Source organism: Salinibacillus aidingensis (assembly GCF_039522525.1).
GTDB lineage: Bacteria > Bacillota > Bacilli > Bacillales > Alkalibacillaceae > Salinibacillus > Salinibacillus aidingensis.
Genome location: NZ_BAAADO010000001.1, coordinates 173,015 through 230,685, shown reverse-complemented (window position 1 = coordinate 230,685; position 57,671 = coordinate 173,015). Strand labels below are relative to the sequence as shown.

At 39.7% G+C, this 57,671-nt stretch carries 65 protein-coding genes (2 of these 65 running past the window's edge); 63 read left to right on the top strand and 2 right to left on the bottom strand.

The genetic code is table 11. From position 1 onward, the window contains the following. From ABD006_RS01270 to ABD006_RS01260, 3 genes are all read left to right on the top strand, one after another. Positions 1 to 1,165: the 3' portion of an ATP-binding protein gene (locus ABD006_RS01270; RefSeq protein WP_343836666.1), read on the top strand. Its footprint begins 596 nt before the window's first position; 1,165 of the gene's 1,761 nt are visible here — the last part of the coding sequence; its start codon lies off the left edge, out of view; it ends in the stop codon at positions 1,163 to 1,165. Positions 1,166 to 1,408: 243 nt separating this feature from the next. Further along, complete coding sequence (sigX, locus tag ABD006_RS01265; protein ID WP_343836664.1) at positions 1,409 to 1,945, top strand: RNA polymerase sigma factor SigX; 537 nt, start codon at positions 1,409 to 1,411, stop codon at positions 1,943 to 1,945. Then, positions 1,935 to 2,753 carry a hypothetical protein gene (locus ABD006_RS01260; protein ID WP_343836661.1) on the top strand — a complete coding sequence of 273 codons (819 nt, stop codon included), beginning with the start codon at positions 1,935 to 1,937 and terminating at the stop codon, positions 2,751 to 2,753. Before sigX ends, ABD006_RS01260 begins: the two co-directional genes overlap by 11 nt. A 136-nt stretch (positions 2,754 to 2,889) precedes the next feature. Here the strand turns inward: ABD006_RS01260 and ABD006_RS01255 are convergent, their stop codons facing one another. Further along, positions 2,890 to 3,138: a ferredoxin gene (locus ABD006_RS01255; protein ID WP_044157866.1), complete on the bottom strand. Its 249-nt coding sequence runs from the start codon at positions 3,136 to 3,138 to the stop codon at positions 2,890 to 2,892. A 182-nt stretch (positions 3,139 to 3,320) separates the two neighbouring features. On the opposite strand from ABD006_RS01255, the gene ABD006_RS01250 reads away from it, so the two are divergent. From ABD006_RS01250 to ABD006_RS01010, 49 genes are all read left to right on the top strand, one after another. Beyond that, positions 3,321 to 4,385 (top strand): YpbB family protein, encoded by a 1,065-nt coding sequence (locus ABD006_RS01250; RefSeq protein ID WP_343836658.1) that lies wholly within the window; start codon positions 3,321 to 3,323, stop codon positions 4,383 to 4,385. Further along, positions 4,378 to 5,925 (top strand): RecQ family ATP-dependent DNA helicase, encoded by a 1,548-nt coding sequence (locus ABD006_RS01245; RefSeq protein WP_343836655.1) that lies wholly within the window; start codon positions 4,378 to 4,380, stop codon positions 5,923 to 5,925. Before ABD006_RS01250 ends, ABD006_RS01245 begins: the two co-directional genes overlap by 8 nt. A 2-nt stretch (positions 5,926 to 5,927) precedes the next feature. After that, positions 5,928 to 6,536 (top strand): CPBP family intramembrane glutamic endopeptidase, encoded by a 609-nt coding sequence (locus ABD006_RS01240; protein WP_343836653.1) that lies wholly within the window; start codon positions 5,928 to 5,930, stop codon positions 6,534 to 6,536. Beyond that, complete coding sequence (locus tag ABD006_RS01235) at positions 6,514 to 6,843, top strand: hypothetical protein (RefSeq protein WP_343836651.1); 330 nt, start codon at positions 6,514 to 6,516, stop codon at positions 6,841 to 6,843. The genes ABD006_RS01240 and ABD006_RS01235 overlap by 23 nt, the downstream gene beginning before the upstream one ends. Positions 6,844 to 7,074: 231 nt before the next feature. Beyond that, the gene (locus tag ABD006_RS01230) at positions 7,075 to 7,719 is read left to right on the top strand and encodes a CBS domain-containing protein (RefSeq protein WP_343836648.1); all 645 of its coding nucleotides are present in this window, start codon (positions 7,075 to 7,077) and stop codon (positions 7,717 to 7,719) included. 159 nt (positions 7,720 to 7,878) lie between these two features. After that, entirely contained in the window at positions 7,879 to 8,664 is a 786-nt protein-coding gene (locus ABD006_RS01225) for a metallophosphoesterase (RefSeq protein WP_343836646.1), read from the top strand. Between the two features lie 108 nt (positions 8,665 to 8,772). Beyond that, entirely contained in the window at positions 8,773 to 9,345 is a 573-nt protein-coding gene (locus ABD006_RS01220) for a genetic competence negative regulator (RefSeq protein ID WP_343836645.1), read from the top strand. A 263-nt stretch (positions 9,346 to 9,608) separates the two neighbouring features. After that, a complete protein-coding gene (locus ABD006_RS01215; protein WP_343836644.1) occupies positions 9,609 to 10,889 on the top strand; it encodes a Glu/Leu/Phe/Val family dehydrogenase in 1,281 nt (426 codons plus the stop codon). Between the two features lie 89 nt (positions 10,890 to 10,978). Further along, the gene (locus ABD006_RS01210; RefSeq protein ID WP_343836641.1) at positions 10,979 to 11,962 is read left to right on the top strand and encodes a YpdA family putative bacillithiol disulfide reductase; all 984 of its coding nucleotides are present in this window, start codon (positions 10,979 to 10,981) and stop codon (positions 11,960 to 11,962) included. A gap of 14 nt (positions 11,963 to 11,976) precedes the next feature. Then, positions 11,977 to 12,939 carry an asparaginase gene (locus ABD006_RS01205; RefSeq protein WP_343836639.1) on the top strand — a complete coding sequence of 321 codons (963 nt, stop codon included), beginning with the start codon at positions 11,977 to 11,979 and terminating at the stop codon, positions 12,937 to 12,939. A gap of 82 nt (positions 12,940 to 13,021) precedes the next feature. After that, positions 13,022 to 13,711, top strand: a complete 690-nt coding sequence (prsW, locus tag ABD006_RS01200) for a glutamic-type intramembrane protease PrsW (RefSeq protein ID WP_343836637.1) — start codon at positions 13,022 to 13,024, stop codon at positions 13,709 to 13,711. A 103-nt stretch (positions 13,712 to 13,814) separates the two neighbouring features. Then, positions 13,815 to 14,717 (top strand): spore cortex-lytic enzyme, encoded by a 903-nt coding sequence (sleB, locus tag ABD006_RS01195; RefSeq protein ID WP_425542166.1) that lies wholly within the window; start codon positions 13,815 to 13,817, stop codon positions 14,715 to 14,717. A 15-nt stretch (positions 14,718 to 14,732) separates the two neighbouring features. Further along, on the top strand, positions 14,733 to 16,073 hold the full coding sequence (gene ypeB, locus ABD006_RS01190; RefSeq protein ID WP_343836633.1) for a germination protein YpeB: 1,341 nt from the start codon (positions 14,733 to 14,735) through the stop codon (positions 16,071 to 16,073). 126 nt (positions 16,074 to 16,199) lie between these two features. Further along, the gene (locus tag ABD006_RS01185; protein WP_343836631.1) at positions 16,200 to 16,889 is read left to right on the top strand and encodes a flagellar brake protein; all 690 of its coding nucleotides are present in this window, start codon (positions 16,200 to 16,202) and stop codon (positions 16,887 to 16,889) included. A 22-nt stretch (positions 16,890 to 16,911) separates the two neighbouring features. Then, a complete protein-coding gene (locus ABD006_RS01180; protein WP_162038809.1) occupies positions 16,912 to 17,058 on the top strand; it encodes a DUF5359 family protein in 147 nt (48 codons plus the stop codon). 154 nt (positions 17,059 to 17,212) lie between these two features. Next, positions 17,213 to 17,884, top strand: a complete 672-nt coding sequence (cmk, locus tag ABD006_RS01175; protein WP_343836628.1) for a (d)CMP kinase — start codon at positions 17,213 to 17,215, stop codon at positions 17,882 to 17,884. A 19-nt stretch (positions 17,885 to 17,903) separates the two neighbouring features. Next, the gene (locus tag ABD006_RS01170) at positions 17,904 to 18,494 is read left to right on the top strand and encodes a lysophospholipid acyltransferase family protein (RefSeq protein ID WP_343836625.1); all 591 of its coding nucleotides are present in this window, start codon (positions 17,904 to 17,906) and stop codon (positions 18,492 to 18,494) included. A gap of 80 nt (positions 18,495 to 18,574) precedes the next feature. Beyond that, a complete protein-coding gene (rpsA, locus tag ABD006_RS01165) occupies positions 18,575 to 19,729 on the top strand; it encodes a 30S ribosomal protein S1 (RefSeq protein ID WP_343836622.1) in 1,155 nt (384 codons plus the stop codon). A 13-nt stretch (positions 19,730 to 19,742) separates the two neighbouring features. Beyond that, entirely contained in the window at positions 19,743 to 20,765 is a 1,023-nt protein-coding gene (gene fni, locus ABD006_RS01160; protein WP_343836619.1) for a type 2 isopentenyl-diphosphate Delta-isomerase, read from the top strand. 51 nt (positions 20,766 to 20,816) lie between these two features. Then, a complete protein-coding gene (locus tag ABD006_RS01155; protein WP_343836616.1) occupies positions 20,817 to 21,410 on the top strand; it encodes a YphA family membrane protein in 594 nt (197 codons plus the stop codon). Positions 21,411 to 21,578: 168 nt separating this feature from the next. Beyond that, on the top strand, positions 21,579 to 22,889 hold the full coding sequence (der, locus tag ABD006_RS01150; protein WP_343836613.1) for a ribosome biogenesis GTPase Der: 1,311 nt from the start codon (positions 21,579 to 21,581) through the stop codon (positions 22,887 to 22,889). Positions 22,890 to 22,904: 15 nt separating this feature from the next. Then, positions 22,905 to 23,942 (top strand): NAD(P)H-dependent glycerol-3-phosphate dehydrogenase, encoded by a 1,038-nt coding sequence (locus ABD006_RS01145; RefSeq protein WP_343836611.1) that lies wholly within the window; start codon positions 22,905 to 22,907, stop codon positions 23,940 to 23,942. 69 nt (positions 23,943 to 24,011) lie between these two features. Then, positions 24,012 to 24,275 (top strand): stage VI sporulation protein F, encoded by a 264-nt coding sequence (locus tag ABD006_RS01140; RefSeq protein ID WP_343836609.1) that lies wholly within the window; start codon positions 24,012 to 24,014, stop codon positions 24,273 to 24,275. 269 nt (positions 24,276 to 24,544) lie between these two features. Beyond that, positions 24,545 to 24,742, top strand: a complete 198-nt coding sequence (locus ABD006_RS01135) for a DUF2768 domain-containing protein (RefSeq protein ID WP_343836606.1) — start codon at positions 24,545 to 24,547, stop codon at positions 24,740 to 24,742. Between the two features lie 21 nt (positions 24,743 to 24,763). Continuing rightward, complete coding sequence (locus ABD006_RS01130; RefSeq protein ID WP_343836605.1) at positions 24,764 to 25,510, top strand: hypothetical protein; 747 nt, start codon at positions 24,764 to 24,766, stop codon at positions 25,508 to 25,510. A 282-nt stretch (positions 25,511 to 25,792) separates the two neighbouring features. Next, complete coding sequence (gene spoIVA / locus ABD006_RS01125) at positions 25,793 to 27,271, top strand: stage IV sporulation protein A (RefSeq protein WP_343836603.1); 1,479 nt, start codon at positions 25,793 to 25,795, stop codon at positions 27,269 to 27,271. A 383-nt stretch (positions 27,272 to 27,654) separates the two neighbouring features. Continuing rightward, positions 27,655 to 27,927: an HU family DNA-binding protein gene (locus ABD006_RS01120; RefSeq protein ID WP_177167322.1), complete on the top strand. Its 273-nt coding sequence runs from the start codon at positions 27,655 to 27,657 to the stop codon at positions 27,925 to 27,927. Positions 27,928 to 28,072: 145 nt separating this feature from the next. After that, positions 28,073 to 28,312, top strand: coding sequence for a trp RNA-binding attenuation protein MtrB (mtrB, locus tag ABD006_RS01115; protein WP_343836598.1), 240 nt, complete (start codon positions 28,073 to 28,075; stop codon positions 28,310 to 28,312). Between the two features lie 48 nt (positions 28,313 to 28,360). Next, positions 28,361 to 29,146, top strand: a complete 786-nt coding sequence (locus tag ABD006_RS01110; protein WP_343836594.1) for a heptaprenyl diphosphate synthase component 1 — start codon at positions 28,361 to 28,363, stop codon at positions 29,144 to 29,146. Positions 29,147 to 29,150: 4 nt separating this feature from the next. Next, the gene (locus ABD006_RS01105; protein ID WP_343836592.1) at positions 29,151 to 29,864 is read left to right on the top strand and encodes a demethylmenaquinone methyltransferase; all 714 of its coding nucleotides are present in this window, start codon (positions 29,151 to 29,153) and stop codon (positions 29,862 to 29,864) included. Positions 29,865 to 29,900: 36 nt separating this feature from the next. Then, on the top strand, positions 29,901 to 30,878 hold the full coding sequence (gene hepT, locus ABD006_RS01100) for a heptaprenyl diphosphate synthase component II (RefSeq protein WP_343836590.1): 978 nt from the start codon (positions 29,901 to 29,903) through the stop codon (positions 30,876 to 30,878). Between the two features lie 84 nt (positions 30,879 to 30,962). Then, positions 30,963 to 31,409 carry a nucleoside-diphosphate kinase gene (gene ndk, locus ABD006_RS01095; RefSeq protein ID WP_343836588.1) on the top strand — a complete coding sequence of 149 codons (447 nt, stop codon included), beginning with the start codon at positions 30,963 to 30,965 and terminating at the stop codon, positions 31,407 to 31,409. A 66-nt stretch (positions 31,410 to 31,475) separates the two neighbouring features. Beyond that, a complete protein-coding gene (locus tag ABD006_RS01090; protein WP_343836586.1) occupies positions 31,476 to 32,270 on the top strand; it encodes a CheR family methyltransferase in 795 nt (264 codons plus the stop codon). A gap of 132 nt (positions 32,271 to 32,402) precedes the next feature. After that, on the top strand, positions 32,403 to 33,566 hold the full coding sequence (gene aroC, locus ABD006_RS01085) for a chorismate synthase (RefSeq protein ID WP_343836584.1): 1,164 nt from the start codon (positions 32,403 to 32,405) through the stop codon (positions 33,564 to 33,566). Next, positions 33,567 to 34,655 carry a 3-dehydroquinate synthase gene (aroB, locus tag ABD006_RS01080; RefSeq protein ID WP_343836582.1) on the top strand — a complete coding sequence of 363 codons (1,089 nt, stop codon included), beginning with the start codon at positions 33,567 to 33,569 and terminating at the stop codon, positions 34,653 to 34,655. It begins immediately after the preceding gene. Beyond that, positions 34,652 to 35,014, top strand: coding sequence for a chorismate mutase (gene aroH / locus ABD006_RS01075; protein WP_343836580.1), 363 nt, complete (start codon positions 34,652 to 34,654; stop codon positions 35,012 to 35,014). Before aroB ends, aroH begins: the two co-directional genes overlap by 4 nt. Positions 35,015 to 35,029: 15 nt before the next feature. Then, positions 35,030 to 36,112 (top strand): histidinol-phosphate transaminase, encoded by a 1,083-nt coding sequence (hisC, locus tag ABD006_RS01070; protein ID WP_343836578.1) that lies wholly within the window; start codon positions 35,030 to 35,032, stop codon positions 36,110 to 36,112. A gap of 18 nt (positions 36,113 to 36,130) precedes the next feature. After that, entirely contained in the window at positions 36,131 to 37,231 is a 1,101-nt protein-coding gene (locus tag ABD006_RS01065) for a prephenate dehydrogenase (protein WP_343836575.1), read from the top strand. A 21-nt stretch (positions 37,232 to 37,252) separates the two neighbouring features. Beyond that, positions 37,253 to 38,545, top strand: coding sequence for a 3-phosphoshikimate 1-carboxyvinyltransferase (gene aroA / locus ABD006_RS01060; protein ID WP_343836573.1), 1,293 nt, complete (start codon positions 37,253 to 37,255; stop codon positions 38,543 to 38,545). A gap of 65 nt (positions 38,546 to 38,610) precedes the next feature. Beyond that, a complete protein-coding gene (locus ABD006_RS01055; protein WP_343836570.1) occupies positions 38,611 to 39,468 on the top strand; it encodes a hypothetical protein in 858 nt (285 codons plus the stop codon). A gap of 16 nt (positions 39,469 to 39,484) precedes the next feature. Continuing rightward, positions 39,485 to 40,738, top strand: a complete 1,254-nt coding sequence (locus ABD006_RS01050) for a tetratricopeptide repeat protein (RefSeq protein WP_343836567.1) — start codon at positions 39,485 to 39,487, stop codon at positions 40,736 to 40,738. 38 nt (positions 40,739 to 40,776) lie between these two features. Next, the gene (locus tag ABD006_RS01045; protein WP_343836565.1) at positions 40,777 to 41,328 is read left to right on the top strand and encodes a ReoY family proteolytic degradation factor; all 552 of its coding nucleotides are present in this window, start codon (positions 40,777 to 40,779) and stop codon (positions 41,326 to 41,328) included. A 143-nt stretch (positions 41,329 to 41,471) separates the two neighbouring features. Then, the gene (locus ABD006_RS01040) at positions 41,472 to 41,939 is read left to right on the top strand and encodes a DUF2487 family protein (RefSeq protein ID WP_343836563.1); all 468 of its coding nucleotides are present in this window, start codon (positions 41,472 to 41,474) and stop codon (positions 41,937 to 41,939) included. 174 nt (positions 41,940 to 42,113) lie between these two features. After that, on the top strand, positions 42,114 to 42,629 hold the full coding sequence (locus ABD006_RS01035; protein ID WP_343836561.1) for a ubiquinol-cytochrome c reductase iron-sulfur subunit: 516 nt from the start codon (positions 42,114 to 42,116) through the stop codon (positions 42,627 to 42,629). Between the two features lie 3 nt (positions 42,630 to 42,632). Next, positions 42,633 to 43,307: a menaquinol-cytochrome c reductase cytochrome b subunit gene (qcrB, locus tag ABD006_RS01030; protein ID WP_343836558.1), complete on the top strand. Its 675-nt coding sequence runs from the start codon at positions 42,633 to 42,635 to the stop codon at positions 43,305 to 43,307. Between the two features lie 32 nt (positions 43,308 to 43,339). Continuing rightward, complete coding sequence (locus ABD006_RS01025; protein ID WP_343836556.1) at positions 43,340 to 44,104, top strand: menaquinol-cytochrome c reductase cytochrome b/c subunit; 765 nt, start codon at positions 43,340 to 43,342, stop codon at positions 44,102 to 44,104. A gap of 103 nt (positions 44,105 to 44,207) precedes the next feature. Next, entirely contained in the window at positions 44,208 to 44,792 is a 585-nt protein-coding gene (lhaT, locus tag ABD006_RS01020; protein WP_343836554.1) for a lipoprotein heptaprenylglyceryl N-acetyltransferase LhaT, read from the top strand. Between the two features lie 67 nt (positions 44,793 to 44,859). Next, a complete protein-coding gene (locus ABD006_RS01015) occupies positions 44,860 to 45,645 on the top strand; it encodes a sporulation protein YpjB (protein WP_343836551.1) in 786 nt (261 codons plus the stop codon). Positions 45,646 to 45,714: 69 nt separating this feature from the next. Beyond that, a complete protein-coding gene (locus ABD006_RS01010; protein ID WP_343837728.1) occupies positions 45,715 to 46,392 on the top strand; it encodes a zinc metallopeptidase in 678 nt (225 codons plus the stop codon). Positions 46,393 to 46,455: 63 nt separating this feature from the next. On the opposite strand, the gene ABD006_RS01005 is transcribed toward ABD006_RS01010, so the two are convergent. After that, positions 46,456 to 47,325 carry a YitT family protein gene (locus ABD006_RS01005; RefSeq protein ID WP_343836549.1) on the bottom strand — a complete coding sequence of 290 codons (870 nt, stop codon included), beginning with the start codon at positions 47,323 to 47,325 and terminating at the stop codon, positions 46,456 to 46,458. A 207-nt stretch (positions 47,326 to 47,532) separates the two neighbouring features. Between ABD006_RS01005 and ABD006_RS01000 the strand changes: the two genes are divergently transcribed. The 11 genes from ABD006_RS01000 to ABD006_RS00950 all read left to right on the top strand — a co-directional run. After that, positions 47,533 to 47,886 (top strand): nucleotide pyrophosphohydrolase, encoded by a 354-nt coding sequence (locus ABD006_RS01000; RefSeq protein WP_343836547.1) that lies wholly within the window; start codon positions 47,533 to 47,535, stop codon positions 47,884 to 47,886. Next, a complete protein-coding gene (dapB, locus tag ABD006_RS00995) occupies positions 47,883 to 48,677 on the top strand; it encodes a 4-hydroxy-tetrahydrodipicolinate reductase (RefSeq protein WP_343836544.1) in 795 nt (264 codons plus the stop codon). Before ABD006_RS01000 ends, dapB begins: the two co-directional genes overlap by 4 nt. A 12-nt stretch (positions 48,678 to 48,689) precedes the next feature. After that, positions 48,690 to 49,085: a methylglyoxal synthase gene (mgsA, locus tag ABD006_RS00990; RefSeq protein WP_343836542.1), complete on the top strand. Its 396-nt coding sequence runs from the start codon at positions 48,690 to 48,692 to the stop codon at positions 49,083 to 49,085. Between the two features lie 25 nt (positions 49,086 to 49,110). Next, positions 49,111 to 50,250: an N-acetyl-alpha-D-glucosaminyl L-malate synthase BshA gene (gene bshA / locus ABD006_RS00985; protein WP_425542165.1), complete on the top strand. Its 1,140-nt coding sequence runs from the start codon at positions 49,111 to 49,113 to the stop codon at positions 50,248 to 50,250. A gap of 9 nt (positions 50,251 to 50,259) precedes the next feature. Further along, complete coding sequence (locus tag ABD006_RS00980; RefSeq protein ID WP_343836538.1) at positions 50,260 to 51,465, top strand: CCA tRNA nucleotidyltransferase; 1,206 nt, start codon at positions 50,260 to 50,262, stop codon at positions 51,463 to 51,465. Next, the gene (locus tag ABD006_RS00975; protein ID WP_343836536.1) at positions 51,441 to 52,430 is read left to right on the top strand and encodes a biotin--[acetyl-CoA-carboxylase] ligase; all 990 of its coding nucleotides are present in this window, start codon (positions 51,441 to 51,443) and stop codon (positions 52,428 to 52,430) included. The genes ABD006_RS00980 and ABD006_RS00975 overlap by 25 nt, the downstream gene beginning before the upstream one ends. Beyond that, on the top strand, positions 52,431 to 53,270 hold the full coding sequence (gene panB / locus ABD006_RS00970) for a 3-methyl-2-oxobutanoate hydroxymethyltransferase (protein ID WP_343836534.1): 840 nt from the start codon (positions 52,431 to 52,433) through the stop codon (positions 53,268 to 53,270). Continuing rightward, complete coding sequence (gene panC, locus ABD006_RS00965; protein WP_343836532.1) at positions 53,267 to 54,136, top strand: pantoate--beta-alanine ligase; 870 nt, start codon at positions 53,267 to 53,269, stop codon at positions 54,134 to 54,136. The genes panB and panC overlap by 4 nt, the downstream gene beginning before the upstream one ends. A 29-nt stretch (positions 54,137 to 54,165) precedes the next feature. Continuing rightward, a complete protein-coding gene (gene panD, locus ABD006_RS00960) occupies positions 54,166 to 54,552 on the top strand; it encodes an aspartate 1-decarboxylase (RefSeq protein WP_343836530.1) in 387 nt (128 codons plus the stop codon). Positions 54,553 to 54,652: 100 nt separating this feature from the next. Continuing rightward, positions 54,653 to 57,406, top strand: a complete 2,754-nt coding sequence (gene dinG / locus ABD006_RS00955) for an ATP-dependent DNA helicase DinG (protein ID WP_343836528.1) — start codon at positions 54,653 to 54,655, stop codon at positions 57,404 to 57,406. A 57-nt stretch (positions 57,407 to 57,463) separates the two neighbouring features. After that, positions 57,464 to 57,671, top strand: the start of a protein-coding gene (locus ABD006_RS00950; RefSeq protein WP_343836526.1) for a ComEC/Rec2 family competence protein. 590 nt of this gene lie beyond the right edge of the window; only the first 208 of its 798 coding nucleotides appear in the window; its start codon is at positions 57,464 to 57,466; its stop codon lies beyond the right edge, outside the window.

Sequence of the window (57,671 nt, the reverse complement as noted above, 5' to 3'; positions counted from 1 at the left end):
TAAGGCAGCTTTAGAATTGGCAAAAGGCGAATTTCATACAAAAGTACCGATTTTAACCAGAGATGAAATTGGAGAATTAGCCATTGCGTTTAATCGTATGGGCAGACAATTAAAATACCACATTCAGGCGTTAAATCAGGAAAAGGAACAGCTGTCCAGTATTCTCTCTTCCATGGCGGATGGTGTCATTACCTTTAATCGCAGTGGGGAAATGCTCGTTACGAATCCTCCAGCTGAGCGCTTTCTATCATTATTGACTTATGAAAATGGAAAGCAGGCTGGTGAAGAAGCAACACCCTTGGAGCTGCAATCAACGTTGGAACGGGTAATTGCATCTGAGCAGGAAGAAGTCACACAGGAATTTCACCTGCAGGGAAGATCATTCGTCGTAATCATGTCCCCTTTATACGATCAGCTTTATATTCGGGGAGCTGTTGCAGTTATAAGGGATATGACGGAAGAAAGACAGCTTGATAAACTAAGAAAAGACTTTATTGCAAATGTTTCCCATGAACTAAGAACACCGATTTCAATGCTGCAGGGATACAGTGAAGCCATTGTGGATGGAGTGGCTGACTCAAAAGAGGAGAAAAATGAGCTTGCTCAGATTATTCATGATGAATCCCTGCGTATGGGCAGACTCGTAAATGAGCTGCTGGATCTGGCAAGAATGGAAGCTGGACATATACAGCTTAATATACAGGAAATTGAACTGGAATCCTTTTTAAATAAAGTGGTTAATAAGTTTAAAGGAATGACTCAGGAGAAAGATATTAACTTGAAGCATGACTTTAACCTGGAAACAATGATCGTGCGTATCGATCCTGATCGTATGGAGCAAGTGCTGACGAACCTTATTGATAATGCTATTCGTCACAGCGACACGGGTGGAGAGGTTCAATTACACGTGCATGCAGTTGAAGATCAAATCGAGTTCAGTGTGGAGGATTCCGGAACTGGTATCCCGGAAGAAGACTTACCCTTTGTATTTGAACGCTTTTATAAAGGAGACAAATCGAGGGTGAAGAAGATGGGGAATACTGGAACTGGATTGGGGTTAGCGATTGCAAAAAATATCGTAGACGCTCATAATGGGTCAATTGACGTACACAGTAAACGCAATGAAGGAACAACCTTTATGTTTACGATTCCGGGAAACTTGTAAAAACAGTGGGAAAGATTGTTTGTTTTTGAGTGAAAAAATCAGATTGTTGAAGATTATGCTGAAAAATTTTGTTTCATATGAAAAAGAAAACCTTTGTCTGGTATAGACAAAGGTTTTCTTTTGGCTAATTTTAAGGATGTATTTTTCTTAATTATGTTAAAATATGGAGGAAGTTTTTAGATTCCGTACTGTAACTTTTTTTACGTTTATACGACTATATGGATAGAAGCGGGAGGCTTTAACATGAAAGAAGTCTTTCAGGATTTATATCATAAATATCATCAGGACGTGTTTCAATTTTTGTTTTATATGGTAAAAGACCGCAGTCTGGCTGAGGATCTCGTTCAGGAGGTATATGTAAAAGTATTAAAATCCTACCACAATTTTAAAGGGGAAAGCTCAGAAAAAACCTGGTTAATCTCAATTGCCAGACACATCGCCATCGACTATTTCAGAAAACAGAAACGGAAGCAAAAGCGAATAATTGGGTCTTTTACGGTTGATGAAAAAAGTGACTGGCTGGAGGATACAGGCAAAATCCCAGAAGAAATTGCCATGGAGAATGAGGATATTCGCCATATGTATCAATGTTTAAAAAGGTGTAACATCGATCAGCAGACGGTCATTATTTTAAGATATATTCAGGCTTTATCTATTAAGGAAACGGCTGAAGTCCTTAATTGGAGTGAAAGTAAGGTGAAAACCACCCAGCATAGAGCGATTAAGCGGTTAAGAATGCAGATGAGCAAAGAGGAGGAGGGCAAAAAGTATGAAGAATAATGAAAACAACCATGAGATCGAAAAAATGTTAAATCAAATGCCCAAAATCCAGGACCATCAGGACGAAGAGGAGTTATTTAAGAAAGTACAGCAGCAACTCCAACGTACGCAAAACAAGCAAAGAAACAGGAAAGTATGGACGATTCCGGCGATGACTACCGCTGCTGTGATGCTTATTGCTGTCATCCTGATTTCTGTAATCACGAACCAGAACCCGACTGCGGACATGGCACAGGATATGGAGAACAGCTCAGAGGAAAGCGCATCTTCAGAGGACACCGGCACTCCTTCCCATGAGTTAAAAATGATGAGCCCTGAGGAGAATGACGCAAGTAGAGATGCGGAATCCTCTCCTTTGCCGGAAATGGATAAATCGGCACCCCGCTCTATTTCAGGCTTGCAGATCGGGATGACCTATGATGAAGTTATTAAGGAAATTGGCTCCCCGCTGGAGTATGAGGATACTGAAAATCAACGAAGTCTAAAATACTCCACTGAAGGGTATGGAATTAAATTACAATTCAAAAAGAACAGTCAAACGGTAAACGAGTTTACATTTATCCCCCGGTATTTACAGGACACGCAACAAAAACTGACGATTCATCCATTGTTCTTAAGACAGAAAATAGAGGGAATAAGAACAATGTTAGGTGGGCCCATGAATGAAGAATCTGTATCCTGTTTTGAAAATACAACCTGTGAGGAGTATACGTATAAACTCAATTCCAAAGACAGAATTGTAGTGAGGACATCCTGGAACAAAGAGGATATTGAATTTATAAAATTATTAAGGCAGGAACATCAATAAGATTGCCGGGTTGCGTGGGATAAAATCATATGGCACATATACAATAAGTTATTAAAAACACCCCCCATGAGTGGTCACGTTTCATCCACGTAATGGGGGTGCTTCTGTTATATTGGATCACCCGATGAGGGTTTGTCTACTCAAATTTATCCGGATCACCATGAAATGGCTGATCCGCTATCCGGATAGATTCGGTAGGGCAGCCATCCAGAGCATCCTCCATATCTTCTATTAAGTGCTCAGGGACTTCTGTTATTCCCTGATTATCATCTAACAAACAATAGGACAGTCCCTCTTCATCGTAATCATAAATATCTGGTGCCGCCGCTCCGCATGCACCGCAGGCAATACAGGTTTCTTTATCAACAATGGTGTATTTTGACATTTTTCTGTCCTCCACTAAGCAATTCCTAAAAATAATCTTAAGCAAAAAAGCATTTTCGCTTCTCTTCGGTATATTAAATTTTAAAACTGTTAAATTCACATTTCAACTGATATGATATATAGTAGCAAATATTAGAGAATCGCAGGGAATTTTAACGAAACGCGCCGAAAGGAGAGGGGCCATTGTATCAGACGATTTTATTAGCCTGTATTGACCGGATTGATGATGAAAAAAGCTTTTCTTCCATCTATCATTTATTGAAAGGAAAGCGTTCAGCACAAACGATTCAGGATGCTAAAGCTTATGGTCTCTCTCCCATTTTCGGTATCCTGAAATCATTAACGAAAAATCAATTCCGGAACAGCCTCCTGAAACTGCATAAGGATGAGTATATTGAATGGAAGGGTGAGGAAACCGTTAGTCTAACCAGCACGGGGAAATCTTATCTTAGCATCCGTAAGAGCCAGGAACCTGAACTTGCGTGGTTTGATGGTTTTAATCTTCATCACATTGCTCCGCATTTCCGGTTGAGACTTTTATTATGGATTCAAACTGCTTCCAACCTACTAAAAAATCATTCTCATTTTATCCCTGTTAATGACCAGAGGGAAGTTGCAACTTGGGTTAAGACTTTCTATCAGAAAAAGAAAAATCAACTGGATGCACACTTTGCTTCCCTGCATGAGGAGTTACACCAATTACTAAAGCTTCATCAGCCATTTCACGCCGATATATTTGTAGCAACGCTGACAGGCTTCCGAAAAATTGGTTTGAGTAAGCAGCAAATTGCAGAAAAGTGGAATCTTACCATTGAAGATGCAGAACTGTATCTTCAATCATCCATCCACTTTATTCTTAATAAAGTTCATCAGAATCAGACAGAATTTCCAACTTTAAGCGAATTTATCCCACATGAATTAATGCAGTTGCCCCTAACAGCTTCTGCTGGAAAAACCAGGAAATTATTGAAACAGGGATACACGATCGAACAGATATCCAGGAGAAGAAATCTTAAAGTAAATACCATTCAGGATCATATTGTTGAAATCATCCATGTTGATCCATCTTATCCTGTGGATTCATTTGTTTCAGCAGAGGCGGAACAAATCATACGTAATAAAATAAGCGAATTAAATACAAAGCGCTTAAAGGTAATAAAAGAACAATTGCCGGAATCTATTAGTTACTTTATGATTCGTATCGTAATGGCTAAACTTTATCAATCGAGGGATTATGCCTATGCATAGAAATAAACCGGATCAAATGAAATTGTTATCCATATTAAAAAATAAGTTTGGGTATGAGGGATTTCGTGAAGGGCAATTAGATATTATAAAAGATATTTTCCACGGGCAGAGTGTTCTTGGGATATTACCAACAGGTACAGGAAAATCCTTGTGTTATCAGTTACCGGCCTTTTCGTTGGAGGGAATCACGATTGTTGTTTCTCCTCTTGTATCACTTATGGTAGATCAGGTCAAGCAGTTAAAGGCCAGAGGATTTAAACGTGTAACAGCTATCAACAGTTTATTGGACCATAACCAGAGAGACTATATCCTGAGGCATTTACATGACTATAAACTCATTTACTGTTCTCCGGAGATGCTTCAAAATCCGTACTTTTTTCATCGTTTAAAATCCTTATCTGTATCCCTGTTTGTGGTGGATGAAGCCCACTGTATTTCTCAATGGGGACATGAATTCCGAACGGACTATTTAAAGTTGAAGGATCGCATAAAGGAGCTTGGGAATCCCGCGGTGCTGGCATTAAGTGCAACAGCTACACCTCAGGTACAGGAGGATATTCAATATTTTCTGGATATTCCTGACCTGAAAAAACGGATCTATCCTATGGACCGTCCAAACATTGCATTTGCCATTGAACATGTAACTCACTGGCAGGAAAAGGTGGGGCGTATCGTTCAGGTTTTAAAGCAAAATCCGGTTCCCACGATGATCTATTTTTCAAGCCGTAACTGGTGTGAAAAAGTCAGTGAAACATTAAACCAGGAATTACCCGATTCACGTGTTGCCTACTACCATGGAGGAATGAGTTCAGAGGATCGACTACTCATTCAACAGCAATTTATGAATCACCAGCTTGATGTTATTTGCTGTACGAGTGCTTTTGGGATGGGAGTTGATAAGCAGGACATTCGACTAGTTATCCATTTTCATTTGCCTACGCAATTGGAATCCTTTATACAGGAGGTTGGCCGTGCAGGCCGGGATGGAAAGGAGAGCGTAAGTCTTGCTCTTTATACAGAGGGAGATGAACAAATTCCATTACGCTTAATTGAACAGGAACTCCCAACAGAAAGACAGGTGGAGCAAATATTTGGTGATTTACTCAAGATAAACAGTACTTCTCTTCCCTTAAAAGACATTAAAGAGGAATTGATTGCTAAATATGAGTTAACCGAAACGCAGTGGAATTTCTTAAAATACCAGCTTGAGCAGCAAAAGATTATTACAGGTGAGCAATTCCACCTGGAGGCTGATGTGCTGGAGAATACATGTCAACGGACACTTAGCCTATTAAGAGAACGTGCAGCCATTAAAATAAAGAAGTTGTACCAATTTATTGATTGGATAAAAAGTACTGGATGCCGGAGAAAGGATCTATACAGGCCCTTCCAGGAAAGCTATCAGCAGCCAGTGTACCATTGCTGTGATCATTGTGATTTTTCCTTCTCAAAATGGAATCCACCTATTCAGCATCAAATAGAAGAAAGGGTTGAGGGGTGGGAGGTTGAACTTAGGAAGCTATTTCACCAGGAGGCATAAAAGTGAAAAAACAAATGAATCAGGCCGAACTGATTAAGCGCATGACGGATAAAGAGCTATTATTCAATCTCTATTTTTCCCAGGGAATCTTTGTTGTGATTGCGATCGTTAGCAGCTTCTTTTTATTTGATTCTTTTTATAATTGGTTCCACCAGCTTAAATGGGATCCCGTCAACCTCTTTTTATTCGGTCTTTTACCAGCATTGGCGATTGTTGTGGTTGATCTTATTCTTATGGAGCTATTACCGGAATCCTATTACGATGATGGGGGAATCAACGAAAGAATCTTTAAAAATCGCAGTATTGTTCAAATCTTCTTTATTACACTATTTGTCGCACTATCCGAAGAAATGCTGTTCAGGGGCGTTATCCAGCATGAATTTGGCTATTTAATAGCAAGCGTACTTTTTGCATTGATCCACTTTCGCTATCTGCGTAAACCTGTATTATTAATCTCCATATTGAGTATCAGCTTTTTAATAGGATATATATATGAAATCACTGAAAACCTGGCTATCACAATCACAGCTCATTTTTTTGTGGATTTTATTCTGGCGCTTTTCATTAAATTTAAATGGGGTGACCTTTATGGCGTTGAGGAAACCAGCTGAATCAGCGTATGAAGGCGAGAACTCAAAGGAAATCGATGTGAATGAGCTGCCACCACGCAGCACTGTACATAAGAAAAAGAGGTCATCAGCCAGGAAAACGAAAGAAAAGGATAAACGTCCGGAAGCGAAGGAGAAACGGAAATCTATCCGATGGAATGTGTGGGTACTCAGAATTTTTCTCGTTTTATTTGTACTCCTTGTTTTAGGGGTACCCGTATACTATTATTGGGAGGACATTAAGCAGCCGATTATATCGGATCAGAATAATGACCATCCTGCTGGAGAACGGATCTTCTTTGATCATTAAAGGTTTTCGGAATGTAAACAGTCATATATTTTTATGGTGCTGTCTCCTTTCCTTAAGACATTTTGTAGTTCTTTTCATATGTTTCATTCAGTAAAATATGTTATTTTTAAGTAAAGGGAATTTCTTTTCCTAAGTCGAATATGATTTACATGAAGAATTCCCGATTCCTGTATTGGACGGCTTGTGATTTCTTCGTGTTAAATAGATAAAGTAGATGGAGAGGTGGCAAGTATGTTTGTGAGGAGCATTATGATTCCTAAACATCATTGTGTTGTGGCAAATGCCCAGGACGATTTGCAGAAGGTTCTGGATACCTTGTTATCAAAAGATATACAGGGAGTCCCGGTCATCGAGGATGAAACATTCAGAGGAATGATCACAAAGCAGATGATTTATCAGCGTTATTTTTATTCTGATGATTATACGGATAAAGAAGCTTTCCTGAATTCTGTGACAGCAGCAGATATTGTAGAGCATGGTGATTTACATATTACCGAAGAGGATGTTTTTGAAAGTACCTTGACAGCGTTTAAAGGATTTCCCATATTGGCGGTTACCGATGAGAATAAGCACTTCCTTGGAATTGTTACACGATTTGATGTACTGGAACAATTTGAAAGTGCCTTTGGCATGAAAAAGCAGGGGGTCCGCATTGCATTTGCCTCCATTGAAGCGGAAGGTCGTATAGCCAAATTGTCCGAATTGATCAGAAATCATCATGGAAATATCATCTCCTTAGCAACCTTTGATGAAACAGACAGACTTGCCAGAAGAATTGTCCTGAAGCTGGAGAATAATGAAAATGTTGATGTTGACCGATTTTTAACCCGGCTGGAAAAGAGCGGATTTCGAGTGCTGGATGTAAAGACGGTCTGAAGTATATCACATACATGATGTGGTAATCATTTTTAGAGGAGCAGGATATAAAAATCCCGCTGACCTAAGTTGCGGCAAAATAAGGAAGCCCTTGTCAAGGATGTGTATTGACAGGGGCTTTCCATATCCTCACTAAACATTGCAGAAGGGAATTGAAGGATGCTGATTTATTTAATTATATTTGTGATTATTGGCGGTATTTCTTTATTGCTATATATGTATATTCTTGCACATAATAATCATTTAGAAAAGGTAACGATTTTCGATAAAAATTTTCCTTCTTCTTCAGAGCGTTTGAACATATTTTTTATATCAGATGTTCATAAAAGACTCATTAACCAGTCAGTACTTCATTCTCTCGACCAAATAGATGTAACGATTATCGGTGGGGACTTATGTGAAAAAAATGTTCCCTTGCGTTATGTGGAAGAGAATATCTTAAAATTAAGGGAATTAAATGCCCCCATCTTTTTCGTCTGGGGAAATAATGATATCGAGGTGAATGCTTACAAGCTTGTCTCCCTCTTATCCAGGCATAAGGTTACAATCCTGGCCGACTCATCATTTGTCTGGACCTTAAGTTCCGGAGACAGAATTCAATTAGCAGGACTGCATTCTTTATATTTGCGCCAGGTTTTAACCAGTAAGTACTTTGAGAACATTTGGAAGCCTGATGTCTCTTACACAATTCTTGCCAATCATGAACCTGAATCCTATGATTTATTAAACAAGGAACAAAAAGAGCAGGTAAATCTGGTCTTGAGCGGTCATACCCATGGAGGACAAATCCGTTTTTTGGGCTTTGGTTTAAGGAATAAGGGCGGATGGAAGAAAGTGGGCCATCAGCACTTTTTAGTCAGTGAGGGGTATGGGACATCAACTTTACCACTGCGTTTAGGGACAAGAGCTGAATGTCACTGCATTACTATTCAGTCACCTTCGTGAAATGTGCAGAAATATGAAACTTTCCTGTTAATGGATACATAAAATAATCGTAAGGGAACGTTCATGCTATAATTAGCATACGAAAGTTAAGTATTTGGAGGTGGTTATATGCGTATTGAGCGCCTGGATTCTAACCGATTTAAAATATTTTTAACCTTTGATGATCTAATGGAAAGAGGCTTTACAAAGGATGAGCTGTGGTATGATTTTCCAAAGACTCATCAGATGTTTCAGGATATGCTGTTTGAGGCCAGTGATGAAATTGGTATGGAAATTGACGGAAACCTGCTTGTAAACGTTCATATGTTACATGCTCAAGGTATGCTGATTGTCGTTACACAGGATATGGAATACATTGATGAAGAATATATTGAAATGAAAGTCACTCTGGATCAAAATAAAGAGTTTATGTATTGTTTTACTGATTTTGAATCTGTCATTCAGGTTTCAAGCCACCTAACCCATTTAGGTATACAGAAAGCATCTGTTTTTTATTGGAATCATCATTACTATATGAAATTATTTGATGAAGATTTACAGTATCTGAATAAGGAAAATGTTATAGCGGTCATGTCGGAATTCTCTTCACCCAGCACAGTTACTTCTGCACGTCTTAGGGAATATGGCCGACTGGTCGTAGAAAATGACGCCGTACAGGTGATCCAAAATTATTTTTTATAATGTGAAATTCAATGTTTTTTCGGGTTTATCTATTCAGCAAAAAGGGTAACCAATCGGTGAAAAGCAGAAAATCGTTTTAAAACTATTTAAATAGCATTGAAACCTTACTGAATATCAACTATAATGAAATCGCTTACAGTTTCATATCTATTTAAATCTTGAAAATGTTCTAGTAACTGTTGCATATTAAATATGAATGTGTATACTAATTTCTGAAAGTAATGGTATGATGATGTTACTGATAATTCATAGGAGGTAAGCGAATGGTTGCCGACAAACCAGCAGAATCGTCAAATGAAAAAAGCGAAAATCTAGATGCTCTAAAATCTACTCAAACAGTTATTAAAAAAGCACTGGATAAGTTGGGTTATCCAGAGGAAGCTTATGAGTTATTGCGTGAACCCGTTCGAATTATGACTGTACGAATACCCGTAAGGATGGATAACGGTCAAATAAAAGTTTTTACAGGATACCGTGCCCAGCACAATGATGCGGTAGGACCTACGAAGGGCGGAGTTCGTTTCCATCCGGAGGTCAATGAAAAGGAAGTAAAGGCACTATCGATTTGGATGAGTTTAAAAGCAGGCATTGTAGATTTGCCTTACGGTGGCGGAAAGGGTGGAATTATCTGTGATCCCCGTGAAATGTCCTTCCGTGAACTTGAAGGGTTAAGCCGCGGCTATGTACGGGCGATTAGTCAGGTTGTAGGACCAACTAAAGATATTCCTGCCCCTGATGTTTTTACCAATTCTCAGATTATGGCGTGGATGATGGATGAATATAGTAGAATAGATGAATTTAATAACCCTGGTTTTATTACTGGAAAGCCCCTTGTACTCGGAGGATCTCATGGCAGAGACACAGCAACGGCCAAAGGGGTAACCATTTGTGTTGAAGAAGCTGCTAAATTAAAAGGAATAGACTTAAACGGAGCCCGGGTCATTATTCAGGGGTTTGGTAATGCTGGAGGTTATTTATCAAAATTCATGAACGATGCAGGTGCTAAAGTAGTAGCTATATCTGATGCCCAGGGAGCTCTTTATGATCCGGATGGTCTGGATATTGATTACTTATTAGATCGGCGCGACAGCTTTGGTTCCGTTACAAATCTTTTTGAAAATACCATTTCAAATGAGGAAATGCTTGAGCTGGATTGCGATATTCTCGTACCCGCAGCTATAGCGAATCAGATTACAGCAAAAAATGCCCATAATATTAAAGCCAAAATTGTTGTTGAAGCAGCAAATGGCCCTACATCCCTTGAAGGCACGAAAATACTGGCAGACAGGGATATTCTTCTTGTGCCCGATGTGTTAGCTTCATCTGGCGGTGTTACAGTAAGCTATTTTGAATGGGTGCAGAATAACCAGGGGTATTACTGGACAGAAGAAGAAGTTCAGGAAAAGCTCAAAACGGTACTTGTGAAATCATTCCATAATGTTTATGAAACCTCAGTAAATCGAAAAATTGATATGAGACTGGCCGCTTACATGGTTGGTGTTAGAAAAATGGCTGAAGCAGCACGCTTTCGTGGCTGGATATAATGAAAATAATTTGATTAACAAATGTGCATCTCCTATTATATATATGGTAGGAGATGTTTTTATTTGTGGTTAAAGAAGGTGGAATAGGAATGATTACAGAAAAAGTCGTCATTATTGGAGCTGGACCCTGTGGTTTGGCTACGGCATTAGCATTAAAAAAACAAGGAATCGATCCATTAATCATTGAAAAAGGAAATGTGGTTCAGTCTTTATATCGCTTTCCAACACACCAGACCTTTTTTAGTTCAAGTGATCGTCTGGAAATTGGAGAGATCCCTTTTATCACAGAAAAGCAAAAGCCAGTTCGAAATGAAGCACTAACGTATTATCGAACGGTAGCAGAAAGGGAGCAGCTCAGAATTAACACCTTTGAAAAAGTGGAAAGTGTAACCGGAATGGATCAGTCATTTTCGGTACGAACGCAGAAAAGAAGTGGAAAGCACGAGGAATATCAGGCCAAATATGTGGTGGCTGCTACAGGTTATTACGATCAGCCTAATTATATGGGTATAAAGGGTGAGGATCTGGATAAGGTCACTCACTACTTTAAGGAAGCACATCCGTATTTTAATACAGATGTTGTTGTGATTGGCGGGAAGAACTCCGCGGTCGACGCTGCTTTGGAATTAGTGAAGGCGGGTGCGAGAGTAACTGTTATCTATCGGGGCAGTGAATATTCAAAAAGCATTAAACCGTGGATATTGCCGCTTTTTGATTCTTTAGTTCGAAAAGGAATCGTTACGATGATTTTTAATGGGAAGGTAACAGAGATTACAGAGGATAAGGTTTTCTATACGGTTAATCAGGAAGAGAAGGCGATAAAGAATGACTTTGTATTTGCCATGACAGGCTATCACCCTGATCACAGCTTTTTAACCTCGATGGGAGTTCTTATGGATGATGAAACAGGCCGTCCTGACTTTGATGAAACGACGATGGAAAGCAATGTTGAAAATATCTATATAGCTGGAGTCATTGCGGCAGGCTATAATAATAATGAAATTTTCATTGAAAATGGACGTTTCCATGGGGATCAAATTGCCCGCTCTATTGCAGAAAAAGAAATGAAATAACAGGAGAGAAAATCATGAGCAAAGTTATTTTAATCACTACAGGTGGAACGATAGCCAGTGCGGTTAATGAGGAATCAGGCAAATTAACTTCAGGCGCACTAACCGGTGAAGAGCTGGCTGGATTATGTGATTTGCCGGCAGATATTCATGTAGAAGTTGATTCTATGCTGCAGAAGCCGAGTATGCATTTAACATTTGAGGATTATATGGATATCAGAAGCAGGATCTATTATTATTTTGAGGATGAAGATGTTGATGGAGTTGTCCTTACCCATGGCACTGATACGCTTGAAGAGACAGCCTATTTTCTCGATTTAACCATTAATGATGAGAGGCCTGTTGTGGTGACTGGCTCCCAGCGATCCCCGGGAGAATTAGGCAGTGATGTATATATTAACTTAAGACATGCCATTTATTCAGCTCAAAGCAGTGATTTACAAAACGCCGGCACAGTCGTTGTTTTTAACGAACGGATTTTTGCTGCCAAGTATGTAAAAAAAGAGCATGCATCAAATATTCAGGGCTTTAATGCATTTGGTTTTGGTTATTTAGGTATTATTGACAATGATGAGGTATATGTATACCAAAAGCCTCTGAAACGGGAGACGTATTCCATGGAGCATTCTGTCCCAAGAGTCGATATTATTAAATGTTATATAAATGGTGATGGGACGTTTATTAAGGCGGCAAGAGAAAATGGCACAGAAGGGATTGTGCTCGAAGGTGTCGGAAGAGGTCAGGTGCCTCCTTTAATGATGCCTGAAATAAAACGCAGCATTGCTGAAGGTATCAAAGTTGTGATTACCACCAGTTCAGAAGAGGGAGCTGTATATACAACCTATGATTATGAAGGAAGTGCACATCAATTGGTTAAAGAGGGTGTCATACTTGGAAAGGATTATGATAGTAAAAAAGCCCGAATTAAATTAGCTGTTCTTCTGGCATCAGGGTGTAAAAATATACCTGAGCAATTTTAAGTATTTGTAAAAATATAGTATTTTCAACCCCCTGAATTCATGATAGGATTAAATAAGATTGAAGATTGGGGGAGGAGTCAAAATGGTCGGTTTAATATCCGCCAGTATTGCGCCGGGTTTCGCACTATTAACCTTTTTCTATTTAAAAGACCGCTTTGACTCCGAGCCTTTATCAATGGTGTTAAGAGCTTTTATATTCGGAGCTTTACTTGTTTTTCCTATTATGTTTATTCAATATGGATTTTCTGTCGAGGATGTCGGACAGCATCCATTTATTCAAAGCTTCTTTCTGACTGGAATGTTAGAGGAATTTTTCAAATGGTTTATCTTTCTATATGTGATTTACGAGCATGTTCATTTTGACAATCATTATGATGGGATTGTCTACGGTGTAGCCATCAGTCTGGGATTTGCCAGTCTGGAAAATCTTTTATACCTGCTCGCGAATGGCATTGAGTATGCTTTAAGCCGGGCTGTCTTCCCGGTGTCTTCCCATGCCTTATTCGGTGCCATCATGGGGTATTATATGGGCAGGAATAAATTTTACCCGGTCAAATCCTATCGTATGATAACTGTAGCTCTTTTCATACCCACCTTTCTCCACGGCATTTACGATTTTTTATTACAAACGATTCAAAGCAATTGGATATATGTAATGATTCCGTTCATGGTGTTTTTATGGGTGTTTGCGATGCGGAGAGTAAAACGGGCTAATGATTATACGGAAAAACGACAAGTGCTGCACTTTCAGAAAAACAAAAAAACAGTGTAAGAAGCAGTCCTGGAAAAACAGGGCTGCTTCTTTTTTTTGTATAAAAGTTCGTTTTCAACAAAACATATATGGGACAAAAAGAAATGCTTTAATCTCAGGAGGCATGAAGATGAATGGCAAAAAGCTTCTTTTATGTTCCATTGTTTTTTTACTCATGATGATCATTCCTCTATCAAGTTTTGATAATGTACAAAAATCCGAAGCCTTTAGTCCCCGTATTTTGCAAAAGGGATCTTCAGGAGATGATGTAATTGAACTTCAGTCAAGATTACAATACTTAGGATTCTACAAAGGGAAAATTGATGGTTTATTTGGTTGGGGTACCTATTGGGCTGTCCGGAACTTTCAATCTGACTATGAATTAGAGGTAGATGGGTTAGTAGGCTCGGCTACCAAAAATAAGCTGGAAAAAGCAAGTCAATATAATAAACAGTGGGTACACGAGCAGCTGAGAAATGATCGGGAATTTACGTATTATGGCGGAACACCTTTGGAACAGCAAACCAAAAAGAAGGGTGGAACTGGTAAGTCAAATCAACAGCAACAACAGCAGGGAAATCAGCAACAGAAGAATCAGCAGCAAAATCAAGGGAATCAGCAAAATGACAATACACAGCCACAGCCAACTTCTGTAAATGTACCATCGGGATACTCTCAAAATGATATTAAATTGATGGCGAATGCCGTCTATGGCGAGGCCAGGGGAGAACCGTATACAGGACAGGTAGCTGTTGCTGCCGTCATCCTGAATCGAGTGGAAAGTCCGACATTCCCAAATACCGTTTCAGGAGTTATTTTCGAGCCAAGAGCTTTTACAGCTGTTGCAGATGGACAGATCTGGCTGGAACCAAATGATAAGGCCAGGGAAGCTGTTATTGACGCTCTGAACGGGATGGATCCTTCAGGGAACGCCCTGTATTATTTTAATCCTGCGACAGCCACGTCAGACTGGATTTGGTCCAGACCCCAAATTAAAAAGATCGGGAAACATATCTTTTGTAAATAAGAAAGGAGTGAGAGGATGCTACGCTGGCTATTTATCGCAGTCCTGTCCATTGCAGTTGTAGGAACTGCATTCTGGGGATATCAGGAGCACCAGGAGAAAAATGCTATTTTGATTCAGGCAGAAAATAACTACCAGCGATCCTTCCATGATTTAACCTATCATATTGATTCCTTGCATGATAAAATCGGCACGGTATTAGCAATGAATTCCCCAAGGAGCGTATCACCCCAACTGGCAGAAATATGGCGAATCACCTCTGATGCCCATTCTGAGGTAGGACAGCTCCCTCTATCTTTATTACCTTTTAATAAAACAGAGGAGTTTCTGTCTAATATTGGGGATTTCTCTTATCGTACTGCTGTGAGGGGGCTGGATAAAGAGCCCTTGAACGATGAAGAAACCAAAATGCTGGAAAAGCTTTATCAGCAGTCCGGTGAGATTAAGCGGGAGCTGCGTAATGTCCAGCATCTGGCATTGGAAAATAATTTACGATGGATGGATGTGCAATTAGCGCTGGTTAATCATGATCAGCCTGCCGACAATACGATTATAGACGGCTTTAAAACCGTTGAGAAAAATGTAGAGACCTTCTCAGAAAGCAGCTTTCAGGAGCAGTTAAATGGTGTGTCAAAGAATGATGATAAGGAAATCAAATTAGAAGGCGGAAAAATAAATAAAAAGGAAGTAAAATCTATAGCCGGGGACGTTTTTCAGCTAAAAGACGGAGATTTAAAAATTACGTCCTCAGGTGATGGCTCAGATATAAAGGTTTATAGTGCGTCCTTTGAGCAGGACAATAAACACGGATATATGGATATTACCGAAAAAGGCGGTTATGTTATTTCGATGATTTTAAACCGGGACATTGGAGAAAAATCCATTGGTCTTCATGACGGGATGAAAAAAGCAGAACAATTTTTAACAAAACTGGGCTATGAGAATATGGAAGCCTATAATAGTGCGGAATATAGTAATGTCGGGGTCTATTCGTTTGCTTATAATCAGGATGATGTACGAATATATCCGGATTCCGTGCAGGTAAAAGTTGCTCTTGATAATGGTGATGTGGTTGGTTTGTCAGCAAGAGACTTTTTAGTCAACCATCAGGAACGAGACGTGAGTGAACCTGAGATTACAATAGAGGAGGCCAAAAAAGAAGTCAATCCTAATGTTGAAATACAGGAGGAATCACTGGCTGTTATTGATAATGACTTAGGAGAAGAGGTTCTTGTCTATGAATTCTTAGGTACTTTAGGTGAAGACACATACCGTATATATATAAATGCCTCCGATGGCTTTGAGGAAAGAGTAGAGCGATTGAAATCCACCGAAGTAAAATTTGATACCTCTGCTTAAATTTACAGGAAAATGGGATGACCAATTGGTTTCTCATTTTCCTTTTCATTTTTGAGATTATTTGTCATAATGAATGTATCACGGTGCAATCGTCCGTAAGTATGCGAAAGGGAAGAGGGGAACTCCATGAAAGTTGGAACAGTATTGTCCCTGTCATATATAGAGGAAGGTGGACAGTCCATACAAAGCTACTCCAGTAAAATTATCGAGATGGATGATCAGGAATGTCTGATTCAGTATCCTGTGAATGATGATACAGGCCGAACTTCCTTTTTTATTGAAGGCAGTTCATTTAATGTCCAATTTGTCGGAAAAGATGAGGTGGTTTACTCATTTCCTGCCAAAGTGATGAAGCGCAAAAAGATTAATTCCATACCTGTATTAGCGCTATCCATTCCTGAAGAAGAATCCTTTACCTCTGTGCAGCGGCGAAATTATGTCCGGGTATTAGTGGCACTGGATGTTTCTGTTCATCCGCAAAGAAGAGATGTTTCTCCTTTTACAACGACGACAATCGATGTAAGTGGCGGGGGACTGGCTATACGTACACCTGATCATATCAAATTGAACAAAAATGATCAGCTTGATGTATGGGTTGTTTTACCTTTTAAAAACCAGGAATATCAATACGTGCATGCCTCCGCTAAAGTCATGCGTCAAATAAAAAAGACGTCAAATATAACGGTCACTTCTCTAATGTTTGATCAAATTTCCGCACATGACCGGGAACAGATGATTCGGTTTTGTTTTCAAAAGCAGATTGATAAAAAGAGAATAACCAGAAATCGGCATAATTCAACAAGGAATCGGGGATAGTAAGGGAAAAAGGTGGATGTCTATGATTCGGTTTGAGCGAATCTTAAAGTGGACATTAATTTTTCTCTTTCTTTTACTGATTCTTACTCAATGGCTGGTCATTCATACTGACATCAATACATATATCAATCCTGTATATAAATATATTGGGGTTCAAAAATTATTCTGATTGACCTCATAGACCAATGATTCTCTGTATGATATGATTTTTAAGAAGAATTTAGCAGGGCCTGCCTGCTATTTCTTTTTGTAGAGGCGTTTGTTTTAGGATGAAAGGGTCCAGGAGTGTTTTGAGGCTGGACGTGCGCAAGGAGGAATTCTATATGAAAAGAGATATTGCCATTGCGATTGATGGACCGGCAGCAGCCGGAAAGAGCACTGTCGCAAAAATCGTTGCAAAACATCTATCCTATGTATATATTGATACTGGAGCGATGTATAGAGCACTAACATTAAAAGCCATACAGCACCAGCTGAATGTAGATAACGAAACAGAAATTGTGGAATTATTAAATCATACCAGCATTCAGTTTAAACAAAACGGTGAACAGCAGCTTGTGTATCTGGATGATGCTGATGTAACCCATGAAATCCGCTCTCAGGAAGTCACACACCATGTATCGGATGTTTCCAAACATAAGGAAGTGCGTGAGGAAATGGTACAAAGGCAGCAGCAATTAGCCAGAAGCAGAGGCGTTGTTATGGATGGACGTGACATTGGAACACATGTCATTCCTGATGCTGAAGTGAAGGTATTCTTAATTGCTTCCGTTGACGAAAGAGCAAAGCGAAGGCACAAAGAAAATGTAGAAAAAGGGTATCCGTCCAACTTAGAGGAATTAAAGAAGGAGATACAAAGAAGAGACCAGATTGATTCACAGAGGGAGGTTTCTCCGCTTATAAAGGCGGAGGATGCCATAGAGATAGATACTACATCCTATACAATAAATGAGGTAGCAGAACGTATATTAGAAATAGTATCTTCAAAAATATAAGGTTGAGGGGACATTTACTATGCTTTATCGATTGGGAATATTCCTTTGTCTGGTTATTCTTAAAACCATTTTCAGAATAAAGGTAATAGGAAAAGAAAACATTCCGAGCGAAGGACCGGTAATTATCTGTTCAAATCATATATCCAACCTGGACCCGCCCGTTGTTGGAATGACAAGCCCCCGTACGATCCATTTCATGGCAAAGGGTGAACTGTTCAATAATAAATGGCTTGGTGGATTACTTCGCAGGTTAAATGCTTTTCCGGTCCGCAGAGGTATGAAGGACAGGCAGGCTTTGCGTGAAGGTCTTAATATACTAAAAGACAACCACACACTAGGCTTATTTCCGGAAGGGACACGAAGTAAAACCGGGGAAGTTCAAAGAGGGCTGGCCGGTGCAGGATTCTTCGCACTACGTTCAGATGCTGTGATTATCCCTTGTGCTATTATCGGTGAATATAAACTATCCGGGCAACTAAAGGTTGTGTATGGGGAACCGGTGCCAATGGATCAATTGCGTTCAGAAAAAGCTTCTGCCCAGGTCGTTGTAGATCAGATTATGAACGAGATTCAAAAATTAAGGGATATACATAAAAACAATAGCAATTAGCTTGACAAAACAGATAAAATATTAGAACTTAGAAAAAAGGACATTTTTAGTTGTGTCGTATTGAAGGAGGTCTATTGGTTATGGATGAATTAAATCACGGACAGTCTCTTAATGAAGGAGACGTAGTGACAGGAAAAGTTGTAAAAGTGGAGGAAAAGCACGCACTCGTAGATATCGGTTATAAAGCTGAAGGTATTTTGCCTATTAGTGAATTGTCAAATCTTCATGTGGAAAAAATTTCAGATGTTCTATCTGAAGGGGATGAAGTTTCCCTTAAAGTAAAAAAAATAGAAGAAGAGACTACTGAAGATGAGAGTGAAATGGAAATTATCTTATCAAAACGTTTAGTAGATGCTGAAGAAAACTGGGAAAAGCTTGAAAATAGATTGGCAAGCGGCGAAGTTTTTGAAGCAGAAATTAAAGAAGTTGTAAAGGGCGGACTTGTAGCTGATGTTGGACTTAGAGGGTTTATTCCCGCATCCCATGTAGAAACGCACTATGTGGAAAACTTTGATGATTATAAAGGCAAAACTCTTACATTGAAAGTAATTGAAACAGACAGAGAAAAAAACCGGGTTATTCTCTCCCATAAAGCAGTTGAGGAAGAGAAACAGGCAAAAGAAAAGATGGATGTTCTGGAAAAAATTAGTGCGGGAGATGTTCTTGAAGGTACGGTACAAAGACTTACAGATTTCGGTGCTTTCGTAGACATTGGCGGTATCGATGGGTTAGTGCACATATCACAGCTCTCCCATGAACATGTAAACAAAGCTTCTGATGTGTTATCTGAAGGTGAAACGGTTAAGGTCAAAGTTCTGTCCGTTGACCGGGATAATGAACGTATTTCTCTATCTGTTAAGGATGTTTTGCCGGGACCATGGGAAGGCATTGAATCAAAGGTTAAAGCAGGCGATGTCGTTGAAGGAACTGTCAAGCGTCTGGTAAACTTTGGTGCCTTTGTTGAAGTGCTGCCAGGTGTAGAAGGTCTTGTTCATATATCCCAGATTTCAGATCGTCATATAGGAACACCTGGTGAGGTACTGGAAGCAGGCCAAAAAGTAAATGTAAAAGTACTGGATGTAAGTGAAGAAAATAAAAAGATGTCCCTGAGTATACGTGAAGTTGAAAATGATCAGAATAAAAAAGAAATTGAACAGTATACAAAAGAGCAGGATCAGGGTACATTTTCACTGGGCGATGTGATTGGCGACCAGCTGGGTAAATTAAAAGAATAAAACGGTGGTTAATATGAGTAGAGCACAAAGGAAGATTGCACACATCAATGAAGTGGTAAAACAAACACAGACTGAACCTAACAGCTTTGATGAAATGGAGATTATTCATCAGAGCCTTACTCCATTAAATTGGAATGAACTTTCTTTAAATACAGCTTGTGGCGAACTTTCTCTAAGTTCGCCTCTTTTTATCAATGCTATGACAGGTGGGGGCGGATTTAAAACCGCTGAAATTAATCAAAAGCTCGCAATGGCTGCTCACGAAAAAAATATTGCGATTGCTGTGGGTTCACAAATGTCTGCGCTAAAAGATGAAGAGGAAAAAAACACATATGAAGTCGTGAGGCGTGAACATCCAAATGGAATTGTGATTGCTAATGTTGGCAGTGAAGCAACGCTGGAACAGGCGAAACGGGCAATTGATATGGTAGAGGCGAATGCTTTGCAGATTCATTTAAATGTGATGCAGGAATTAATTATGCCTGAAGGAGACCGGGACTTTTCCGAACGTTTGCGGAATATTGAGGATATCGTTTCAAACATTTCCATACCCGTAATTATCAAAGAAGTAGGCTTTGGAATCTCGAAGGAAACGGCCGCAAAACTGGAAAGTATTGGAATTAAGTATATTGATGCTGGCGGCAGAGGCGGGACAAGCTTTTCCCAAATTGAAAATAATAGGAGAACAGATCGTCTCCATTCTCTTAACCATTGGGGAATTCCTACACTGGTTTCTTTAAGAGAAATACAGGCTGCCTTTCCCAATGTTCATTTAATTGCATCCGGCGGGATTCGCCATGGGCTGGATGGTGCAAAAGCTTTGATTTCAGGAGCGAATATGTTTGGAATGGCAGGGCCGATGCTTCGGACCGTTATCGATCAGGATGTTGAGGGATTGGTTAATAAAATTGACTCCATTCATGATGAAATTAAAATTGTGATGATGACCCTCGGTGTAACCAGTCCTAATCTTTTAAAAGGTAGTCCCCATGCACTATTTGGCAAAACTAAGGAATGGATAAATCAAAGAACATAAAGTTTATGAAGGATAAAAAACACCTATACTGAAAATGGTAGGTGTTTTTTTATGGAAACCTGGATTTTTTACTGGCTCGCGTGGGTACTGTGGATTATTGTTTACTTTTTTGATTTTGATTCGAGAAGGCGGTTCTGCTATTCAAGCTTCATTTTAGGTTGTATGATTACATCCACTACATATATTTCATATTCCGGACTGGAGATTCATGTGCCTTTAATAATGAATTGTATAACTGGTTTTATACTACTTGCAAAATCAAAGGGGAAGTTTATTCGCGTCAGTATCGCCATTAGCTTAAGCTTTGCCTACAGTGGGCTGAAATTATGGGCGCTGTTTAATCCATTATGGTTATTTCTTTCAAGCTCAATTATAATGGCCTTAATCTGTATTCTTGAATTTTATATTTTTGTGGATGATCTGCAAAGTCAACTGGCTATTGCCTTGATAAGTACTTCAGCTGGACAGCTTCTTTTTACCTTTGTAAGACTGTCCTATGGATTTACAGTTTCAATCGGAGACCTGGCCTACCTAACAGATGTCGTCTTTATAATGATTACATTAACCTTATGGTTTAAAATCAGACGTTTTAGTGAAAAAATAGAACAAACTGTCAAAAATGTTTCCTTAAAATTTAAAACGTGACAGAATCTGCAGAAGTTAAGGAAAAAGTTGTTTAATAATCCTTCATTTGCTAAAATATAAAAGCTGTAGTTACCCTTCTTTCAGGTAAGAAGGGTATTTTCAAACGTTTGTGGCTAAACCTGCCACAATTGAAATATACTCAAATGTGAATATAAAGGATGAACAGAAATGCGGAAATCTGTTGTTGCAATAGTAGGAAAACCGAATGTAGGAAAATCAACGATATTTAATCGGCTTGTCGGAGAAAGAATTGCCATTGTGGAAGATGTACCAGGGGTTACTCGTGACCGAATCTATGCGGAAGCCGAATGGTTAAATACAACCTTTAATTTAATTGATACAGGAGGAATCGAAATAGGGGACGAGCCTCTAATGGTTCAAATGAGGACACAGGCGGAAATTGCCATTGAGGAATCCGATGTCATCATTTTTATGATTGATGGAAAAGAAGGAGTTACAGCGGCTGACGAAGAAGTGACTCGTATGTTATTTAAATCGAGCAAGCCTGTGGTTCTGGCTGTTAATAAAATGGATAATCCTGAGATGAGAGATCGGATTTATGAATTTTATTCCTTAGGATTTGGGGAGCCTTACCCTATCTCAGGTTCACATGGGTTAGGATTAGGTGATTTACTTGATGAAGTTGTGAAGCACTTTCCTGAAAGGGACATTGAAGAAGATGATGAGGATACCATCCATTTCAGTTTAATAGGCCGCCCTAACGTGGGGAAATCCTCGTTAGTAAATTCAATCTTAGGTGAAGAGCGGGTTATTGTAAGTGAAGTTGCCGGAACAACCAGAGACGCCATCGATACAAGCTTTGAAAAAGACAATCAGGATTTTGTCATCATTGATACTGCCGGGATGAGAAAAAGAGGAAAGGTTTATGAAAAAACTGAAAAGTACAGTGTGTTACGAGCCCTAAAAGCGATTGAACGCTCAGATGTGGTCTTAGCTGTCCTTGATGCAGATACGGGTATTATTGAGCAGGATAAACGAATTGCAGGCTATGCACATGAAGCGGGTAAGGCCGTTATTATTGTCGTAAATAAGTGGGATACTGTTGAAAAAGACGATAAAACCATGAAAGAATTTGAAGATAAAGTCAGACAGGATTTTCAATTCCTGGACTACGCACCTGTTGTTTTTCTTTCTGCGTTAACAAAAAAACGAATGCATACATTATTGCCTAGAATTATTCAGGCAAGTGAAAATCATGCCAAAAGAGTACAAACAAACCTGCTGAATGAGGTTATTATGGATTCCCTTGCACTGAATCCCACTCCTTCTATAAAAGGGAGAAAACTCAAGATATTATACGCGACACAGGTTGCTGTGAAACCGCCAACCTTTGTGGTATTTGTGAATGATCCAGAACTCATGCACTTTACGTTTAAGCGCTTTTTGGAAAATCGTATTCGGGAAGCATTTGGGTTTGAAGGTACGCCCATTAAAATATACGCAAGACAACGGAAATAAAGGAGGACTTTGTCAATGGGGAAGGTTGCTGTACTGGGAGCAGGAAGCTGGGGATCAGCATTGGCACTTGTTTTGGGAGATAACCACCATGATGTAAGATTGTGGACTCATCGTGCTGAACAGGCCAAGGCTATTAATGAAACCCGGCAGAATGAAAAATATTTAAAAGAAATTACACTCCCTGACGAGGTAAAGGCTTATGATAATCTCAATGAGGCTATTGCCGATGCAGAAACGATTGTCCTTGTTGTCCCAACAAAGGCTATTCGTGATGTGTGTGGTCAACTGAAAAATCATCTGGATCATAAAGTAACACTTATTCATGCTGCCAAAGGAATTGAGCCTCATACATTAAAACGTGTTTCCGAAATGATTGAGGAAGAAGTGCCCAGGGAGCTTTATGGAGAGGTTGTTGTTTTGTCTGGCCCAAGTCATGCAGAGGAGGTTGGAGCGAGACATCCAACAACCGTAACAGTGTCCTCACATGATCATGACCTGGCACAGAAAGCACAGGATCTGTTTATCAATGATAAATTCCGTGTGTATACCAATCCTGACATTGTCGGTGTTGAATTAGGGGGGGCATTAAAGAATATTATCGCTCTGGGTGCAGGAATTTCAGATGGACTGGATTATGGTGATAACGCAAAAGCTGCCCTTATCACAAGAGGACTGGCTGAAATCGCAAGACTGGGTGCTTCCATGGGAGCAAATCCATTAACATTTGCAGGTTTAACAGGAGTTGGAGATTTAATTGTAACTTGTACCAGCTCGCATAGTCGAAATTGGCGTGCAGGATATCTGCTGGGACAGGGACGTAAATTGGACGATGTATTAGAAGAAATGGGCATGGTAGTAGAAGGCGTACGTACAACGCAGGCAGCCTACCAGTTATCGGAACAGGAAAACATCGAGATGCCTATTACAAAGGGACTGTATAACCTTCTATTTAACCAGGAACCCCCAAAAGTTATTGTCGACCGTTTAATGAACAGAGGAAAAACCCACGAGGTGGAAGAGCTACCTGATGATTTACGGAATCAAACGCTTTAATTAAAACATCTCACACCCCCACTGCCTTTGCATATAATATGGTGAAACGTATTACAAGGAGGTAGGGCAGTGGGAAAACAATCTGAAAACAATCCCTTTAACCAAATTGAAAACAATGCTAACATTTCTTCCGATGAAATATTTAAGGTTGCTGATTCGGTCAAGAATGCCAATTTTTCTGATGAAAAAAACGTAAGGCAGTTAGTACGCAGACTTTCAAAAATGGCAGGTAAACCTGTATCCAAGGCTAAAGAGGACGAAATTGTTGAAATGATTACCAATCAGAATATACCGATGGATATGAACTCACTTCAACAGATGCTTAAGAAATAGACTGCTTGGGCACTTGATGATACGGTTCATTTGAACAATGCATATAATAAACCGCAGCAAGAAATCCTATAGAGCTGCAAGGTAAGGGATATATTTAGTTTACCGAGGTGTCCAGCCCCTTCACCTCGGGTTTTATTTGTTCTGAGAAAGTATCGGATCACATCATCCGGTCATACTGTTACATGGATGGACAAGCCTGCTTTTCTATCCTTCTAATTTTCTATATGATATAATATGGACGAATTTGAAGTCCTTAAGGAGCGTTTTACATGAGCCAGAGCATGTTGAATATGTATATATCTTTCGTGGGAATGGCATTGCTGCTGATTGCCATGGGACTCATATATTTAAGCAGAAATAAACTTAAGGGGTTCTTCAGTGGAATCGTTGGCCTTTTGGCATACATATGTTTTATTTTCGGCAGTGTTATTATTTTTTATATTGTTCTAAGTGGTCCAACAGCGTAAAGATAAACGGGGGAATTTCATATGAAAATAAGTCAGGCCGTTTGGAGTTTTATGGCTATCGTTCTTCTTACCGGCTGTATGTACCCGGAAGAGGAATTACAAAAGAATCAAATTCCAAATGATATGCAGCTGGAAATGGTGCAGGAGGCTGTGAGTCAGTATAAAAATGACCACAACGGGCAATTACCAATTAAGAATCGGGACATGGATACAGATATATTTATTAAATATCCTGTTGATTTTAAAAAACTGAAGCAGAGTGGATATTTAACCACTACACCGGGAAATTCGTATGAGCAGGGTGGTTTATATCAATATGTCATCATCCGTCCTGAAACAGAGGCGACAGTAAAAATTGTTGACTTACGCCAATCAGAAAAATTACGGGAAATTAATTTTCAGCTGGAAATCTATCGCAATGAACATATTTACCCTCCTTTTGGCGAGGAAGTCGCTGCAGGGGTCTATAAGATAGACATCAAAAAATTAGGTCTTGAGCAGCGTCCGGTCGTCCAAAGCCCTTATACAAATCAGAATCTGCCTATTTACATGGACACCGATGGGCAGCTTGTCATTGATTATCGAAAAGATCTCTACAAAGTAATTAAGGAGAAAGAACATAATTATCAGGCAGGAGATGACATCAGATATCTATTAGCAGATCACTACCCATTTGTACCTGCCTATTCTCTGCCATACACACTACAGGATGGAGAGCCTGTTTTTCACACTTATTCAGAGAACGAAAAAAATCAGAAGAAATCGTAAAAAGATACCTTTTAGAGGTATCTTTTTTTGTTTATCAGAATATAGTGTACCGTGTATTTCCATTATTCAGCCAGGGGGCAGCCGTTTTTCAGGCGTTAGAACCATCCGTTTGATGAAATGAGAACATGATGTTTCTTTATATTACATACCTTTATCCTTCGTTTTCTTAAATGTTTTAGTCATATTTTGATAGGACAACATCATAGACTCTTAGTGTTAAAGAATTGTATTCGTGTTTTGTATTTTTTCAGGAGTGAAGTTCACGTATCGGGAGGGGATCACTTGGAAAGAGTCGATATTTTTAAGGACATATCGAAACGAACGAACGGAGATATTTATCTGGGTGTTGTAGGCGCTGTACGAACGGGTAAATCAACCTTTATTAAAAAATTTATGGATCTAGTTGTTTTGCCCAATATAGAAGATGAAGGAGAAAAATCCAGAGCACAGGATGAATTGCCACAGAGCGCTGCCGGCCGGACCATTATGACAACTGAACCTAAATTCATTCCTAATCAGGCAGTAACTGTTAATGTGGATGAAGGCCTTGATGTAAATGTACGTCTCGTTGACTGTGTTGGATATACGGTTGACGGTGCCAAAGGTTTTGAGGACGAGAATGGTCCAAGGATGATTAATACACCTTGGTACGAAGAGCCTATTCCATTTCCGGAAGCAGCTGAAATTGGAACGAGAAAAGTCATTCAGGAGCATTCGACCATTGGAGTGGTTGTGACAACGGATGGAACTATAGGGGATATTCCCCGTAATGATTATGTAGAAGCCGAAGAAAAAATTGTGAATGAACTTAAGGAAGTAGGCAAACCGTTTATTATGGTTCTGAACAGTCAAAACCCTCATTCACAGGAGACGGAGCTGCTTAGAGAAGAATTGAAGGAGTACTATGATATTCCTGTAGTAGCGGTTAGTGTGGAAAATATGCGGGAACACGATGTCTATAATGTCTTACGTGAGGCACTTTACGAATTCCCGGTATTAGAAGTAAATGTAAACCTGCCTAGCTGGGTAATGGTGTTAAAGGATGAACATTGGTTAAAACAGCGCTACGAAGAGGCTATTCAGGATACTGTAAAAGATATTAAACGTCTTCGTGATGTGGACCGGGTTGTCGGAAACTTCTATGATTATGACTTTGTAGATCAAGCCCAATTAGCGGGAATGGAGATGGGAGACGGCATTGCAGAAATTGATCTCCAGGCACCGGATGAATTGTATGACCATGTACTGAAAGAAATTGTCGGCGTTGAAATCAGAGGTAAAGATCATTTGTTAGAATTAATGCAGGATTTTGCTACTGCAAAACGCGAGTACGATCAGGTCTCTGAAGCTTTAAATATGGTGAAGCAAACAGGCTATGGGATTGCAGCACCAACGCTTGAAGATATGGCCCTGGATGAACCCGAAATTATTCGACAAGGTTCAAGGTATGGCGTCAGATTGAAAGCTGTAGCACCTTCTATTCATATGGTGAAGGTGGATGTTGAGTCTGAGTTTGCGCCGATTATTGGTACTGAAAAGCAAAGTGAAGAGCTTGTCAGATACTTAATGCAGGACTTTGAAGAGGACCCTTTATCAATCTGGAAGTCTGATATTTTTGGCAGATCGTTAAGCTCAATTGTCAGAGAAGGGATTCAGGCTAAGCTTTCCTTAATGCCGGAAAATGCAAGATACAAACTTAAAGAAACCCTCGAACGGATTATCAATGAGGGTAGCGGTGGCTTAATAGCAATCATATTATAAAAAAAGCGGCAGAAAATGCCGCTTTTTTTATTTTTATTCTTAAAAAAAGAGTACAACCTTGATTTATATTTTGCTAGATACATAAGAATCGTTGAAAATCGCATGAGAATGCGGTTTTGCTATTGAAAGGCCCTGGCGAATTATGGTAAGATGCAAGTAATCTTACATACCGGATTTTGATAGGAAAATCCATCAAATACAGAAGAATTTTGCCTAATTTTATTGAAATTCCTCGAAAATTCGGTTATGATAAGGCTTGTCATCATTTTTGAATGACTTACATGTATAAAATGTATGAAAATTGTTAACAAATGGGATGATTGGAATTTTAAAATTCCTTTTACGCTCATTCGATTGTTTGCATTTGGGAGGAGGTGAAAGATATGAATAAAACAGAACTCGTAAATGCAGTTGCTGAAAAAAGCGATCTTTCTAAAAAGGATGCAGCTCAGGCTGTAGATGCCGTATTTGAATCCATTACTGATTCCTTAACTGACGGAGATAAAGTCCAGCTTATCGGGTTTGGTAACTTTGAAGTTCGCGAGCGTGCGGCTCGTAAAGGACGTAATCCACAAACTGGTGATGAGATTGAAATTCCAGCCAGCAAAGTTCCTGCATTCAAACCTGGTAAAGCCCTTAAGGATGCTGTGAAATAAGCTATACATAGGGCTGTAAAAAAAGAGGGTCTTCAAACCCTCTTTTTTTTATGCTCCTTTTTAACATTTTTCAATAGATTATAGGGAATGATAATGTTAAAATATGAACGTACCTTAAAAAGTTTATGAGGAGGAACTGCATAAGATGAGTACAAGTTCTTCTGGTTCGGATTTTTTTGTTATAAAAGCTTTAGAAGATGGTGTAAACGTAAATGGACTAACAAGAGGTACAGATACCCGTTTTCATCATTCCGAGAAGTTAGATAGAGGAGAAGTAATGATTGCTCAGTTTACTGAACACACTTCAGCTGTTAAGGTTCGGGGCAAAGCCATCGTTCAAACCAGTCATGGTGAAATACATACTGAAGAAAATCAGGATATTTAATCAAGCAATGAAAAGTTTTTGAAGTGGGTTCTGTGAGAAAGGGTCAAGGTGATTGATTTGGATCCCAAATTTATACAGAAAATAAAAGATCATATCATCCAATTTGCTGATGAGAAATTTGGAGACATAAAAAGGGAGCCTGTTCTTTCTGAAGATAAGATTTTATTTTTGGACACTATTCTGGATTATTCCGATAACCTCGCCCGTAAGGAAAAAGAGCAAATAATTCAGGCGATTATGTATGTACAGACAGCACTGGACATTCATGATTTTGTATCCATTCATTCCTATAAACATGATCAGATAAATCAGCAAAAGCAGATGAATGTTCTAGTGGGTGACCTGTTGAGTGGAAAGTTTTACCACAATTTATCCCGCGTTGAATATATAGATTTAATCGAAGTGATTGCTGGTGCCATTCGAACGATAAATGAAAGAAAAATGATGATTTATCACAGTGATATCCATTCCATTGAGCATCTGATAGAAGAGATGAAAGAAGTCGAATCAGCCATCGTGATCCATGTGGCTGAATACTTTAAAATGACGGAACACCATGATGTGATAAAAAACTGGCTGCTTATGAAGCGGTTATTCCTGGAGTTGAAAACATATGCTCAGGAACAGAAGTCGGCTGTGATAACCTTGCTCAGTCAAAGTAATAACGAAGATGATGTCATTCGGATGGTGGAAAATATGATACCGGGAATTATGATCAGGTTAGAATCATTAATCCAATCGTTACCATTGCACCTTAATGAATTGAGAATGTTTTTAATGAATGAACTGAAAAGAATTTCACAGAAACAGGGAATCTTATTGGAGGAAGGATAAGAAAATGGATCAGCGCTCAAAAGCAGAGAAAGTTCACCATGTATTTGAAAAGATTTATGATAAATATGACGTGATGAACTCTGTCATTTCTTTTCAGAGGCATAAAGCCTGGCGAAAAGATGTCATGAAACGAATGGAAGTAAAACCAGGGGAGAAGGCATTAGATGTTTGCTGTGGAACAGGAGACTGGACGTTTGCACTTGGAGAAGTTGTAGGTAAGAGTGGACAGGTGACCGGTCTCGATTTTAGCAAGAACATGCTTTCCATCGCTCAAACTAAATTGGACCAGGAACCCCTTCCTCAAATTTCTTTTAAGCATGGGGATGCAATGAATCTTCCGTTTGAAGACAACTCCTTTGATTATGTGACCATCGGATTTGGCTTGCGGAATGTCCCTGACTATCTGCATGTATTAAAAGAAATGACCAGGGTGATTAAACCAGGAGGAAAAGTGGTCTGTTTAGAAACCTCGCAACCAACCATTCCCGTATACAGGCAATTATATTATCTCTATTTTAAATTTGTAATGCCCCTTTTCGGAAAAATCTTTGCCAAAAGTTATAATGAATATGCGTGGCTGCATGAATCAGCAAAAGACTTCCCGGATCGAAAGGCACTTAAAGCGTTGTTTTTGGAAGCTGGTTTGACGGATGTTCAGATAAAAAGTTATACTGGCGGAGTTGCAGCCATGCATCTGGGAACAAAGCCGGAAAAATGATCACATATTCAGATATTTGAAATATAGGTGAAACATATGAAACTACCTTTATCTTATAAATTTTTAAATCATGATTTAGATATTATTGAGTCGGAATTATTATATACAGTTAAAGCAGATCATCCTGTTTTACGGGCAGCATCTACTCAATTACTAAAAGCAGGCGGAAAACGAATTCGACCTGTTTTTGTTTTGCTGGCTGCAAAGTTTGGTCATTACGACCTGGAAAAAATTAAACATGTCGCTTCTTCATTCGAATTGATGCATATGGCTTCTTTGGTGCATGATGATGTGATTGATGATGCAGAATTACGAAGAGGCCATGAAACCATTAATGCTAAATGGGATAACCGGGTTTCCATGTATACTGGAGACTATATGTTTGCCAGGGCTCTTGAAATCCTGTCTGTTATTCAAAACCCGAAAGCACATCTGATCCTGTCCAATACCATTGTTGAACTTGCGCAAGGGGAAATTGAACAATTAAAGGATCAATATAATCTGGATCAGAACTTTAGAAATTACTTAAGACGTATAAAACGGAAAACAGCACTTCTTATAGCAAGCAGCTGTCATTTGGGAGCCATTGTTGCGGACGCTCCGGCTGACTATCAAAAAGCCTTGGCTAAGTATGGCTACTATATAGGAATGTCGTATCAAATCATTGATGATATTTTAGACTTCACCGCAACACCAGAAAAGCTGGGGAAGCCGGCTGGAAGTGATTTGTTTCAGGGGAATATTACGTTACCCGTTTTATATAAATTAGAAGACACTTCTTTTAAGCAAAGATTGGCCAGCAGCTTTGAACAATCCCGTGGACAAGCTGTGGTAAGTAAGGATCTTGCTGACATAGTAGAGGAAATCAAGCAATCTGATGTTATTGAAAAGTCATTTCGCGTAAGTGAACTCTATTTACAAAAAGCCTATAAACAGTTGGAAGTTCTGCCACAATCCAAGGCGAAGAAGGCTTTGATGGACATCGCGAAATATATTGGCAAAAGAAGCTATTAAAAGAATTGTCAAAAAACACAAAATTTGTTAAACTTTTAGAGGCTTGAAGCGTTTTCACAATCTACTATAAAAAGAGGTGTAAAGATGGAAAAAACATTTCTAATGATTAAACCAGATGGAGTGCAGAGAAACCTTGTAGGGGAAATTGTAACAAGATTTGAAAAGAAAGGATTTCAATTATCGGCTGCAAAGCTTATGCAAATATCCAATGAGCTTGCTGAAGAACATTACGGTGAACATAAGGATAAACCGTTTTTTGGTGAACTAGTTGATTTCATAACTTCAGGCCCTGTTTTTGCCATGGTATGGGAGGGTGAAAATGTAATTGCTACGGCCCGCCAAATGATGGGGAAAACGAACCCGCAGGAAGCAGCTCCGGGTACTATTCGAGGAGATTTTGGACTTACTGTGGGCAAAAATGTGATTCACGGATCAGATTCATCTGAAAGTGCAGAAAGAGAAATCAACTTGTTCTTTAACCAGAATGATCTCTTATCCTTTACAAAAGATGACCAAAAGTGGATTTACTAGTATAGAACAGGCCAGTACTTCACTGGCCTTCTTTCATTTATAATGATTTATAGAAGGGGAACGACCATGGGGGATTATGAACAATTTACAGAACGTATCCATAAAAGGACGGGTATAAACCTGTCTTTATATAAAGAAAAGCAGATGAAACGTCGTCTGATATCACTGAGAGAAAAACGGGGCTGTCAGTCGTTTGATGATTATTACAATCTTCTCATTAATAATAAGGAATACTATCACGAGTTTTTAAATCGTATTACCATCAATGTATCTGAGTTTTTCCGCAACAAAAAACGATGGGATGTCCTTGATCAAACCATTATTCCTAAACTGTTAACCAGGAAAAAGCATTTGAAAATATGGAGTGCGGCTTGTTCTACCGGAGAAGAACCATACACGATTGCCATGATTATGAATCAGCATATTTCATTATCTAATGTTGAGATCGTGGCGACCGATATAGATGAAAATGCTCTGCAGGCGGCTCGAAATGGAGTGTACCCAGGTAAATCACTGAAAGAGGTCCCGGAAGACTTGAAGCGTAAGTATTTTCAGGAAAACAATGGCATTTATACCATTGACCCTAATCTTAAGAAGGCCATCACCTTTAAAAAACATAATTTGCTTAAGGATACTTATGGACGGGAATATGATTTAATTGTATGCCGGAATGTACTTATTTACTTTACAGATGAAGCAAAAGAGGAAATCTATCAGGGATTCAGTCACTCCCTGGCTGATGATGGGATCCTTTTTGTGGGTAGCACCGAACAAATTTTTAATCCGAAACAATATCAGTTCCAAACCGTGGATACCTTTTTTTATGAAAAACAAAACGCGAAAGAACAAACACTTGAATAAGCTTCAAGTGTTTTTTATATATAATAAATTTTGATTTTTGTAAAAATATCTGCAGTATGCAAACACAAATCAGGTTGTGTATGATATAGTAATAAAAATACAGACGTATACATAAATATTGGAGGGTTTATTTTGCGTTATTTAACGGCAGGAGAATCACATGGAAAACAATTAACGACAATCGTTGAAGGAGTTCCGGCAAATTTACCTCTTTTATCAAGTGATATTAGTGAGTCGTTATTGAGACGGCAAAAGGGACACGGCCGCGGCAGACGGATGAAAATAGAAAAAGATCTGGTTGAAATTAAAAGTGGTGTACGCCATGGCTATACATTAGGATCCCCAATTACGTTTGTCGTGGAAAATGACGACTTTAAACACTGGGAAAACATTATGGGAGAGGATCCCATAGAAGATACACAGAAAATTAAAAGACAAATTACGAGACCCCGTCCTGGACATGCAGATCTGAATGGGGCGCTGAAATACGGTCATAGGGATATGAGGAATGTTCTCGAGCGTTCATCCGCCAGAGAAACAGCAGCAAGGGTAGCTGCCGGCAGTCTGGCCAAAAAGATTTTAAAGGAACTGGACATCGATGTGGTCGGCTACGTAAAGGAAATCGCCGGAATACGTGCCGATGATGTGGATTTATCTATTCAGAAGAAAGCGGAAGTTTCAGAAGAATCGCCAGTTCGGACATTAGATCCCAATGTTGAAGAGTCGATGAAGAATGCAATTGATCAGGCCAAAAAAGATGGAGATTCTATAGGCGGTGTCTGTGAGGTGGTCGTAGAAGGTATGCCTGCAGGTGTAGGTTCCTATGTTCACTATGACAGAAAGTTAGATTCTCGTATTGCTGGCGGGGTGACCAGCATAAATGCATTTAAAGGAGTAGAATTTGGAATTGGCTTTGAAGCGGCCCGGAAAAATGGAAGTGAAGTTCACGATGAAATTCTTTGGAGTGAGGAAAGAGGATATTATCGCCGAACCAATCGATTAGGAGGATTTGAAGGTGGAATGACAACCGGAATGCCAATCGTTGTCCGTGGAGTCATGAAACCTATACCAACCCTTTATAAACCACTGCAAAGTGTAGATATCGACTCCAAAGAGCCTTTTAAAGCCAGTATAGAACGATCCGATTCATGCGCGGTACCTGCTGCTTCCGTTGTGATGGAGCATGTAGTGGCCTGGGAGGTTGCACGAACCCTACTGGAGCAGTTTCCGCATGACCAATTCCCGAAATTAAAACAGGCTATTGAGGATTATCGTGAAGAAATAAGGGGTTTTTAGATGAAAACATTACAAATCAACGCCAGTCAAGGGGCCTATAACGTCTATATAGGTCCGGACTTGCGCTTTGAACTGTCAAAATATTTACCCAAGTCTTATGACAAAATATTAATCATCACGGATAGTCAGGTGGAGCAGTTGGGCTACTTAAAAGACGCAGAAGAGGCACTGCAAATGGAAACAGACCAGCTTTATTCCTATACGATAGCGGCCGGGGAAAAGTCTAAGCAATTGAATGTTTTTGAACAACTGCAAACGTATGCCATTCAAAACGGTCTGGATCGTCATTCGCTTATTGTTGCATTAGGTGGCGGAGTTGTTGGGGACCTGGCTGGCTTCACAGCTGCCACCTTTATGCGGGGAATTGACTATATCCAGGTTCCGACCACGATTCTGGCTCATGACAGCAGTGTGGGAGGGAAGACAGGCATCAACCATCCTCTAGGAAAAAATTTAATTGGATCGTTCCACGCACCTAAGGCTGTGGTTTACGATCTGTCAACGATAAGGACTCTATCTGCTGTTGAGAGAAGGTCAGGGTTTGCTGAGGTAGTCAAGCATGGCCTGATAGCGGATAAAAGGATGCTTAACCAACTGATGGATGAGGTGCAAGCGCTGGAGAACATCCATCCAATTGTTTTAGAGGAAGCCCTTTACAATGGAATTAAGATCAAAGCTCATATTGTGGAGGAAGATGAACAGGAAAAGGGAGTCAGGAGCTATTTGAATTTTGGACATACACTAGGCCACGCGATTGAAGCAGAATCCGGGTATGGCGCCATTACTCATGGAGAGGCCGTAGCTATAGGTATGTTATTTGCTCTTCGGGTAAGTCAGAGCTATTTATCCTTATCTTTTTCTTATCAGAACTTTAAAACCTGGTTAGAACAGCTGCAATATCCTTTAGACATTTGTAAAGATCTGCAAATCTCCCCCTTACTGGATCGAATGAAACTTGATAAAAAGAATCAAAAGGGTCAAATTCGCATGGTTTTATTAAAGGAAGTGGGAAAACCCCTAATATGCACGATTGATGAACATCGATTATTCACAGAATTAACAAGCTTTATGAACGAGGTGATGGAATGATCAGAGGAATACGAGGAGCAGCAACGGTAAAAGCAAATGAAACAGAAGCAATACATAAGACTACAAGGGATTTGTTAAAGGACGTGGCCGAAAAAAATCAAATACAGCCTGAGGATATAGTCTCTGTATTAATTTCTGTTACACCAGATTTAAATGCGGCATTTCCGGCTAAAGGGATGCGCATGCTCGATGGCTGGACTTACGTTCCTGTTATGTGTACGACCGAAATCCCTGTTCCTGAAGCTCTGGAAAAGTGTATTAGGGTGATGGTTACAGCCCAAACCGACCGAAATCAGAAAGAAATCCAGCATATTTATCACGGTGATGCCAAAAAATTACGTCCTGATTTAATTAAGTAGAGGAGGCTTTCAATCATGAAGACCAAAAACATTATCCCATCATTAACACCATACAAACCGGGAAAGACAATTAATGAAGTTAAAAAAGAACGTCATCTTTCTAAAATTGTTAAGCTGGCATCCAATGAAAATGTTTATGGTCCATCGCCGTTAGTTCTGGAAAAATTGAGTGATTTCGGGGAAGATTTGCACCTTTATCCTGATGGTTATGCAAGAGAACTGAGGGAGCGTGTCTCAGCTCATTTAAATGTGGATATGGACCAGCTCATTTTCGGTGCAGGCTCAGATGAAATTGTTCAGATGCTGTGCCGTACCTATCTTGAAGGGGGTGCTAATACAGTCATGGCTCATCCTACCTTCCCCCAATATAAGCATCATGCTGCGGTTGAAGGGGCTGAGGTGCGGGAAATCCCTGTAAAGGATGGTCATCACCAGCTTGAACAGATGCTGGAAGCGATTGATGACAAGACAAGAATCGTGTGGTTATGCAGTCCGAATAATCCTACTGGCTGTTATATAAACGAAAAACAGCTGAAGTCTTTTCTGGACCGCTGCCCTGAGCATGTTTTAGTTGTACTTGATGAGGCTTATTATGAGTACGTTTCAGCTGAAGATTACCCGGATTCTTTATCCCTGTTGGAAAACTATAAGAATATAATTGTATTAAGAACCTTTTCGAAGGCTTATGGTTTAGCAGGCTTTCGCGTAGGCTACGGGATTAGTTCTGAGGAAATTATTCGTCATTTAAATACCATCCGAGGTCCTTTTAATGTCACATCTATTGGTCAGTTTGCAGCTATTAATGCTCTTGAGGATCAGACATATATTAAAGAAATCAGGCAGCTGAATCAAAACGTCCGTCATGAAGTAGAACACTTTTGCGAGCAGCATCACCTGACCTATGATCCTTCAGAAACGAATTTTCTTCTTATTCATCTTCCTAAATCCGGATTGGAAGTTTCTGATCAATTATTGGATCATGGCTTTATCGTTCGTGCCGGGGAATTATTGGGGATTGATCAGAGTATCCGCGTGACTATTGGAAGGGAAAAAGATATGAAAGAATTTACAAATGCATTGTCTGAATGCCTGCAGTAAGGAGAGTTGAGGAATAAGATGAGCAGAGTTTTTATAGTGGGACTGGGATTAATAGGAGCATCCCTGGCTAAAAATATTAAAAAAAATATTCCGAAAGCATGGATGGTTGGTATGGATTCCAACCCAGATACAATCGAATATGCCTTGAAATATAACATTATTGATGAAGCAACTGCCTCCTTTGAAGAAGGTGTACATAAGGCAGACATTATTATTTTGGGTACTCATATTCAGATTACTATAGAATATATAAAGCAACTCAATGAACTGGATATTCAGAATGAGAAGATTGTAACAGATGTTTCTTCCGTGAAAAAACCTGTTATGGAAGCAGCGAAATCATTATCTTCTTCAAATATAAAATTCATTGGCGGACATCCAATGGCAGGCTCTCATAAACATGGGATTGAAGCAGCTAAGAGCCATTTATTTGAAAATGCCTACTACATTTTAACACCGTCCAAGCCGGGTCTTGATGAGCAAGTGCGATTACTCAAGGATTTATTAAAACACACGAGAAGCCTTTTTGTTGAACTAACGGACAAAGAGCATGACAAAATGACAGGAATCGTATCTCACTTTCCGCATCTGATTGCTTCCTCACTTGTTCATCAGGCGAGAAATTGGCAGGATGAGTATCCTTTTATCCCTAAACTGGCCGCTGGGGGATTTAGAGATATTACAAGAATTGCCTCAAGCAATCCTGCGCTGTGGGAAGACATCCTCTTTCAAAACAAACGGGAAATGGTGGAATTCCTGTCAGAGTGGATTGACGAGATGATAAATGTTAAAGAACTGCTTGTTTCAAATAAACATGAGGATGTCCATCAATACCTCGACTCGGCCAAAACGTATCGTGATGGTCTACCAAAAAAGAAAAAAGGTGCACTTCCAAACTTTTATGATATTTTTGTTGATTTATATGATCGGCCGGGAGAATTATATAAAGTTATGAAAAAGCTGGCCGAACATGAAGTTAATATTATTAACATTAATATCCTGGAAATCAGAGAAAATATGACCGGAGTATTAAGGCTGACCCTGCAAACAGAAGAAGAGCAGTGGACAGCTATGAAAGTGCTGGAGAACAATGGCTACGAAGTTTCTCTAAATGAATAAAGATAAAAAAGGTGTGGTAAGATGCAGAAGACCATTCATCTGAAAAATAGTACTTTAAAGGGGGATATTCAAGTACCAGGCGATAAATCAATGTCCCATCGAGCGGTTATATTTGGGGCGCTGGCCAGTGGTACAACGATTATTCATGATTTTTTATCAGGAGAAGACTGTCTTTCTACAATAAAAGCGTTCCAAGAGATGGGAGTTGATGTGAGCCTGGTCGGACAAACGGTTACCATTGAAAGCAATGGAGCCGAGTATTTTTCAGAACCTGCTGAACCTGTCCATTTGGGGAATTCGGGAACTACAGCCCGGCTCTTGCTTGGCGTTTTGGCAGGCCAGCCTTTTCACACTGTCCTGACAGGGGATCAATCTCTTTCCAAACGTCCCATGGACCGAGTAACGGTTCCTTTACACCAAATGGGAGCCCAATCAGATGGTCGTCGTCATGGGAAGTTATTGCCCATGAGTGTCAGAGGAGGTCAGCTCATCCCCATTGATTATACATTACCTGTAAATAGTGCACAGGTTAAGTCAGCGATCCTGCTTGCGGGTTTATTTGCCAATGGAACGACAACTGTTACCGAACCTGTGCCGACCAGAGACCACACGGAACGAATGATTACTGCCTTTGGCGGAAATATGGACCATTCTGGACCAGCTATTTCTGTCACTGGAAATCAGAAGCTCAAGGGAACAGAATTATCCATACCTGGGGATATATCTTCCGCAAGTTTCTTTATAGCCGGTGCTATTTTAGCTAATCAGAGCGAGATTACGATTAAAGGTGTCGGTCTAAACCCAACAAGAACCGGAATTCTTGATGTGGTCAAAAAAATGGGCGCCAATATTCAGGTTGAAACAACGAAGCATATCGGTGATGAACCGGTAGGAAACATTTACGTTACGTCAGGGAACCTCGGGGAAACGGTGATTTCCGGGAACATGATTCCAAGAGTGATTGATGAAATCCCTCTGCTCGCATTATTGGCAACACAGGCGGACGGAGAAACTGTGATTAAGGATGCCAGTGAATTACGTTTTAAGGAAACAGACCGAATCAAAACGATTGTTCAGGTCTTAAAGAAGTTTGGAGCTTCCATTAAAGAACGTGAAGATGGTATGGTCATCCAGGGTGGTACTCCCCTAAAAGGTGGCAGAGTATCCTCCTATGGAGATCATCGCATCGGAATGATGGAGGCGATTGCTTCACTTATAACGAGTGAACCCGTTGAAATTGAAGATCCGGACTGTATCCGAATATCCTACCCGGATTTTTTTAAGGATTTGCAATCTTTGAGTCGTCCATTGTAGTGTAATGTCGTATAAAATTGAAAAAGTCTTCATATTTTGTATCAATACAGAAAGGGTGGCAAAATGTGAAGGCTTTTTATTTTGAAAACATTCTGATTCAACAGGAAGATGTGTGGAAAAGAAAGAAGGTTGTTTTCACGGAGGATCTTTTTCTCCCTGCTCATTATCTTGATTGGATTCCACAGAGAAAAATTCAGGCAGATGTTTTCAAAATGAGCCCAGGTAAAATTTATGCTGATGTAGAATTCCCATTAACAGATAAGTCTTTGCAGGACCACTATGTTCGCAGATATTTATACAAAGGTGCTTCACTACTGATTTCCACATTTGACTTAGGGAGAAAAACAGACTGGAAGCAAAGGTTTCATCATTACTGTGAAGAATTATCAGGAATTGCGATTGACTATCTGGTTGTTCCGAAAATGAATATAAAGTATTTAACGCCGGAAATGGTGCGATATTTTGGCATTCAGAAAGTCCCGTTTATTCTTGTTTATGCTAATCAGATACATGATTTAACCCATATTCCGTGGGGATGGTTAAATCAAATGCAGGCTCTGGTTAATATTCCAATCGGCTGCATAAAACACCCTCTATCAGACTTGGTAATGCAGGAACTGACTGAGTCGGGATTTCAAACCCTTTCCGAAGTAATCTCCAACACTCCCTTATCAGCAGAAACCCTCTCAAAAACAGGAATTTCCAACAAAAAAGGCGAAATAAAAATATATAATGACACAGATTTTAATTTGTATGTTAACTCGAATCAAATGAACCATTATTGTCAAAAAGATCAGGTTCCTTATATTTCGATTATTAGGGGGAACGTGGTAAAATTAAATCAAACCATCTATGATAACAAAGGATTCGGTGAATTCTGCGATCATACATTAAAAGCACAATTTTGGAACAAAGGATTGTAAAGGAAGGGTTCAGGATATGCATATCATTGAAGAAGCAAGACAACAAGTGGAACAGGGAGACACAGAGGAAGGCTTAAAGCTTTTACAATCTTATGAAGCGGAAGCAAATGATGATGAGAAGTTTAATATGGGTTTGCTTTATCATCAATGGGGGCATCTGGAACAGGCAGAGAAGCTTTTCCGCCAGTTAATGGATAAGTACCCAAAGGAGGGAGAGCTTAAACTCTATTTAGCTGAGATTTATGTGGATAAAGAACAGGATGACCAGGCGATTGACCTTCTTAATCAATTTGAGCAGGACGATGACTATTATATTCCCTCTTTACTGGAGCTCGCAGATTTATATCAGTCCCAGGGGCTTTATGAAGTAGCAGAGCAAAAGCTGTTAGAAGCTAAGCAAATTCTGCCGAACGAACCTGTCATTGATTTTGCTTTAGGGGAATTATTATTTGCCAGTGGTGATTATAATAAATCCATTCCCCATTATGAAAAAGCTCTGAAAGAAGATACGACTTTCAATGACGTAAATGTCTTACACCGGTTAGCCGAAGCATTAGCACTTGCAGGAAATTGGGAAAAAGGTCTGGAATATTTCCAAATGTCTGATGGGACCGATTCTCCGGAATTTCTATTCAGATATGGCTTTACAGCTTATCGGTCAGAAAGAATGGACATTGCCATTAATATGTGGGAAAAGTTATTAGAAGCGGATCCCTATTATCATTCGGTATATTCCCTGTTGGCCAAAGCTTATGAACAGGAAGGAATGCTCGAAAAGGCCTATGAAACAGCAAAAAAAGGACTAACAGAAGAAGGATTGAATAAAGAGCTGTTTTTCCTTTCAGGTCAGATAGCGAACCAATTAGGTAAACTTGATGAAGCTTTTAAGGATCTCCGGGAGGCTATTGCAATTGACCCTGGCTATAAGGAAGCGGTGGTTGCACTGGTAGAACTTTATAAGAAGCAGGAGGATCATGACAATATCACCGATTTATTAGAAAATTTAAAACGCGAGGAAGAGCTGGACCCGTTGTATCAATGGGAATTAGCTAAGGCATATTATGAATTAGAAGAGTATGATTTAGCATTAAACAACTACCAGGAAGCATATAATGCATTTACAAACGATGCAGACTTCTTAAAGGAATATGGGTATATGTTAGTAGAAGAAGGGAGGATGAAAGAAGCCAGGGAGGTTCTCAACAAATACTTATCCATTGAACCATCTGACACATATGTGGAGGAATTTTTACTCCGTTTAAACGAGTAGAGCTGACGGACCGAAATGGAAGGAGGGGTTTTTCGTTCATGACTGTATCTGTTCTTCAAAAAAAGAGATTTATTAACTGGTTTTTAAATAATTTTCAATTAAAACGAAGAGAAAGTGTATGGATATTGAATTATCTGATGAACCACGAACGGGTTCTCAAAAATGTTCATTTTGTTGATGAGGCAAGACTATGCCCTAAAGGTGTGGTTATATCAACGAAGTGTGTTGATGATCCTCCGTTTCGCTTTTATAAAGAACAAGTCATGACATCCGATCCTGAAAAATCGTTCCATGATATCCGGTTAAATGACCATGAAACCATCTATATCCAGCTTAATTTTCAAAATGCAAACCAAAGCTTTCGTTATGCAGGTGTACGGGAAGAAAACCCTTATTTACCAGAAGATTATTTCATTACGGAAAAAGACCAGCAGGAAGCAGAAAAATTGTTGAATCATATGATTTATGAATTTCAATTAAAAAAAATACAGGAAGAAATTGATCAGGCACTCGATGAAGGTGATAAAGAGAGATTTCATTACCTGATTAAACAGCTGCATCAGCTTTCAGACGAAACCTGTATTCAGTGAATACACTTTTTTGAAGGGACTATCCTATTATGGGTAGTCTTTTTTTAGTGGCCGGTCGCCTCCGTTTTTCTTATAAAAAAGTTTATCTTTATGAATAGTTTTAGTAAAATGTAGTAGAAAATAAATATATAGGAGTGTGTGGGATGAAATGGAAGAAGCAGGATATCCAGCAATATGTAAAGTCCAAGGAGTATATTGATACAGCAATCATCCCTTTGGTTCCGTTTTCTTTAGATCGTTCAGATGAGGAGCTTGCATCTTTGACGTATCAGAATGAAGTTATGGAATTATTTTCAGATCGACTGGAAAAGGAATATAAGGGACGAGTTTTTCGTCTTCCGTCTTATACTTATATTAAGTCTTCAACTCTGGAACAGGAAACTGAACGGTTAAATTTATTTTATGAGGAAATTAGCAAGCAGCCATTTAAGTATGTTTTCTGGTTAACGTTTGATTCCAGGTGGAAAAAATACGAAAAAGGTTTAGAGGGACATTTGCTGTGGGTACCAGTAATGAAGGAGGGTGACCTGAACAATGAAGAAACCCAGAAACTTCTGCTGGATCAATTGGAGCAGGTTACGGATCTGATTAAATCTTATTGGTCAGAATAAAGGCAATCTGAAATTAATAATATTCAAAATTATTTTTGAACAATATTGTACAAAATGATGAATAGGATTGACCAGATTTCCAGATTGCGCTATCATTGTAATGTCCTAGTAAACATGTATAATTTTTACGACCTTAATCGTTGAAATACATGAGAAGAGGGGGGAAAAACAAAAATGAGCGAAGACAAGAAAAACCAAGTTTCCCGTCGGCAGTTTTTAAACTATACACTAACAGGTGTTGGTGGATTTATGGCTGCTGGAATGCTGGCTCCAATGGTTCGATTTGCCATAGATCCTGTTCTGCAGCCAGAAGCAGAAGGAGAATTTGTTTCTGCAGATATCGCTGTAGAGGATATTACTACTGAACCACAGAAAGTCACATTCAAAGTTGACCAGGTTGATGCATGGTATGAATCAACTGTGGAAAAAACCGCCTTTGTTTACAAAAAGGAAGATGGCAGTATAGTAGCTTTTGACCCAACTTGTACCCATTTGGGCTGTGTTGTAGGATGGAACACAAATGACGACTATCCTCAGCATTTTTATTGCCCATGTCATGATGGTCTGTACACAAAAGACGGTGTGAATGTTCCGAACACTCCACCAACAGCACCTTTAAGTGTTTATGAGCACAAAATTCAAAACGGAATTCTTTATCTGGGTAAAGCCATACCAAGAGAGGAGGCGTAATACATGCTGCAAAAGATTTATGACTGGATCGATGAGCGTGTTGACATAACACCTATTTGGCGTGATATTGCGGACCATGAAGTTCCAGAGCATGTAAACCCTGCTCATCATTTCTCTGCATTTGTGTATTGTTTTGGTGGTTTAACATTCTTCGTTACAGTGATACAGATATTATCCGGAATGTTTTTAACCATGTATTACGTACCTGATATAGAGAATGCCTGGAATTCAGTTTTTTATTTACAACAGGAAGTTGCACATGGACAAATTGTTCGCGGAATGCATCACTGGGGTGCCAGCGTTGTCATCGTTATGCTCTTTCTACATACTTTACGCGTATTCTTCCAGGGTGCATATAAAAAGCCACGTGAATTGAACTGGATAGTAGGAGTTCTATTATTCTTTGTTATGTTAGCGCTTGGATTAACTGGATATTTATTGCCTTGGGATAACAAAGCGTTATTCGCAACCGAGGTTACTTTGCAAATAGCAGAAAGTGTACCATTCATTGGAGAGGACTTAAAGATATTACTGGCAGGAGACCCTGATATTGTTGGGGCACAAACCCTAACCAGGTTCTTTGCTATTCACGTCTTCTTCCTTCCTGCTGCATTATTTGTACTAATGGCGATCCACTTTATTATGATTCGTCGACAAGGTATTTCTGGACCATTGTAAGAATCAATTGAAAGAAGAAGGAGGGATTTCCGGTGCATAGAGGAAAGGGAATGAAATTTGTAGGCGATTCTCGTGTTCGTGAAAATGATGATCGCCACATTCCAAAAGATTATTCTGAATATCCTGGTCGTACGGAACCGTTTTGGCCAAACTTCCTGTTGAAGGAATGGCTTGCTGGTGCTGTATTCCTCGTTGGATTTTTATGTCTCACAGTTGCTGCACCTGCTCCGCTTGAAACCATGGCGGATCCTACAACTCCGGGATATATTCCGTTGCCTGACTGGTATTTCTTATTTCTATACCAGCTATTGAAGTATCCGTTTGCCAGTGGTGACTTTGTTGTAGTTGGTACAGTAATTATCCCGGGACTTGCATTTGGTGCACTTTTCCTTGCTCCATTTCTGGATCGGGGCCCTGAACGCAGACCAACAAGACGACCGATTGCAACTAGTCTCATGCTAATGTCTATTGCTGCTGTTTTTTACCTGACATGGGAAGCAGCTAGTCATGTTAATTGGGAAGCTCGTGCTGAGCAAAACAAAATTGTTGAAGATGTCGAGATTGATAAGGAAAGTGCAGGCTATCAGGTGTACTCCAGTCAAAGCTGTATGTCCTGTCACGGTGAAAATTTAGAAGGAGCCAGTGGACCTCCTTTAATTGGAACTGGTCTTTCTCCTGAGGAAATTCAGGACATTGCCGTAAATGGTACAGGATCCATGCCAGCCGACCAATTTAAAGGTTCTGATAAAGAGCTGCAGCAATTATCTGAATTTATTGCTGGTTTAGGTTCTGAATAATGGTTGGCAAGTACTACTTATCATAAGAACGACATAATCATTGTAATTAGAGGAAGCTGGCTTAATGTGGTCAGCTTCCTTTCACGTATAAGGGGTTATATCTATGACTATATATAAAGCGTTGTTTATGGATAAGCGATTCCTGTTATTGTTATTTGTTATCAACCTTTTAGGAACCGTGTATGGATATTTATGGTATGACAGTCAACTGTCGGTCACACCTGCCAAATTTTTGATCTTTGTCCCCGATAGCCCAACAGCAAGTTTATTTTTTGTCATCGTTTTGCTGTTTTTTATTTTGGATAAGAATGCTCCATATATTGAAGCCCTGGCGTTTGTCACTTTAGTAAAGTATGGGATTTGGGCCGTTGTCATGAATGGGCTGACGTTCCTTATGAATGGATCCTTAAGCCCGGTTGCTTTCATGCTCATTATTTCTCACGGTGCTATGGCAGTTCAGGCTGTGCTGTATACACCATTTTATAAAATAAGACTGAGACACTTAGTAGTTGCTGCTGTATGGACGCTACATAATGATGTGATCGATTACGTATTTGAAATGATGCCAGTTTATGGGGATCTGATGGATTATATGAATGAAATTGGATACTTTACATTCTGGTTAAGTATATTTTCGATTGGACTGGTTTATTTCATGAATGTAAGAAAAACATTTAGCGAAAGTTAAGGTTCTACATAATCCCTGACCTGCATACCGTTTTATTAGTAGTGTGTAAGGAGAGGGGACAAGTCTTATGGTAGTAAAAAATCAAAAAGTCAAGCTATCGGTACTGATTTTTTCAGTCATTTTATTAACAGCCATGACTATACCTGTTTTTGCCCATCATCAGGAAGGACAGCCCTATGATCTGCTGGATGAGGTTTACACGGTTTATGAATTGACCGATGCGAAAAAGTATGAGGCAGCCGGAGAAAAGTTAAACCAGATTGTCGCCGCTTTGGAAACGAACCATTTGTCTTTGTCGGAAGAGAAGCTGGAATATGTTATTGATATTACCGAAAATACGATTAGGCATCTACAGTCTGGTATAGAAAATCATGAATTAAAAGTGGACAAGGCTCTGGCATTTGTCCTTATGATGGAAAGTGCCAAAAACCCTGACAGTCAAATGGTAGCTAAATGGAAAAATGAATTGACGAATCAGATTGCAAATGGTCTCCAAAGTGAAACTCGAAGTTTACCGGCAGAATTTTCCCAGGTTATGGATCTTTACAGCATCGTTTATCCTGCCATAAAAATCAGGGAGGACACCAAGCTTTGGTCAAAACTGGATGAACAATTTGTAAATTTAAATCAAATTGAGAATGAAGAAGATATGCTTCGTGCATTAAATGTTATGCTTGAAACGTTTCATCAGCTGGATACGCCTGTAAGTAACGAAAAAGATGATGATGCCTCCTTTGCCTGGTTAATTTTCTCTGTAGGTGGTGTGATTATCATCACATTATTATATGTAGGATGGAGAAAATATAAAGGGGAAAAGAAAGAGAAGAAAATCAAAAAAGTTGACGATTTATAATGCCATTGTCTATAATTATGATTATAAAGAAATATAGATAACTATGGAGGAGAGTTGCTAATGGCAAGCATGGGTGGATTTCTTGTTTACTTTGCGATCCTTCTTATTCTACCTTTGTGGGCACAATCCAAAGTGAAAAGGACGTATAAGAAACATGCGAAAATCCAAAATTCATCTATGATGACAGGTGCACAGGTTGCACGAAGAATTCTTGATGAAAATGGACTATTTGATGTACAAATAGAAGAGGTTCGGGGCGTAATGTCGGACCACTATGATCCAAGATCGAAAACCGTTCGTTTATCAACTGATAACTATCATGGACATTCACAGGCAGCAGCTGCTATTGCGGCTCACGAAGTAGGCCATGCAATTCAGGATGCCGAAAGCTATGCATTTCTGCGTTTCAGACATGCTTTAGTGCCTGTAGCTAATTTAGGCTCAAATATGTCATATATCATCATTCTTGCTGGTATAATTATGTACTCTTCAGGCCTAATTCTGGCTGGGATTATTTTTATGTCAGCCGTTGTTCTATTCCAACTGGTAACATTGCCTGTTGAATATAACGCTTCTTCAAGAGCGATGGAACAGTTGGTTTCCACAGGTGTTATTAGAAATAATGAACACGGAGAAACAAAAAAAGTACTTAGCGCAGCTGCACTTACCTATGTAGCAGCAGCGATTACAGCATTGCTGGAGCTTCTGCGTTTTGTGTTAGTTTTTGTTGGTATGAATGATGATTAATAAAAAACCCTGGTACTATAAGTGCCAGGGTTTTATACTGTCTTACGAGTATGAGGGTTGGAGTTATTCAATCGGATTTTTATCTTCATCAAGGGTAAACCCTTCACCCATAACATCATGAACAGAACTTAAGGCGACAAAAGCGTGAGGATCAATGGAATTAATAATCGTTTTTAACCGGACAATTTCATTTCGGGCAACAACACAATATAAAACATCCCGTTTGGCTCCGGTGTAACTGCCCCGGCCTTCTAATATCGTAACCCCACGATCCATCTCTTTTAAAACTGTATCAGCGATTTGCTGACTGTTTTCAGATATGATGGTCGCTCCTCTTGCTGCATATGCGCCTTCCTGAAGAAAATCAATGACTCGTGCACCAATATAAACGGCTACTAAAGTGTACATTCCTTCGACCGGTTCCAAATACAAAATAATCGATGAAATAATAACAAATGCGTCAAATAGAAACATGGCTCTGCCAATGCTCCACCCAATGTATTTGTTCGCCAGCCGGGCAATAATATCAGAACCGCCTGTAGTGCCTCCATACCGAAAAATGATTCCCAGGCCAACACCCACAAAAATACCGGCAAATAATGCAGCTAACGTCATATCATTTTCAAGGGAAAAGGAAAATGTATAGGTCTGAAAAATCCATAGAAAAACGGAAACAGCAATCGTTCCTATCAGAGTATAAATAAAGGTTAATCTTCCCAGGAGCTTCCATCCTACAATGAAAACAGGTATATTTAACACAATATTCATCACAGCGGGATCCCAGTTAAATAGGTAGTATAACAGGAGGGTAATCCCGGTGAATCCCCCTTCAGCCAAATTATTTTGCATATTAAAATGGACAATACCGAATGAAAAAATAGCTGAACCCAATAAAATGAAGAAAATATTTTTTGCCTTTATACCTTTTATCATGTTGTCACCTCGACTTCTAATATCCACCAGTACTCATTATAAATTGTGCACCATAGCAGAGCAAATTTGTTAAATATTATATATGTGTTTTTTAAAAGAAAGGCGTGGAAACGAGCAAACGATGTCAATAAAGCCAAATAAAAGATTTGTCAAAATTGTCAAGTTTAGCTACCATTAATGTGACCAGTATTTGAAAGAGGGATTTACATGTCAAATATCGAATATACAACGAAGGAAATGCAGAAACGAGTCGACCAGTACATATCTCAATTTAAAGAAGGCTATTTTTCTCCTTTAAGTTTAATGGCAAGACTGACAGAAGAGACAGGAGAACTAGCCAGAGAGATTAACCATTATTATGGAGAAAAACCAAAAAAGAAAACAGAAAAAGAAAATACGGTTGAGGAAGAACTGGGAGATTTACTGTTTGTGCTGGCGTGCTTTGCAAATTCATTAAATATTGATTTAGGCGAATCATTTCATACAGCTATGACAAAATTTGAGACAAGGGATAAAAACAGATGGACTAAAATAAGCCAACAGGACGGTGAACAGGAATGATTAATATTATCGTTGCAGGACCAAGAGGCAAAATGGGAAGTGAAGCCTTACGTTTAATAAAACAAACAGAAAATTATCATTTAGTGGGATGTATTGACCGAAAAAATGAAGGAATGAATGTTAGCGATCTAGAAGGTCTTCCAAATTTAGATGCACCTATCTTTACAGATGCGGAAATTGCTTTTCAGGAAGCGGGTGCAGATGTCCTGATTGATTTGACTTCACCAGAAGCAGGCTACACTCATACACGTTTGGCACTTGAGAATGGCGTACGACCGGTTGTTGGGACAAGCGGTTTTTCAGATGAACAATTGACCGATATTCAGCGCTTAACCGAGCAAAAGGAACTGGGAGCTGTCATTGCTCCAAACTTTGCTGTTGGTGCCGTATTAATGATGCAATTCGCAAAATGGGCAGCAAAATACTTTCCCGATGTTGAAATCATTGAAAAACACCATGATCAGAAATTGGATGCTCCATCAGGGACAGCTGTAAAAACCGCTAAGCTTATTGAGCAGGTAAGAGAGAGCAAAAAGCAGGGGCATCCTGAAGAAAAGGAAACGTTAGCGGGAGCCCGCGGAGCCGATGAAGACGGGATGAAAATACATAGTGTCCGGTTGCCTGGTCTGATTGCTCATCAGGAAGTTATTTTTGGAGGTACTGGCCAAGGGCTGACGATTAAGCATGATTCTTATCATCGACAGTCCTTTATGAGCGGTGTTAAGCTCGCTGTTGATCAGGTCCAAAAGGTAAATGCTTTTGTCTACGGTCTAGAAAATTTATTGGAATAGAGGGGAATCAATTTGAAAATAGCCTTAATTGCCCACGATAAAAAGAAGAAAGAGCTTGTGAATTTTGTATTAGCATACAAGTCTATATTTTCAGGACATCAATTATATGCTACGGGAACGACGGGGGAGCAGGTAATAGACAAGGTTGGTGTACCTGTGCACCGGTTCCAGTCTGGCCCGCTAGGGGGAGATCAGCAGATTGGAGCGATGATTGCTGAGAACGAAATGGATATAGTCATTTTCTTCAGAGATCCTTTAACTGCTCAGCCTCATGAACCGGATGTAAGTGCATTGTTGCGGCTTTGTGATGTATACAAAATCCCTTTAGCAACCAATCTTGCAGCAGCAGAGGTTATGATTCACGGGATTGAACGCGGTGATTTTCAATGGCGTGAAATCGTAAAGTAAACAGGTTAAGACAGCGTTAGTTAGGGTGAGGAAAATCGGATTAAGAATAGGTATTACCTGCTATCCTTCTGTCGGAGGATCAGGAGTAATCGCAACAGAACTGGGTAAATTACTGGCTGAAAAAGGGCATCAGATTCATTTTATTTCTTCTAATATGCCGTTTCGTTTAACAAAGCTGTATTCAAATATTTATTTTCATGAAGTGGAAGTAAGTAATTATCCTGTCTTTCAGCATCCACCTTACGATTTAGCATTGGCCAGTAAGATGGCGGATGTGATTGACCAGGAGCAGCTTGATATTTTACATGTTCATTACGCGGTTCCTCATGCTGTCTGTGCTATTTTAGCAAAGCAAATGGCAAAGCGTGATGTAAAAATTGTAACGACGCTTCATGGAACTGATATTACCGTATTAGGTGTGGACTTAAGCCTGAAAAATATCATACGTTATGGAATTGAGGAATCAGATTGTGTAACAACCGTATCAAATAGTTTAAAGAAGCAAACAGAGGATTTGGTTGGTGTCAGGAAGCATATGAATGTCATTTACAATTTTGTCGATGAACGGGACTACAAGAGGGATCAAAGTCATGAACTGAAGGAGAATCTTGGCATAAAGGAATATGAAAAAGTAGTTATCCATATTTCTAATTTTCGTAAGGTGAAAAGAGTCCCGGATGTCATTCGTGTGTTCGCCAATATCGTTGACAAAATGCCGGCCAGACTTTTATTAGTGGGAGATGGACCCGAATATATCGCTGTTCGGGAATTAGTAAGGGAATTAGGGATTGAAGAAAATGTACTGTTTTTAGGGAAACAGGAAAATGTGTCAGAATTATTTTCGATTGCCGACCTTAAATTGCTGCTTTCAGAAAAGGAAAGCTTTGGACTGGTCCTTTTAGAGGCAATGGCAGGTGGCGTACCATGTATCGGAACAAATATTGGCGGGATACCGGAAGTGATTCAGAATCAGGAAACGGGGTATGTATGCTCTGTTCAGGATATTGATACCATTAGCAGTAAAGCTGTTAAACTTTTATCAGATGAGGATTTGTGGAAGCAGTTTTCAAATGCAGCCAAGCAACGGGTACATCGTGAATTTGCCTCTGAACGTATTGTACAGCAATATGAACAGCTCTACGAATCTCTCTTAGCTGAAGGATGATGAATAGATATGAAACCAGAATTTAAAGAAGCCATCCCTGTATTAGAGAAGCTAGAAGAACATGGGTTTCATGCCTTTTTTGTAGGAGGATCGGTTCGCGATAGTTTATTAAACCGGACCATAGATGATGTGGACATTGCATCAAATGCAACCCCTGAACAAGTACAGAAGATATTTGATAAGACGATACCAATTGGGATCGAGCACGGTACGATCATGATCAGATATAATCATATTTCGTATGAAGTGACGACCTTTCGTACGGAAAGTGATTACACAGATTTTCGTCATCCTGAAAGCGTTGAGTTTGTGAAGGATATTCACGAGGATTTGTCCAGACGGGATTTTACCATGAACGCGATCGCCATGAATAAAGATGGCACGCTTATTGACCCATATGAAGGCCAGATGCACATTAATGAAAAAAGGATTGAAACGGTTCGCAATGCCGATGAACGTTTTCAGGAGGATCCGCTCCGAATGATGAGAGCTCTGCGCTTTGTAAGTCAATTAGGCTTCCATTTAGGAAAAGAGGCTGAAGACGCCATTGTCCGGAACCATCATTTACTGGAAAAGATTGCGGTTGAGCGCATTGCAGCAGAAATGGAAAAACTCTGGAAGGCCCCGTATATTCTAAAGGCACTGACCATTCTTTATGAGACTGGTATTTGGCAGTCCTTACCTGTTTTTAAACAGCATCATACACTTATTCAAAAGAGCCTGAATCACATTCCATCTCCCTTATACAGCTTAGCAGAGGCGATTGCCTGTATGCATCTGTTTTATCCAAATGTATCCATCGATGACTGGTGTAAAAGGTGGAAGCTGTCAAAAGCGATTAAACATCGATCGTATGACTTGATCAATGGTTATCAGCTTTACAGAGTTCAGGGACTAACACCGGAAACCTTATATCGTTTAAAGCCGGAACTGTTTGAAGAATTTGTACATCTGGTAACCGTTTTAACTGGAAATTCCCAACTAACGGTAAAAGAAGTTGAACGAGCCTATCAGCAATTGCCGATTAAAAACCGGAATGATCTGAATATCAATGGTCATGAGATTATAAGGCTGTATCCTGACCGCAATCCAGGACCTTGGGTGCGTGAATGGCTGGATCAGATTGAAAAACAGGTCATAAATGGGGAATTGCAAAATGAAAAACAAACCATAATGGAATGGGTGGAACAATGGAATCGACGAGAAAGAAACTGATTACCCTGCTGGCAAATGCAAAGGACTCCTTTGTATCAGGTCAGCGACTGTCGGAGGAACTTCATATTTCCCGTGCTGCCATCTGGAAACACATGAAAGCATTGGAGCAGGAAGGCTATCAAATAGAAGGGGTTTCCAGAAAGGGGTATCGGATTGTATCCTTTCCTGACAAGATGAGCATTAATACGATTCAATGGGATTTACATACAAAATGGCTGGGTCAGGAGATGTACTATAAGAATCAGGTAGATTCTACTCAAACGATTGCTCATCAGTTGGCAAGAGAAGGGGCCGATCATGGGACGGTTGTAGTAGCTGATGAACAATTAAAAGGACGGGGAAGACTTCATCGCCCCTGGGATTCGCAAAAAGGCAAGGGCATCTGGATGAGTTTGATTTTAAGACCTGATATTGAACCTCAGCGTGCCCCACAGTTAACCTTAGCCAGTGCTGTATCTATTACTCGAATGCTTGAAAAGGTTTGTCAGGCAGAAGCCAAGATTAAGTGGCCAAACGACATTTTTCTAAATGATAGGAAGCTTGCCGGTATTCTAACAGAAATGCAGGCTGAACAGGATCTGATTGAGTATGTCATCATCGGTATGGGGATAAATGTGAATCAGGTTCAGGAGGATATTCCGCTTTCCTTACAAGATATCGCAACGTCTGTGAAAATAGAAACCGGCTCGTCGTTTCAAAGAGAGGCCTTAATTCAGGACGTTTTGAAAGAAATAGAGACTGTCTATGATCAATTCATGGAAGAAGGCTTTTCTGCTGTTAAACCTTATTGGGAAAAGGCTGCCTATCGAATAGGTGAGACGGTTACAGTAAAAACGCGGAATCTTAAGTGGGATGCTGTTTTAGTTGGAATACAGGAAGACGGTGCACTTATCGTTGAGGATCAATCAGGAAAGCGTGAAATACTTTATTCAGCTGAAATTGATTGGAAACGGGGGATAAAATAGATGAAAACACGGGCAAAGCTGCAAAAAATGAAGGAAAGTAATGATAAAATTACAATGATCACAGCCTATGACTACCCATCGGCGAAGTTATCGGAGGAATCCGGGGTCGACACGATTTTAGTGGGTGACTCTGTAGCCAATGTAGTGCTTGGCTATGACTCCACAATTCCGGTTACGCTGGACGATATGATTCATCATGGAAAGGCTGTAAAACGTGGTGCTGGTGATACGTTTACTGTAGTTGATATGCCGTTTATGTCGTATCATATTTCCCGAGAAGATACGATGAAAAATGCCAAGCGATTGTTTCAGGAAACAGGCGCACAGGCATTAAAGCTTGAAGGGGCCGGAGAGGTTTTAGAGAGTATCCGTTTGCTGACCCAAGCAGGTATTCCTGTCGTTGGACACTTAGGCCTGACTCCTCAGACAGTAAATGTTATTGGAGGATACCGGATACAGGGGAAAAATAAAAAGGATGCCGAGGAATTAATCGAAAATGCTAAAAGGGTAGAAGAATCAGGGGCGATGGCATTGGTTCTTGAATGCGTACCTGAACCTCTGGCTAATCTTATTACAGAAACAGTTTCTATTCCTACTATTGGAATTGGAGCAGGCAAGCACTGCGACGGACAGGTGCTTGTTTACCATGACATTTTAAAATACGGGGTAGATCGTCTGCCTAAGTTTGTAAAACCGTATGGAAATGTAAATGACCTGATTCATTCATCGATTGAGCAATATGTAAATGAAGTTAAAGAGGATATTTTCCCATCAAAAGAGTATGCTTATGATATGGATGAAGAGGAAATCCCTTCTCTTTATGGAGGAAAAGGTAAATGAAAGTGATACGTAAAGTAAAAGAAATGCAGCAGCTTGCCTTGGACTTAAAAAAGGAAAACAAATCCATTGGTTTTGTCCCAACAATGGGTTATTTGCATGAAGGCCACAGAAAATTGCTTAATGCTGCGAGAAAAGAAAATGATATTCTTGTTACCAGTATATTTGTAAATCCCCTGCAATTTGGTCCAAATGAAGATTATGAACGCTATCCCCGTGATGAGGAACATGATGAACAAGTCGCTCAGGAGGAAAATGCGGATGTAGTCTTTATCCCGTCTGTAGATGAAATGTATCCCGTTCCCATGTCACTAAGTTTAACGATGCAGAACAGGGTGAATGTTTTATGCGGCCAATCCCGTGAAGGTCATTTTGATGGGGTTGTTACGGTTTTAGCAAAGTTATTCCATATTATACTTCCGGACCGGGCGTATTTTGGGCTCAAAGATGCTCAGCAGTTTGCGGTGGTTGACGCTTTGGTGGAGGATTTTAATTTTCCGGTAAAATTACGCGGAATCCCTACAGTGAGAGAAGAAAGCGGTCTTGCTAAAAGCAGCCGGAATGTTTATTTGTCAGAAGAAGAACACAGACAGGCAATCAATATTTATAAGGCTCTGAAAAAGGGACAGGACTTAATAAAAAATGGAGTCAGACAAAAGGATAGGATTGTAAAGGAAGTTTCCCAGTTCATAAAATCGCATACTCATGGTAAAATTGATTACGTTGATTTATTAACCTATCCAAAGTTAGAGCATACGGACACCGTTGATCAGCGTGTTATTCTTGCGACGGCCGTCTATTTTAAGAAGGCGCGTTTAATTGACAACCTGATTTTTGAGGAAAACGGCGAACTTAGTTTTACCGAATAAATGAATAAGGGTTTAGGGGGAAATAAACCATGTTTCGCACCATGATGAATGCGAAGATCCATCGTGCACGTGTGACTGAAGCCAACCTGAATTATGTTGGAAGTGTAACGATTGATCAGGATATTTTAGATAAAGTGGGCATCTTACCACATGAAAAAGTGCAAATTGTAAATAACAATAATGGAGCCAGAATTGAGACCTATGTTATCTCCGGCGAACGAGGAAGTGGTGTCATGTGTTTAAACGGTGCTGCAGCCAGACAGTTTCAAGAAGATGATGTCATTATAATTATTTCATATGCTGTTCTTTCCGAAAGTGAACTTGCTGAACATCAGCCAGTGATTGCACTTATGAACGAAAATAATGAAATTGACGAAATCATTCATGCAGAACCACCTTTAACAAGTATCAAGTAGGTGTTCACATAGCAATTCCCTGGAGCTCCCGCGGTTGTGGGGGCCATTTTTATAAAATACCCCTTAAATTGGATGGTATACATAGTAAGAAGGTGACTTCATGAAGAAATTTGCAGTGGTTGATTTAGAAACGACAGGGCAAAACCCGACAAAGGGTGACCAGATTATCGAAGTAGGAATTGTTGTGGTAGAAGATGGGATGATCACACAGCAATTTGGGACCTACGTAAAACCTGATCAGGAAATTCCATTATTTATATCTCATTTAACGGGGATTACGGATGAACAGGTTCAGTCCGCGCCTCTGTTTTCCGAAATTGCGGAAGATATTATAGAATTATGTTCTGATGCATATTTTGTTGCCCATCATGTACAGTTTGATCTCGGTTTTTTAAACGAAGCATTAATGGATGCCGGTTTTTCTCCGATTAGGGAAAAAGTGATCGATACCGTGGAGTTTGCCCGTATATTTGCACCAAGAGCTACAGGATATAAGCTATCTCAGCTGGCAGAAGATTTAAATGTCCAGCATCAGCAGCCTCATCGAGCTCTTTCAGATGCGTATGTAACGGCAAAGATACTCCTTAACCTCCTGGATAAAGCCCGCCGTCTTCCGGTCGAAACAGTGGAAAAGCTGTTGGATCTGGAACCGAAATTAAATAGTGATTTCCATGCCTTATTCACCCAGTGGATTGACGATAAGAAATATACACTGGAGGAGACGAATCCGTCTATAGAGGTTTACCGGGGGCTGGGCATAAAAAAGCAGGAGAAACCTGTGCGGGAAAGTCATGACTGGGATACCTCATTTGGAGAATTCATTGAGGAAGTATTTGCATCGGATGGCAACCTTCAACAAGCATTGAAGGGGTACGAAACAAGAGAAGGACAAAGGGAGATGGCAGAGTTTCTCTTTGATTCATTTCAGGGGGAGAAGCATGCGTTCGTTGAGGCCGAAACCGGAACAGGAAAAACTTTGGCTTATCTGCTTCCGGGGCTTTACTATGCCTTGCAGCATAATGAACGGATTGTGATCAGTACCTATACAACACAGCTTCAGTCGCAGCTTTTAGATCAGGAAATTCCTTTGCTTAAAAGCCTGTTTCCTGTTTCTTTTGATGCAGTGATTGTGAAAGGGAAAAGTCATTATTTAAGCCTGAAAAAGTTCGAACAGGAACTGGAAAAACCCCCTTGGGATGATAATTATGATGTGATTTTAACGAAAGCCCTTCTTTTAGTCTGGATAACGGAAACAGATTCTGGAGATGTTGATGAATTGCATCTGCCTTCCAGTGGCCGGATATTCTGGCGGCGGGTAAATGCAGAGGCTGAACGGACACTTGATCCGAAATCCCCCTGGTTTTCCCGTACGTATTATCAACGTATTAGAAGACGGGCACAGAAAGCGCATCTCATTATCACCAACCATGCTTTGTTGTGTACAGATATGGTCCATGACTATGAGTTCCTGCCTTCCTATCAATATGCTATCGTTGATGAAGGGCATCATTTGGACCGGACCGCTTCAAGGCATTTTGGGATGAAGGTGGATTATGTTTCCATTCAATATCTGTTAAATGAGCTGGAGGAAATTCTGACGGATAACCAATCCCTGGAAGAAATAGCGGAAGCGAAGGAACATGCTGATTACTTGTTTCGCTATCTGTTCGATTTCGTACAGAACCAAAAGGGGAATCGTTCATCCTATAATGACATTGGTCGTATACAAACTTTATTTAATCGACAAGACATGGAAGAGGATACCGTCGTATTCCTGGGGGATTTAGCGTCCAGATTTATCTTCAGTCTGAAGGATCTGTCCGTAAGACTTGATCACAACAAAGAATCCATTCAAACGGATGAATCCATGAATCAGGAAGAAGATGAAGAAGAAATCAATAGAAAGATTGAACAAGTCGATGCCCTCATTCAGAATTTACATCTGTTTTTATATGAAGAAGAAACGTCGATGATTAAATGGATAGAAATTGAAGCAAAGGGAGCACGAAATGCAGTCTACTTATATTGTGAGCCGATTGAAACGGGTTCATTATTAAAACAGCAATTTTATCAGCAAAAAAAGAGTGTTGTGCTGACTAGTGCGACACTTACAATCCGTAATTCCTTTAGCTATATTTTGACTAGAAATGGTCTGGAAGAGGACGAGGTATTTACAAAAAAAATTCCTTCTCCCTTTTCCTATGAGGATCAGGTTCAATTACTGGTTCCTAATGATCTGCCACAAATCAATAAAGATAAAGAAGAAGACTTTTTATCTGCCATTAGCTACAATATTTACGAATTGGCCCAAATAACAGAAGGACGAATGCTTGTTTTATTCACGTCCTACCAAATGCTGCGAAAAACTCATGAAATGCTTAAAGGCTTCTTTGATCAGGATGATTTTATGATTATCAGTCAGGGAATTTCCAGTGGAAGTCGGTCAAGGCTTCAGAAAAATTTTCAGTCCTTTAATCGAGCCATCTTACTTGGAACAAGCTCCTTCTGGGAGGGTATCGATATACCCGGTGAAGACCTATCCTCTGTAGTGATTGTCAGGCTGCCGTTTGAACCCCCTGGTCATCCGGTTTATCATGCAAAGGCAGAAGCCCTGAGAGAGGAAGGAAAAAACCCTTTTATGCAGCTGGCCCTGCCAAATGCCGTTATCCGTTTTAAGCAGGGATTTGGCCGCTTAATTCGCTCAAGTAAGGATAGAGGTATTGTGTTTGTCTGTGATGGCCGTTTAATGAAAGCAAAATATGGCAAATACTTTATTGAGTCCATTCCACAGGCGTCTCTTTTATATGATGATGCACACTCTTTATTAGACCAGGCACGAAAATGGTTTTCATAAGTTATGGAATAGTTACACATTCTATTCTTGGATACTGATGATGGGATGTGAGATGTAATGAACATATGGAAAAGGGTCGTTATTTTTTGTCTGGCAATTGTAATAGCAGGATTATCAGCCTATCCTGCAGAGGCTCTTGAGCGTACCCTGTCTGAAGATGAAGTAAAGTTTACCTTTTTTCATCTTACTGATGGGGAATCACTTCTCATTACAACTGGCAGGGATAAACGAATTCTTATTAATACAGGATCTAAGGATAGCGAAG

Excerpts from the sequence above, each read along its gene's own strand:
- sigX (WP_343836664.1), top strand. The coding sequence starts at position 1,409 with ATGAAAGAAGTCTTTCAGGATTTATATCATAAATATCATCAGGACGTG.
- ABD006_RS01260 (WP_343836661.1), top strand. The coding sequence starts at position 1,935 with ATGAAGAATAATGAAAACAACCATGAGATCGAAAAAATGTTAAATCAA.
- ABD006_RS01255 (WP_044157866.1), bottom strand. The coding sequence starts at position 3,138 with ATGTCAAAATACACCATTGTTGATAAAGAAACCTGTATTGCCTGCGGT.
- ABD006_RS01245 (WP_343836655.1), top strand. The coding sequence starts at position 4,378 with ATGCATAGAAATAAACCGGATCAAATGAAATTGTTATCCATATTAAAA.
- ABD006_RS01235 (WP_343836651.1), top strand. The coding sequence starts at position 6,514 with ATGGCGTTGAGGAAACCAGCTGAATCAGCGTATGAAGGCGAGAACTCA.
- ABD006_RS01230 (WP_343836648.1), top strand. The coding sequence starts at position 7,075 with ATGTTTGTGAGGAGCATTATGATTCCTAAACATCATTGTGTTGTGGCA.
- ABD006_RS01225 (WP_343836646.1), top strand. The coding sequence starts at position 7,879 with ATGCTGATTTATTTAATTATATTTGTGATTATTGGCGGTATTTCTTTA.
- ABD006_RS01220 (WP_343836645.1), top strand. The coding sequence starts at position 8,773 with ATGCGTATTGAGCGCCTGGATTCTAACCGATTTAAAATATTTTTAACC.
- ABD006_RS01215 (WP_343836644.1), top strand. The coding sequence starts at position 9,609 with ATGGTTGCCGACAAACCAGCAGAATCGTCAAATGAAAAAAGCGAAAAT.
- ABD006_RS01210 (WP_343836641.1), top strand. The coding sequence starts at position 10,979 with ATGATTACAGAAAAAGTCGTCATTATTGGAGCTGGACCCTGTGGTTTG.
- ABD006_RS01205 (WP_343836639.1), top strand. The coding sequence starts at position 11,977 with ATGAGCAAAGTTATTTTAATCACTACAGGTGGAACGATAGCCAGTGCG.
- prsW (WP_343836637.1), top strand. The coding sequence starts at position 13,022 with ATGGTCGGTTTAATATCCGCCAGTATTGCGCCGGGTTTCGCACTATTA.
- sleB (WP_425542166.1), top strand. The coding sequence starts at position 13,815 with ATGAAGATGAATGGCAAAAAGCTTCTTTTATGTTCCATTGTTTTTTTA.
- ypeB (WP_343836633.1), top strand. The coding sequence starts at position 14,733 with ATGCTACGCTGGCTATTTATCGCAGTCCTGTCCATTGCAGTTGTAGGA.
- ABD006_RS01185 (WP_343836631.1), top strand. The coding sequence starts at position 16,200 with ATGAAAGTTGGAACAGTATTGTCCCTGTCATATATAGAGGAAGGTGGA.
- ABD006_RS01180 (WP_162038809.1), top strand. The coding sequence starts at position 16,912 with ATGATTCGGTTTGAGCGAATCTTAAAGTGGACATTAATTTTTCTCTTT.
- cmk (WP_343836628.1), top strand. The coding sequence starts at position 17,213 with ATGAAAAGAGATATTGCCATTGCGATTGATGGACCGGCAGCAGCCGGA.
- ABD006_RS01170 (WP_343836625.1), top strand. The coding sequence starts at position 17,904 with ATGCTTTATCGATTGGGAATATTCCTTTGTCTGGTTATTCTTAAAACC.
- rpsA (WP_343836622.1), top strand. The coding sequence starts at position 18,575 with ATGGATGAATTAAATCACGGACAGTCTCTTAATGAAGGAGACGTAGTG.
- fni (WP_343836619.1), top strand. The coding sequence starts at position 19,743 with ATGAGTAGAGCACAAAGGAAGATTGCACACATCAATGAAGTGGTAAAA.
- ABD006_RS01155 (WP_343836616.1), top strand. The coding sequence starts at position 20,817 with ATGGAAACCTGGATTTTTTACTGGCTCGCGTGGGTACTGTGGATTATT.
- der (WP_343836613.1), top strand. The coding sequence starts at position 21,579 with ATGCGGAAATCTGTTGTTGCAATAGTAGGAAAACCGAATGTAGGAAAA.
- ABD006_RS01145 (WP_343836611.1), top strand. The coding sequence starts at position 22,905 with ATGGGGAAGGTTGCTGTACTGGGAGCAGGAAGCTGGGGATCAGCATTG.
- ABD006_RS01135 (WP_343836606.1), top strand. The coding sequence starts at position 24,545 with ATGAGCCAGAGCATGTTGAATATGTATATATCTTTCGTGGGAATGGCA.
- ABD006_RS01130 (WP_343836605.1), top strand. The coding sequence starts at position 24,764 with ATGAAAATAAGTCAGGCCGTTTGGAGTTTTATGGCTATCGTTCTTCTT.
- ABD006_RS01120 (WP_177167322.1), top strand. The coding sequence starts at position 27,655 with ATGAATAAAACAGAACTCGTAAATGCAGTTGCTGAAAAAAGCGATCTT.
- mtrB (WP_343836598.1), top strand. The coding sequence starts at position 28,073 with ATGAGTACAAGTTCTTCTGGTTCGGATTTTTTTGTTATAAAAGCTTTA.
- ABD006_RS01105 (WP_343836592.1), top strand. The coding sequence starts at position 29,151 with ATGGATCAGCGCTCAAAAGCAGAGAAAGTTCACCATGTATTTGAAAAG.
- hepT (WP_343836590.1), top strand. The coding sequence starts at position 29,901 with ATGAAACTACCTTTATCTTATAAATTTTTAAATCATGATTTAGATATT.
- ndk (WP_343836588.1), top strand. The coding sequence starts at position 30,963 with ATGGAAAAAACATTTCTAATGATTAAACCAGATGGAGTGCAGAGAAAC.
- ABD006_RS01090 (WP_343836586.1), top strand. The coding sequence starts at position 31,476 with ATGGGGGATTATGAACAATTTACAGAACGTATCCATAAAAGGACGGGT.
- aroB (WP_343836582.1), top strand. The coding sequence starts at position 33,567 with ATGAAAACATTACAAATCAACGCCAGTCAAGGGGCCTATAACGTCTAT.
- aroH (WP_343836580.1), top strand. The coding sequence starts at position 34,652 with ATGATCAGAGGAATACGAGGAGCAGCAACGGTAAAAGCAAATGAAACA.
- hisC (WP_343836578.1), top strand. The coding sequence starts at position 35,030 with ATGAAGACCAAAAACATTATCCCATCATTAACACCATACAAACCGGGA.
- ABD006_RS01065 (WP_343836575.1), top strand. The coding sequence starts at position 36,131 with ATGAGCAGAGTTTTTATAGTGGGACTGGGATTAATAGGAGCATCCCTG.
- aroA (WP_343836573.1), top strand. The coding sequence starts at position 37,253 with ATGCAGAAGACCATTCATCTGAAAAATAGTACTTTAAAGGGGGATATT.
- ABD006_RS01050 (WP_343836567.1), top strand. The coding sequence starts at position 39,485 with ATGCATATCATTGAAGAAGCAAGACAACAAGTGGAACAGGGAGACACA.
- ABD006_RS01045 (WP_343836565.1), top strand. The coding sequence starts at position 40,777 with ATGACTGTATCTGTTCTTCAAAAAAAGAGATTTATTAACTGGTTTTTA.
- ABD006_RS01040 (WP_343836563.1), top strand. The coding sequence starts at position 41,472 with ATGAAATGGAAGAAGCAGGATATCCAGCAATATGTAAAGTCCAAGGAG.
- ABD006_RS01035 (WP_343836561.1), top strand. The coding sequence starts at position 42,114 with ATGAGCGAAGACAAGAAAAACCAAGTTTCCCGTCGGCAGTTTTTAAAC.
- qcrB (WP_343836558.1), top strand. The coding sequence starts at position 42,633 with ATGCTGCAAAAGATTTATGACTGGATCGATGAGCGTGTTGACATAACA.
- lhaT (WP_343836554.1), top strand. The coding sequence starts at position 44,208 with ATGACTATATATAAAGCGTTGTTTATGGATAAGCGATTCCTGTTATTG.
- ABD006_RS01015 (WP_343836551.1), top strand. The coding sequence starts at position 44,860 with ATGGTAGTAAAAAATCAAAAAGTCAAGCTATCGGTACTGATTTTTTCA.
- ABD006_RS01010 (WP_343837728.1), top strand. The coding sequence starts at position 45,715 with ATGGGTGGATTTCTTGTTTACTTTGCGATCCTTCTTATTCTACCTTTG.
- ABD006_RS01005 (WP_343836549.1), bottom strand. The coding sequence starts at position 47,325 with ATGATAAAAGGTATAAAGGCAAAAAATATTTTCTTCATTTTATTGGGT.
- ABD006_RS01000 (WP_343836547.1), top strand. The coding sequence starts at position 47,533 with ATGTCAAATATCGAATATACAACGAAGGAAATGCAGAAACGAGTCGAC.
- dapB (WP_343836544.1), top strand. The coding sequence starts at position 47,883 with ATGATTAATATTATCGTTGCAGGACCAAGAGGCAAAATGGGAAGTGAA.
- ABD006_RS00980 (WP_343836538.1), top strand. The coding sequence starts at position 50,260 with ATGAAACCAGAATTTAAAGAAGCCATCCCTGTATTAGAGAAGCTAGAA.
- ABD006_RS00975 (WP_343836536.1), top strand. The coding sequence starts at position 51,441 with ATGGAATCGACGAGAAAGAAACTGATTACCCTGCTGGCAAATGCAAAG.
- panB (WP_343836534.1), top strand. The coding sequence starts at position 52,431 with ATGAAAACACGGGCAAAGCTGCAAAAAATGAAGGAAAGTAATGATAAA.
- panC (WP_343836532.1), top strand. The coding sequence starts at position 53,267 with ATGAAAGTGATACGTAAAGTAAAAGAAATGCAGCAGCTTGCCTTGGAC.
- panD (WP_343836530.1), top strand. The coding sequence starts at position 54,166 with ATGTTTCGCACCATGATGAATGCGAAGATCCATCGTGCACGTGTGACT.
- dinG (WP_343836528.1), top strand. The coding sequence starts at position 54,653 with ATGAAGAAATTTGCAGTGGTTGATTTAGAAACGACAGGGCAAAACCCG.